The organism is Kitasatospora sp. NPDC058048 (genome assembly GCF_042885555.1).
Classification (GTDB): Bacteria; Actinomycetota; Actinomycetes; order Streptomycetales; family Streptomycetaceae; genus Kitasatospora; species Kitasatospora lactacystinica.
The window spans coordinates 1-45,889 of sequence record NZ_JBHVRT010000018.1 but is presented as its reverse complement, the minus strand read 5'-3'; the positions used below and the strand labels follow the sequence as shown (position 1 = coordinate 45,889).

General features: G+C 71.7%; 39 protein-coding genes and 4 tRNA genes. 23 read left to right on the top strand and 20 right to left on the bottom strand.

Annotated features, from left to right (window positions below):
- Window positions 1-209: 209 nt before the first annotated feature.
- The 9 genes from ACFVVA_RS20265 to rpmH all read right to left on the bottom strand — a co-directional run bounded on the left by ACFVVA_RS20265 (window position 210) and on the right by rpmH (window position 6,967).
- Window positions 210-827, bottom strand: coding sequence for a GNAT family N-acetyltransferase (locus ACFVVA_RS20265; RefSeq protein WP_359907015.1), 618 nt, complete (start codon window positions 825-827; stop codon window positions 210-212).
- Window positions 828-956: 129 nt separating this feature from the next.
- Window positions 957-1,997 carry a ParB/RepB/Spo0J family partition protein gene (locus ACFVVA_RS20260; RefSeq protein WP_387691290.1) on the bottom strand — a complete coding sequence of 347 codons (1,041 nt, stop codon included), beginning with the start codon at window positions 1,995-1,997 and terminating at the stop codon, window positions 957-959.
- Window positions 1,994-2,938 carry a ParA family protein gene (locus tag ACFVVA_RS20255; RefSeq protein ID WP_359907026.1) on the bottom strand — a complete coding sequence of 315 codons (945 nt, stop codon included), beginning with the start codon at window positions 2,936-2,938 and terminating at the stop codon, window positions 1,994-1,996. The genes ACFVVA_RS20260 and ACFVVA_RS20255 overlap by 4 nt, the downstream gene beginning before the upstream one ends.
- Before the next feature lie 304 nt (window positions 2,939-3,242).
- On the bottom strand, window positions 3,243-4,061 hold the full coding sequence (gene rsmG, locus ACFVVA_RS20250) for a 16S rRNA (guanine(527)-N(7))-methyltransferase RsmG (protein ID WP_359907009.1): 819 nt from the start codon (window positions 4,059-4,061) through the stop codon (window positions 3,243-3,245).
- A 159-nt stretch (window positions 4,062-4,220) separates the two neighbouring features.
- Window positions 4,221-4,751: a protein jag gene (locus tag ACFVVA_RS20245; protein ID WP_387691287.1), complete on the bottom strand. Its 531-nt coding sequence runs from the start codon at window positions 4,749-4,751 to the stop codon at window positions 4,221-4,223.
- A gap of 82 nt (window positions 4,752-4,833) precedes the next feature.
- Entirely contained in the window at window positions 4,834-6,018 is a 1,185-nt protein-coding gene (gene yidC / locus ACFVVA_RS20240) for a membrane protein insertase YidC (protein WP_387691285.1), read from the bottom strand.
- Window positions 6,015-6,386, bottom strand: a complete 372-nt coding sequence (gene yidD / locus ACFVVA_RS20235) for a membrane protein insertion efficiency factor YidD (protein ID WP_224284463.1) — start codon at window positions 6,384-6,386, stop codon at window positions 6,015-6,017. Before yidD ends, yidC begins: the two co-directional genes overlap by 4 nt.
- Entirely contained in the window at window positions 6,383-6,811 is a 429-nt protein-coding gene (gene rnpA / locus ACFVVA_RS20230; RefSeq protein WP_049655849.1) for a ribonuclease P protein component, read from the bottom strand. The genes yidD and rnpA overlap by 4 nt, the downstream gene beginning before the upstream one ends.
- Window positions 6,812-6,829: 18 nt before the next feature.
- The gene (gene rpmH / locus ACFVVA_RS20225; RefSeq protein WP_030392420.1) at window positions 6,830-6,967 is read right to left on the bottom strand and encodes a 50S ribosomal protein L34; all 138 of its coding nucleotides are present in this window, start codon (window positions 6,965-6,967) and stop codon (window positions 6,830-6,832) included.
- Between the two features lie 353 nt (window positions 6,968-7,320).
- Here rpmH and dnaA point away from each other — a divergent pair, with 353 nt between their 5' ends.
- The 14 genes from dnaA to ACFVVA_RS20155 all read left to right on the top strand — a co-directional run bounded on the left by dnaA (window position 7,321) and on the right by ACFVVA_RS20155 (window position 23,340).
- A complete protein-coding gene (gene dnaA / locus ACFVVA_RS20220; protein ID WP_359906998.1) occupies window positions 7,321-9,183 on the top strand; it encodes a chromosomal replication initiator protein DnaA in 1,863 nt (620 codons plus the stop codon).
- Between the two features lie 1,018 nt (window positions 9,184-10,201).
- Window positions 10,202-11,332 (top strand): DNA polymerase III subunit beta, encoded by a 1,131-nt coding sequence (gene dnaN / locus ACFVVA_RS20215; RefSeq protein WP_074001900.1) that lies wholly within the window; start codon window positions 10,202-10,204, stop codon window positions 11,330-11,332.
- Window positions 11,333-11,503: 171 nt separating this feature from the next.
- Complete coding sequence (gene gnd, locus ACFVVA_RS20210) at window positions 11,504-12,379, top strand: phosphogluconate dehydrogenase (NAD(+)-dependent, decarboxylating) (RefSeq protein ID WP_359906995.1); 876 nt, start codon at window positions 11,504-11,506, stop codon at window positions 12,377-12,379.
- Between the two features lie 41 nt (window positions 12,380-12,420).
- Window positions 12,421-13,554 (top strand): DNA replication/repair protein RecF, encoded by a 1,134-nt coding sequence (recF, locus tag ACFVVA_RS20205; RefSeq protein ID WP_359906992.1) that lies wholly within the window; start codon window positions 12,421-12,423, stop codon window positions 13,552-13,554.
- Between the two features lie 376 nt (window positions 13,555-13,930).
- On the top strand, window positions 13,931-14,395 hold the full coding sequence (locus ACFVVA_RS20200) for a DciA family protein (protein WP_223244507.1): 465 nt from the start codon (window positions 13,931-13,933) through the stop codon (window positions 14,393-14,395).
- A gap of 268 nt (window positions 14,396-14,663) precedes the next feature.
- Window positions 14,664-16,679: a DNA topoisomerase (ATP-hydrolyzing) subunit B gene (gene gyrB / locus ACFVVA_RS20195; RefSeq protein ID WP_387691281.1), complete on the top strand. Its 2,016-nt coding sequence runs from the start codon at window positions 14,664-14,666 to the stop codon at window positions 16,677-16,679.
- A gap of 131 nt (window positions 16,680-16,810) precedes the next feature.
- Entirely contained in the window at window positions 16,811-19,348 is a 2,538-nt protein-coding gene (gene gyrA / locus ACFVVA_RS20190) for a DNA gyrase subunit A (RefSeq protein ID WP_387691445.1), read from the top strand.
- Between the two features lie 150 nt (window positions 19,349-19,498).
- Window positions 19,499-20,248, top strand: coding sequence for a DUF3566 domain-containing protein (locus ACFVVA_RS20185; protein WP_387691279.1), 750 nt, complete (start codon window positions 19,499-19,501; stop codon window positions 20,246-20,248).
- Between the two features lie 261 nt (window positions 20,249-20,509).
- A complete protein-coding gene (locus ACFVVA_RS20180; RefSeq protein WP_387691278.1) occupies window positions 20,510-21,904 on the top strand; it encodes a class I SAM-dependent methyltransferase in 1,395 nt (464 codons plus the stop codon).
- Between the two features lie 16 nt (window positions 21,905-21,920).
- A tRNA-Ile gene (locus tag ACFVVA_RS20175) sits at window positions 21,921-21,994 on the top strand.
- Between the two features lie 104 nt (window positions 21,995-22,098).
- Window positions 22,099-22,172, top strand: a tRNA-Ile gene (locus ACFVVA_RS20170).
- 158 nt (window positions 22,173-22,330) lie between these two features.
- Window positions 22,331-22,693 carry a DUF6191 domain-containing protein gene (locus tag ACFVVA_RS20165; protein WP_387691276.1) on the top strand — a complete coding sequence of 121 codons (363 nt, stop codon included), beginning with the start codon at window positions 22,331-22,333 and terminating at the stop codon, window positions 22,691-22,693.
- Window positions 22,694-22,952: 259 nt separating this feature from the next.
- On the top strand, window positions 22,953-23,081 hold the full coding sequence (locus ACFVVA_RS20160) for a DLW-39 family protein (protein ID WP_014137031.1): 129 nt from the start codon (window positions 22,953-22,955) through the stop codon (window positions 23,079-23,081).
- A gap of 186 nt (window positions 23,082-23,267) precedes the next feature.
- Window positions 23,268-23,340, top strand: a tRNA-Ala gene (locus ACFVVA_RS20155).
- Between the two features lie 81 nt (window positions 23,341-23,421).
- Here the strand turns inward: ACFVVA_RS20155 and ACFVVA_RS20150 are convergent.
- Window positions 23,422-24,162 carry a DUF5324 family protein gene (locus tag ACFVVA_RS20150; RefSeq protein ID WP_387691274.1) on the bottom strand — a complete coding sequence of 247 codons (741 nt, stop codon included), beginning with the start codon at window positions 24,160-24,162 and terminating at the stop codon, window positions 23,422-23,424.
- 219 nt (window positions 24,163-24,381) lie between these two features.
- Between ACFVVA_RS20150 and ACFVVA_RS20145 the strand changes: the two genes are divergently transcribed.
- Window positions 24,382-25,275, top strand: coding sequence for a rhomboid family intramembrane serine protease (locus ACFVVA_RS20145; protein ID WP_387691272.1), 894 nt, complete (start codon window positions 24,382-24,384; stop codon window positions 25,273-25,275).
- 337 nt (window positions 25,276-25,612) lie between these two features.
- Here ACFVVA_RS20145 and crgA read toward each other — a convergent pair whose 3' ends face one another.
- Window positions 25,613-25,861 (bottom strand): cell division protein CrgA, encoded by a 249-nt coding sequence (gene crgA / locus ACFVVA_RS20140; protein WP_224283164.1) that lies wholly within the window; start codon window positions 25,859-25,861, stop codon window positions 25,613-25,615.
- Window positions 25,862-26,029: 168 nt separating this feature from the next.
- Here crgA and ACFVVA_RS20135 point away from each other — a divergent pair, with 168 nt between their 5' ends.
- The 5 genes from ACFVVA_RS20135 to ACFVVA_RS20115 all read left to right on the top strand — a co-directional run bounded on the left by ACFVVA_RS20135 (window position 26,030) and on the right by ACFVVA_RS20115 (window position 29,729).
- Window positions 26,030-26,794: a DUF881 domain-containing protein gene (locus ACFVVA_RS20135; protein ID WP_387691270.1), complete on the top strand. Its 765-nt coding sequence runs from the start codon at window positions 26,030-26,032 to the stop codon at window positions 26,792-26,794.
- Window positions 26,795-26,863: 69 nt separating this feature from the next.
- Window positions 26,864-27,043, top strand: coding sequence for a hypothetical protein (locus ACFVVA_RS20130; protein ID WP_049656795.1), 180 nt, complete (start codon window positions 26,864-26,866; stop codon window positions 27,041-27,043).
- Between the two features lie 55 nt (window positions 27,044-27,098).
- Window positions 27,099-27,761, top strand: coding sequence for an aminodeoxychorismate/anthranilate synthase component II (locus ACFVVA_RS20125; protein ID WP_359912219.1), 663 nt, complete (start codon window positions 27,099-27,101; stop codon window positions 27,759-27,761).
- A 5-nt stretch (window positions 27,762-27,766) separates the two neighbouring features.
- A complete protein-coding gene (locus ACFVVA_RS20120) occupies window positions 27,767-28,858 on the top strand; it encodes a class E sortase (protein WP_387691267.1) in 1,092 nt (363 codons plus the stop codon).
- Window positions 28,859-28,895: 37 nt separating this feature from the next.
- Window positions 28,896-29,729 (top strand): class E sortase, encoded by an 834-nt coding sequence (locus ACFVVA_RS20115; RefSeq protein ID WP_387691265.1) that lies wholly within the window; start codon window positions 28,896-28,898, stop codon window positions 29,727-29,729.
- Window positions 29,730-29,901: 172 nt separating this feature from the next.
- Here ACFVVA_RS20115 and pknB read toward each other — a convergent pair whose 3' ends face one another.
- The 6 genes from pknB to ACFVVA_RS20085 form a co-directional block, all read right to left on the bottom strand.
- The gene (gene pknB, locus ACFVVA_RS20110) at window positions 29,902-32,016 is read right to left on the bottom strand and encodes a Stk1 family PASTA domain-containing Ser/Thr kinase (RefSeq protein ID WP_387691263.1); all 2,115 of its coding nucleotides are present in this window, start codon (window positions 32,014-32,016) and stop codon (window positions 29,902-29,904) included.
- Between the two features lie 260 nt (window positions 32,017-32,276).
- The gene (locus ACFVVA_RS20105; RefSeq protein WP_387691261.1) at window positions 32,277-33,734 is read right to left on the bottom strand and encodes a peptidoglycan D,D-transpeptidase FtsI family protein; all 1,458 of its coding nucleotides are present in this window, start codon (window positions 33,732-33,734) and stop codon (window positions 32,277-32,279) included.
- Entirely contained in the window at window positions 33,731-35,110 is a 1,380-nt protein-coding gene (locus ACFVVA_RS20100; RefSeq protein ID WP_359912237.1) for an FtsW/RodA/SpoVE family cell cycle protein, read from the bottom strand. Before ACFVVA_RS20100 ends, ACFVVA_RS20105 begins: the two co-directional genes overlap by 4 nt.
- 157 nt (window positions 35,111-35,267) lie before the next feature.
- Entirely contained in the window at window positions 35,268-36,884 is a 1,617-nt protein-coding gene (locus tag ACFVVA_RS20095) for a PP2C family protein-serine/threonine phosphatase (protein WP_387691259.1), read from the bottom strand.
- Between the two features lie 54 nt (window positions 36,885-36,938).
- Window positions 36,939-37,493 (bottom strand): FHA domain-containing protein, encoded by a 555-nt coding sequence (locus ACFVVA_RS20090; protein WP_387691257.1) that lies wholly within the window; start codon window positions 37,491-37,493, stop codon window positions 36,939-36,941.
- A gap of 46 nt (window positions 37,494-37,539) precedes the next feature.
- Window positions 37,540-38,406, bottom strand: coding sequence for a DUF3662 and FHA domain-containing protein (locus tag ACFVVA_RS20085; RefSeq protein WP_359912199.1), 867 nt, complete (start codon window positions 38,404-38,406; stop codon window positions 37,540-37,542).
- A gap of 422 nt (window positions 38,407-38,828) precedes the next feature.
- Between ACFVVA_RS20085 and ACFVVA_RS20080 the strand changes: the two genes are divergently transcribed.
- A tRNA-Leu gene (locus tag ACFVVA_RS20080) sits at window positions 38,829-38,912 on the top strand.
- A 99-nt stretch (window positions 38,913-39,011) separates the two neighbouring features.
- On the opposite strand, the gene ACFVVA_RS20075 is transcribed toward ACFVVA_RS20080, so the two are convergent.
- The gene (locus ACFVVA_RS20075) at window positions 39,012-40,157 is read right to left on the bottom strand and encodes a sensor histidine kinase (RefSeq protein WP_387691254.1); all 1,146 of its coding nucleotides are present in this window, start codon (window positions 40,155-40,157) and stop codon (window positions 39,012-39,014) included.
- The gene (locus tag ACFVVA_RS20070) at window positions 40,154-40,804 is read right to left on the bottom strand and encodes a response regulator transcription factor (RefSeq protein ID WP_359912234.1); all 651 of its coding nucleotides are present in this window, start codon (window positions 40,802-40,804) and stop codon (window positions 40,154-40,156) included. The genes ACFVVA_RS20075 and ACFVVA_RS20070 overlap by 4 nt, the downstream gene beginning before the upstream one ends.
- 340 nt (window positions 40,805-41,144) lie before the next feature.
- Between ACFVVA_RS20070 and ACFVVA_RS20065 the strand changes: the two genes are divergently transcribed.
- Together ACFVVA_RS20065 and ACFVVA_RS20060 are read left to right on the top strand one after the other, a co-directional pair.
- On the top strand, window positions 41,145-42,974 hold the full coding sequence (locus tag ACFVVA_RS20065; protein WP_387691252.1) for a phosphatidylglycerol lysyltransferase domain-containing protein: 1,830 nt from the start codon (window positions 41,145-41,147) through the stop codon (window positions 42,972-42,974).
- A gap of 275 nt (window positions 42,975-43,249) precedes the next feature.
- The gene (locus ACFVVA_RS20060; protein WP_387691250.1) at window positions 43,250-43,942 is read left to right on the top strand and encodes a hypothetical protein; all 693 of its coding nucleotides are present in this window, start codon (window positions 43,250-43,252) and stop codon (window positions 43,940-43,942) included.
- A gap of 81 nt (window positions 43,943-44,023) precedes the next feature.
- Here ACFVVA_RS20060 and ACFVVA_RS20055 read toward each other — a convergent pair.
- On the bottom strand, window positions 44,024-45,889 hold a 1,866-nt coding region (locus tag ACFVVA_RS20055; RefSeq protein WP_387691248.1), incomplete at its 5' end, for a SpoIIE family protein phosphatase.

Sequence of the window (45,889 nt, the reverse complement as noted above, 5' to 3'; positions counted from 1 at the left end):
ACTCCCACCCCGGGTGCCCGCCCCACGCCCGCGTGGCGGCGCGCGGTGCCCGTTAAAATCTCGGTTTCCGGGTGTCCGCCCGCCGGGGGGGGGGGCCCCCGGGGGGGCCCCCCCGCCGCCGTCGTTTCCGGGCCCTCCGGGCACCCCTGGAGACGCCCGCCGCGACGCCCGCGGCAACGCCCTCCGGTGGCGCCCTACCGAGGCGCCCGCTAGAACGGCCGCAGCGCGGGCTCCTTGCGCCCGCCGCCCAACAGCCGCTCCAGCGCCCCCTCCACATCACCCCGCCAGGAGAGCGTCGTCCGCGCCTCCAGACGCAGCCGCGGGTAGCGCTGGTGCGGGCGGACGGTCTTGAAGCCGACCGCGAGCAGGTGGTCGGCCGGCAGCACGCAGCTGGTCGGCACCCGCCCGGACGAGCCGAAGGCCTCGATCGCCCGCACCCCTCGCCCGATCAGGTCCTTGGCCACCGTCTGCACCAGCACCCGGCCGAGGCCCTGGCGCTGGTAGCCCGGCAGCACCCGGCTGACCATCAGCTGAACGGCGTCCGCCGACACCGGGCTGGTCGGGAAGGACTGCGAGCGGGGGACGTAGGCGGGCGGTGCGTAGAGCACGAACCCGGCGGGCCGGTCGTCCACGTAGACGATCCGCCCGCAGGAGCCCCACTCCAGCAGCACCGTGGAGATCCACCCCTCCTTCTCCAGCTCCGGCTTGCCCGCCTCCACCGCCTCCTTCGCGCTGACCGGGTCCAGCTCCCAGAACACGCAGGAGCGACAGCCGTTCGGCAGGTCCCCGAGGTTGTCCAGCGTCAGCGGAGCGATCCGCCGTCCCATGGCCGCACCTCCTCCCTCTCACGGTCGAGCATTCCCCCACGAACGCCGATGGGTGCATGTTTCACGTGAAACAGCGCTCACGTGGAACACGCACCCATCGGGTCGTTGCCCTCGGCCGGCCGGTCCGGCTCAGCCCTGCGACAGCCGCAGACCGTCCTCACCCGGGGCCATGCTGTCCAGGATCCGGTTCAGGTCCTCCACCGAGCCGAACTCCAGCACCACCTTGCCCTTGCCCAGCCTCCCGCCGCGCTGCGACACCTCGACCTTGACCCGGGTGTCGAAGCGGTCGGACAGCCGGCTCGCCAGGTCGTTGAAGGCCGGGGAGTTCAGCTTGCCCGCCTTCGGCGCCTGGCGCTTGGGCTCCTCCGGTTCCTCCGAGCGCATCAGCACGACGATCTCCTCGACGTTGCGCACCGTGAGGCCCTCGGCGATGACCCGCGCGGCCAGCCGCTCCTGCTGCTCGGGCCCCGGCAGGCCGAGCAGCGCCCGGGCGTGTCCGGCCATCAGCGTCCCGGCCACCAGCCGGGTCTGGACGGACGGCGGGAGCTTCATCAGCCGCAGGGTGTTGGAGACGTGCGTACGGGAGCGGCCGATCCGGTCGGCCAGCTCCTCGTGGGTGCAGGCGAAGTCCCGCAGCAGCTGGTCGTAGGCGGCCGCCTCCTCCACCGGGTTCAGCTCGGCGCGGTGCAGGTTCTCCAGGAGGGCGTCCAGCAGCAGCTTGTCGTCCTCGGTGGCCCGGACGATCGCCGGGATCCGCTCCAGCCCGGCCTCCCGGGAGGCGCGCCAGCGGCGCTCGCCCATGATCAGCTCGAAGCTGTCCGCACCGACCTGGCGGACCACGATCGGCTGGAGCAGCCCGACCTCCTTGATGGAGGTGACCAGCTCGGCCAGCTTGTCCTCGTCGAAGACCTCACGCGGCTGGCGCGGGTTCGGGGTGATCGCGTCCAGCGGCAGCTCGGCGAAGTACGCACCGGCCGGCTGCGCCTGCTCGGCCCGCTTCTCCGCGGCCGCCCGGGCCGCCACCGTGCCGCGGCCGCTCGGCAGCGGCGTCACCGAGGCCGGTGCGGGCGCGGCTGCCGCGGGCTTCGCCTCCGCCCCGCCGTCCACCGGCGCGGCGGGGCGGATCAACGCCTCCAGCCCTCGTCCCAGACCAACCCTGCGAGCACTCACTGATGACCCTCCGTCGTGCCGTGCTGTGCCACCGGGGCGCCGTGCCCCTGCTGGCCGTCCCGCTGCTGACCCACCAGCGAGCCGCCCTGGCCCACCGCACGCAGCGCGAGCTCGCGGGCGGCCTCCAGGTAGGAGAGCGCCCCGGTCGAGCCCGGGTCGTAGGTGAGCACCGTCTGCCCGTAACTGGGCGCCTCCGAGATGCGCACCGAGCGCGGGATCGCCGTGCTCAGCACCTCTTGGTGGAAGTGGGTCCGGACCTCTTCGGCGACCTGGGCGGCCAGCCTGGTCCGGGCGTCGTACATGGTGAGCAGGATGGTCGACACGTGCAGTGCGGGATTGAGGTGCGCGCGCACCAGCTCGACGTTGCGCAGCAGCTGGCCGAGGCCCTCCAGGGCGTAGTACTCGCACTGGATCGGGATCATCACCTCCTGGCCGGCGACCAGGGCGTTGACCGTCAGCAGACCCAGCGAGGGCGGACAGTCGATCAGGATGTAGTCGAGCGGCTGCTCGTAGGCGGCGATGGCCCGCTGGAGCCGGCTCTCCCGGGCCACCAGGGAGACCAGCTCGATCTCTGCGCCGGCCAGGTCGATGGTGGCGGGGACGCAGAACAGCCCCTCGACGTCGTGCACCGGCTGCACCACGTCGGCCAGCGGCTTGCCCTCCACCAGGACGTCGTAGATGGACGGCACCTCGGCGTGGTGGTCGATGCCGAGCGCCGTGGAGGCGTTGCCCTGCGGGTCGAGGTCGACGACCAGGACGCGCAGGCCGTGCATGGCGAGCGAGGCGGCCATGTTCACGGTGGTGGTGGTCTTGCCCACCCCACCCTTCTGGTTGGCGACCACGATCACCCGGGTGGCGGCCGGCCGGGGCAGTCCCTCGCCCGCTCGGCCGATCGCCTGAACCGCAGCCTGGGCAGCCCGTGCGATGGGCGTGTCATCGATCTGGTCGACGGTCTCCGAGTCCTGCATGGGGGTCAGTGTTTCACGTGAAACCGGAGCGGCAACAGTCGCCGCCCGGTCACGGCGGAGGATGCCCGAGAGCAAGGAGCGACGTTTCACGTGAAACACCATGCCCGCTATGCCGGAAATCTGACGTTGCGACACTCCGGTGTCCCGGGGGCACCACCCGGCCGACCGCCGGGGGGAACATCGGCCCGTCCGCCACCTGAACGACGACGGGCGGACGGTCCTCCCTCGCAGGAGGCCCGTCCGCCCGTGTTCGGTACGTCTTCGGCGTCGCGCCGGATCAGCGGCTGCGGCGCCGCCCGCCCCGGCCGCGCTCGCCGTTCCGGACGCTCGCGGTGCGACCCGCCCGGGCCGCCTTGGCCCGCCGGGTGGCCGCCTTCACCCCGCCGGGGCTCTCCCCCGCCTTCACCTGGATCACCCGGGTCGAGGTCTCCAGGGTGCCCTCGCCGACCGCGATGACGCTCCACTCGACCGCACCCAGCCTGGCCAGACCGGCCCGCGATTCGGCCAGCTCCTGCTCCGCACTGTCGCCCTTGAGCGCCAGCATCTGTCCGTGCGGGCGCAGCAGCGGCATGCCCCAGCCGGCCAGCCGGTCCAGCGGCGCCACCGCCCGGGCGGTCACCACGTCCACCGCGAGCTTGCCGACCATCTCCTCCGCGCGACCGCGCAGCACCGTGACGTTGTCCAGGCCCAGCTCCCGGACGACCTCCTCCAGGAAGGTGGTCCGGCGCAGCAGCGGCTCCAGCAGCGTCACCGAGACGTCCGGACGGGCCAGCGCCACCGGGATGCCCGGCAGACCGGCCCCGGAGCCGACGTCGCACAGGGTGGTGCCGGCGGGCAGCAGTTCGGCCAGCACCGCGCAGTTCAGCACGTGGCGGTCCCAGAGCCGGGGCACCTCGCGGGGCCCGATCAGTCCGCGCTGCACGCCCGCGGTGGCCAGCAGCTCCGTGTAGCGGACCGCGGCGTCGTAGCGTTCCCCGAAAACCTCCCGGGCGACGGCCGGCGCCTCGGACAGCTGGTCCAGCTCGGTGGCCCGCCCCTCAGCGGCCGGGTCCACGTCCGCCCCCGGCCGGCCGGCAGCCGCGTTCTCCGTGTCCATCTCGACCTCTCCGATCCCCGGATCCACCGACCCGCTCAACGCACTGTTTCACGTGAAACATCCCAGAAGGGACGACGACCCCGCCCGCACGAGGCGGACGGGGTCACGTCCGGTGAAGCTCTCCGGCCGCCACGGCGGCCGGTCGTCGACCTGACGGCCTCAGACCGGCAGCACGACCACGAACCGCTGGGGCTCTTCGCCCTCGGACTCGCTGCGCAGGCCGGCCGCGGCGACCGCGTCGTGGACGACCTTGCGCTCGAAGGGAGTCATCGGCCGCAGCTTGACCTGCTCGCCACTGCTCTTGGCCTGCTCCGCGGCCTCGGCCCCGAGCACCGCCAGCTCCTCGCGCTTGCGGGCCCGGAAGCCGGCAATGTCCAGCATGAGGCGGCTGCGCTCGCCGGTCTCCCGGTGGACAGCCAACCGGGTCAGCTCCTGGAGGGCCTCCAGCACCTCGCCGTCCTGGCCGACCAGGCGCTGCAGCGCGCGGTCGTTGCCGTCACTGACGATGGAGACCAGGGCGCGGTCGCCCTCGACGTCCATGTCGATGTCACCGTCGAGGTCGGCGATGTCGAGCAGACCCTCCAGGTAGTCCGCCGCGATGTCGCCCTCCTGCTCCAGACGGGAGATGAGGCTCTCGTCGGAACTGGCGGCGGTCTCGGCCTCGACGGCGGAGGTGGTGCCTTCCGTCACTGATGGACTCCTTCGGAGATGGGCCCGTCTGCCGGGCCGGGAACGAAGCTCTTCGCGGCTGTCACAACAGGCTTGGGGCCGGTCAGGACTTCTTCTTCGGCCGCTGGCCGCCACCGCGCTTCGGCTGCTGCCGGGTGCCCTGCTTGGTACCGGCCGGCTTGGCCGTGCTCTGCTTGGCGGCCGTCGGCTTGCCGCCGGCATCGGCCGGGGAGTCCGCCGGGGCGGTGTCGGCCGGGGCTGCGTCGGTGGGCTCCTCGGCCGCGGCGTCCTTGCCCGGCTCCACGGTCGGCTGTCCGACGCCGCCCTGCTGGCGCTGGGCCTTGCTCTGCCGACGGGGCTGCTGGCGGCGCGCCTGCACCGACTCCTCGACCACCGCGGCGGCGCTGGCCGCCTCGCTCACGGCCGCCTTGGACGGGGGCAGCATGCCCCAGAGCGCGCCCTTGATCTCCGTACCGTCCGGACGCAGTCGGCCGGCCTTCTTCAGACGCTCCTGGCGCTCCTGGAAGGCCATGCTGCCCGGGGTCGGGTTGTTGTGGATGACGATCAGCTGCTGACCCATCGACCAGACGTTGGTGGTCAGCCAGTAGACCAGGACACCGACCGGGAAGTTGATGCCCATCACGGCGAACATGATCGGGAAGACGTACATCAGCATCTTCTGCTGCTGCATGAACGGCGTCTTCACCGTGAGGTCGACGTTCTTGGTCATCAGCTGGCGCTGGGTGACGAACTGCGACAGCGACATCAGGATGATCATCACCGCGGTGACGATCTTGACGCTGGTCTCGGGGCTGCCGACGAAGGTCGCGGAGAGCGGAGCGCCGAAGATGTGCGCCTTGCCGGCGCTCACCAGCAGGTCACCGTGGATGACACCGATGTCCTGGCCCTTGGCGACCTTGGCGAGCACGCCGTAGAGGGCGGTGAAGAACGGCGCCTGCACGATGATGGGAAGGCAGCTGGAGAACGGGTTGGTACCCGCCTCCTTGTACAGCTTCATCATCTCTTCGGACTGGCGCTGCCGGTCGTTCTTGTAGCGCTCCTGGATGGCCTTCATCTTCGGCTGGATCGCCTGCATGGCCCGGGTCGCCTTGATCTGCTTCACGAAGAGCGGGATCAGGCAGATCCGGATGACGACCACCATCGAGGCGATGGCGAGACCCCAGGCCCAGCCACCGTCCGGGTCGAAGATGTGGCTGTACAGCGAGTGGAACTGGACGATGATCCAGGACACCGCTGTGTACAGGGGATTCAGGAAGGAGAAGGTCACCGGTCAGGCTCCTTGGACAGGTGGATTGGCCGCACGGGACCAATGGTCGCCGGGCCCTCGGGGTCCGGACCGGCGGGGGTGGCGGTCACCGGGTCTCCGGTGGCGGACCGGCTCTTCAGCCAGTCCCGCAACCGCCGGTGCCACACCGGATGCTTGCGCGGCGGGACATGATCGACCCCGCCGGGCGTCCACGGATTGCAGCGCAGGATGCGCCACGCGGTCAGCCCGCCGCCTTTCACCGCCCCGTGCACCTTCACGGCCTCGTAGCCGTAGTGCGAGCAGGAGGGGTAATAACGGCAGACCGGACCGAGCAGTGGGCTGATGGTCCACTGGTAGACCCTGATCAGACCCATCAGCAGGTACTTCATCGACCTGCTCCCGTCGGCGCCGTGGCGGCGGGCTCCGTCCTCAGCAACCGCTTGAGTGCCGCGTCCAGGTCACGTTCGAGGTCCTGGTACGAGGCGGTCGCGGCCTGGGGCAGCGCACGCACCACTATCAGGCTACCGGCGGGCAGCCTGGACAGACGATCACGAACGAGGTGACGCAACCGGCGCTTGACCAGATTGCGGACGACCGCCGGGCCAACGGCCTTGCTCACGACGAAACCCGCACGCGCCGAAGGAGTCCCCTCGGCGACGTGCGGGCGGGAGTCGCTGGTCCGGTCGGTCTGCCCCTGCGGGTCACCGTCTCTGCTGAGATGGACGACCAGAAGGGGCCGGCCGGCCCGACGACCGCGTTTCACCGCGGTCGCGAAGTCCTGGCGCCGCCGCAGCCGATTCTCGGAGGGCAGCACAACAGACTCTGGCGCGGATCAGGCGGACAGGCTGGTGCGGCCCTTGCCACGGCGGGCGGCCAGGATGGCACGGCCGGCGCGGGTACGCATACGCAGCCGGAAGCCGTGGGTCTTCGCGCGACGACGGTTGTTCGGCTGGAAGGTGCGCTTGCTCACTCGGGGGCTCCTGAGGTGAATCGTAGGATGACGGGGAATCGCTTGGCCGTCACCGTGCGTCCGCGTGATCTCCCCTGATTCGGAAATCCGGCCCATCGCCCCAGTTCGGCTGGGGTCTGAGGCAATCCACGGCGCCCGTGCTGCGCGCCTTATGGAGCGGGTGGACCCGCGGACATGCGGCAGCGGCCATCGACAACTCGACCTGGTTACGGTACGCGGGACGGGGCACGGGGGTCAAACCAGCCCGCGATCGCCCGTCTTACCCACAGCCTGTGGACAACGACTTGATCCCGCCCTGTTCGCTGACTACCGTTGCAGAACTTGTCTGGTTTGTTCTTGGAAAGCGTGCACCAGTGGCTGATGTCAACAGCGACCTCGTCCCGGTCTGGGCCAGGGTCGTCGAGCGGCTGGTCAACGACCCCGATGTCGGGGAGATGGACAAACAGTGGGTGCAGCGCACCCAGCCGATGTGGATGATGCACGACACCGCCCTGCTGGCGACCCCGAACGAGCGGGCCAAGCAGGTGCTGGAGGGCCGGCTGCTGCCGCAGCTGACCGAGGCCCTCAGCCGTGAGCTCAGCCGCCCGGTCCGGATCGCCGTGATGGTCGACGCCAACGCGGTGCCGACCACGCCCGCACCCGCCCCCCAGTCCCCCGCCGAGCCCTACCCCGGCCCGGCCGAGGAGGACGCCCCCGACTACGGCGGCCAGGACTACCCGCAGTCGTACGAACACGGCCAGCCGTACGAGCAGGGCCACCCCTACGAGCAGGGGCAGGGGCAGCCGTACGAGCAGGACTACGAGCGGCCCCGCTACGACACCGGCGGCTACGACCCGCGCCAGGCCCCGTACGGCGGCCCCGGCGGCGGCCAGGGCTGGCAGGGCTACCAGGAGCAGCCGCCCGCCTACCGCGACCCGGAGGAGCCCGCGCCCCGCCAGGCGCCGCGGCCCGTCCCCGGCCCGCCCGCGACCACCCAGGGCGACCTCTTCGGCGGCGCCTACGGTCCCGGCCCGAACGAGCAGCCGCGGGCCGGCGCCGGCCGCCGGGCCGGCGGTTCCCGCCCCACCGGCGGCCGTCCCGCGGAGAAGGCCTCCCCGGAGCGCTCCGCCGAGCGTCCCGGCGTCCCCGGGGTGCCCGCCCCGCCCGGCGCTCCCCCGGCCGGCGGCTCCCGCAAGGACGAGCCGGCCGCCCGGCTGAACCCCAAGTACCTGTTCGACACCTTCGTGATCGGCGCCAGCAACCGCTTCGCGCACGCGGCGGCGGTGGCGGTCGCCGAGGCCCCGGCCAAGGCGTACAACCCGCTCTTCATCTACGGCGAGTCCGGGCTGGGCAAGACCCACCTGCTGCACGCCATCGGGCACTACTCGCGCAGCCTCTTCCCGGGCACCCGGGTGCGCTACGTGTCCTCGGAGGAGTTCACCAACGAGTTCATCAACTCGATCCGGGACGGCAAGGCGGACACCTTCCGCCGCCGCTACCGGGACATGGACATCCTGCTCGTGGACGACATCCAGTTCCTCGCGAGCAAGGAGTCCACGCAGGAGGAGTTCTTCCACACCTTCAACACCCTGCACAACGCGAACAAGCAGATCGTCCTCTCCTCGGACCGGCCGCCCAAGCTGCTGACCACGCTGGAGGACCGGCTGCGCAACCGCTTCGAGTGGGGTCTGATCACCGACGTCACCCCGCCGGAGCTGGAGACCCGGATCGCGATCCTGCGCAAGAAGGCGATCCAGGAACAACTCAACGCTCCCGCCGACGTGTTGGAGTTCATCGCCTCCCGGATCACCCGCAACATCCGGGAGTTGGAGGGCGCCCTGATCCGGGTCACCGCCTTCGCCAACCTCAACCGGGCCCCGGTGGACCTGGAGTTGGCCGGGATCGTCCTCAAGGACCTGATCCCCGGTGGGGACGAGGACGCCGGCCCGGAGATCACCGCGCAGGTCATCATGCAGCAGACCGCCGCGTACTTCGGCCTGGGGGTGGACGACCTCTGCGGATCCTCGCGCAGCCGCGTGCTGGTGACGGCCCGGCAGATCGCGATGTACCTCTGCCGTGAGCTCACCGACCTCTCACTGCCGAAGATCGGTGCGCAGTTCGGCGGCCGCGACCACACCACGGTGATGCACGCGGACCGCAAGATCCGCTCGCTGATGGCCGAGCGCCGCTCGATCTACAACCAGGTCACCGAACTCACCAACCGCATCAAGAGCTAGCCGACGCCGGGTCGTACCGTGCCGGGTCGTGCCGGGTGCCACGCGGCGCCGCACAGCACGCGGCGAGGCACTGCACGACACCCGGTACCGCACGACGAGGCACGGCCCCAGGGCGTCAGGAGCGAATCCTGACGCCCTTTCGCACGTCCACAGGTGTGCGGCGCGCGCCGGCTGGGCAGGGATGCCGTCGACGGACGTTCCGCCAGTCCACAGCCCGCGCCGAACAACTGACCGGTGATTCGAAAACCGAGGGCGCGCAAGGCCGTTGTCCACAGGACCGGCCCCTTCTCCACCGTCCACAGGGTGGGGAGTGCGGAGTTATCCAGAATTCGTCCACAGGCCCGTCACCGCTACGCTCTTCCGCGCAGGTCAAGTGCCTGTGGACTTGTGCACAACGGTTATCCACAGGCTGTGGACAGTTGACGGGCCGCCACTGGGCCGTCCGGGTTATCCACCGGTTGTCCCCAGGGGAAGGGCGGTTATCCCCAGGTTGTCCACAGCGGCGTCCACAGTTCGACAACCGTGGGCTACCGTTCATACCCTGGTGTGAAAGGCGTCACGAAAAGTTGACCGGCGCCCGTGGATAACCGGGCCCGGATCTGGGGACAGCCCTGGGGATAACCTGTGGATACCCAGCGTGGCCTGTGGGTAACGCTCGGCTGTCCACAGCGAGGCCTGCCCGTCCACAGCCGCCGTCCACAGCCGCTGTGGACAAAATTCGGGCTCTGACCTGGGGAAACGGGGTTATCCACGGTTTCCACAGGCCCTACTACTACCACTACACATTTAGACCCCGGACTTGCTTTCAAAGTGGGTGGGCCCCGAATCTGTGGACAACCGGTCTCCGACAACCGTTCGGGTTGCTTGCGCCCGTCTGCCCCGTCTGTCGGCGGAGTACGTCAGACTGTCCTTGCGACTGGAAGCGGAGTGACCGAGCTCGGCGGACAGCCGAACCGACGATCAAGATCAGACGAACCAGAGTGCGAGCGGGAGCGCTCGATCCAGGAGGCGGTTACCGGTGAAGTTCCGGGTGGAGCGTGACGTCCTCGCGGAGGCGGTGGCCTGGGCTGCCCGCAGCCTCCCGGCACGGCCGCCGGTGCCGGTGCTGGCCGGCCTGCTGCTGACCGCGCAGGAGGGCAGTCTGGCGCTGTCCGGCTTCGACTACGAGGTCTCGGCCCGGGTCGAGCTGGAGGCGGACGTCGAGGAGGCCGGCACCGTCCTGGTCTCCGGCCGGCTGCTGAACGACATCTCCCGCAACCTCCCCAACCGGCCGGTGGAGATCTCCACCGACGGCCAGCGCGTCAGCGTGGTCTGCGGCAGCTCCCGCTTCACCCTCCCCACCCTCCCGGTGGACGAGTACCCCGCGCTCCCCCAGATGCCGACCGCCACCGGCACCGTCTCCGGCGACGTCTTCGCCTCGGCGGTCAGCCAGGCCGCGGTCGCCGCCGGCCGGGACGACACCCTCCCGGTGCTCACCGGTGTCCGGGTCGAGATCGAGGGCGACCGGATCACCCTGGCCGCCACCGACCGCTACCGCTTCGCCGTCCGCGAGCTGCTGTGGAAGCCCGAGCAGTCGGACATCTCCGCCGTCGCGCTGGTCCCCGCCAAGACCCTCCAGGACATCGCCAAGTCCCTGGGCAGCGGCGACAACGTCTCCATCGCGCTCTCCTCGGGCGGCGCGGGCGAGGGCCTGATCGGTTTCGAGGGCGCCGGCCGCCGGACCACCACCCGGCTGCTGGAGGGCGAGTTCCCCAAGTTCCGCAGCCTGTTCCCGACCGAGTTCAACGCGATCGCCGCGATCCAGACCCAGCCCTTCCTGGAGGCGCTCAAGCGCGTCTCGCTGGTCGCCGAGCGCAACACCCCGGTCCGCCTCAACTTCGAGGAGGGCGTGCTGACCCTGGAGGCCGGTTCGGGCGACGACGCCCAGGCCACCGAGCGGATCGAGGCCTCCCTGGAGGGCGACGCCATCTCGATCGCCTTCAACCCGGGCTACCTGGAGGAGGGCCTCAAGGCCATCGACTCCCCCTTCGCCCAGCTCAGCTTCACCACCCCGACCAAGCCCGCGCTGCTCAGCGGCAAGGTCTCGGTGGACGCCGAGGAGGACAAGGCCTACCAGTACCTGATCATGCCGGTCCGCCTCTCCGGCTGATCCCGCCGCGTCCTACCGTCCACAGGCTGTGCACACCCGCTGTGCACAGCCTGTGGACGTCTCCCCCGCCCGGCCCGACCGCAGACGGCCGGGTCCGCTCCAGCGCGTAGGCTCAAGGAGTGCGGCAACGGCGCCGCCGGCAGGCACGTCACCACAGGTAAGGACTTGGTCATGGAGCTCGGCCTCATCGGTCTCGGCAAGATGGGCGGCAACATGCGCGAGCGGATCCGCCGCGCCGGCCACACCGTCATCGGGTACGACCGCAACCCGGACATCTCCGACGTCGACAGCCTCCAGGAGCTCGTCACCAAGCTCCAGGGCCCGCGCGTGGTCTGGGTCATGGTCCCGGCCGGCGCCGCCACCCAGGCCACCGTCGACGAGCTCGCCGAGCTGCTCTCCCCCGGCGACGTGGTGGTCGACGGCGGCAACTCCCGTTGGACCGACGACATCAAGCACGCCGAGGCGCTGGCCGCCAAGGGCATCGGCTTCGTGGACTGCGGTGTCTCCGGCGGCGTCTGGGGCCTGGAGAACGGCTACGCGCTGATGTACGGCGGCGACGCCGAGCACGTCGCCAAGGCCCAGCCGGTCTTCGACGCCCTCAAGCCCGAGGGCGAGTTCGGCTCGGTGCACGCGGGTGCCGTGGGCGCCGGCCACTTCGCCAAGATGGTCCACAACGGCATCGAGTACGCGATGATGCAGGCCTTCGCCGAGGGCTGGGAGCTGCTGGAGGCCGCCCCCGAGGTCACCGACGTGCGCGAGGTCTTCCGCAGCTGGCAGGAGGGCACCGTCATCCGCTCCTGGCTGCTGGACCTGTCCGTCCGCGCCCTGGACGAGGACGAGCACCTGGACAAGCTGCGCGGCTGGGCCGCCGACTCCGGCGAGGGCCGCTGGACCGTCGAGGCCGCGATCGACCACGCCGTGCCGCTGCCGGCCATCACCGCCTCGCTGTTCGCCCGCTTCGCCTCCCGTCAGGAGGACTCGCCGCAGATGAAGATGATCGCCGCGCTGCGCAACCAGTTCGGCGGCCACGCGGTCGAGTCCAAGTAACCAGCAGGTCCTCCACAAGAAGGCGGGCGCAGTCCACAGCCATGCACGTCGCGCATCTGTCGCTCGCCGACTTCCGGTCGTACGCCCGGGCCGAGGTTCCCCTCGACCCGGGCGTGACCGCCTTCGTCGGACCGAACGGCCAGGGCAAGACCAACCTGGTCGAGGCGATCGGCTACGTCGCCACCCTGGGCAGCCACCGGGTCGCCACCGACGCCCCGCTGATCCGGCTGGGCGCCGAGCGGGCGGTGGTCCGCACCTCGGTGGTGGACCGCGGCCGCTCCACCCTGATCGAGCTGGAGCTCACCCCGGGCAAGGCCAACCGGGCCCGGATCAACCGCTCCGACAACGTCCGCCCGCGCGACGTGCTGGGCCTGCTGCGCACCGTGCTGTTCGCCCCCGAGGACCTCAGCCTGGTCAAGGGGGATCCGGGTGAGCGGCGGCGCTTCCTGGACGAGCTGCTGACCGCCCGGGCACCCCGGCTGGCCGGGGTGCGGCAGGACTACGAGCGGGTGCTCAAGCAGCGCAACGCCCTGCTGAAGACCGCCGCGATGGCCCGCCGGGCCGGCGGCGGCAAGGGCGCCGACCTGTCCACCCTGGAGGTCTGGGACGGCCATCTCGCCCGCGCCGGAGCCGAGTTGACGGCCTTCCGGATCCAGCTGGTGGCCGCCCTGCAGCCGCTGGTGGCGGCCGCGTACGGGCAGCTCGCCCCGGGCGGCGGCGACACCGCCCTGGAGTACCGCAGCTCCTTCGAGGGCGAACTGCCGACCAGTCGCGAGCAGGCCGAGGAGCAGCTGCTGAATGCGCTGCAGGCGGCCCGCAAGCAGGAGGTCGATCGCGGCGTCACCCTGGTCGGCCCGCACCGCGACGAGCTGCTGCTCAGGCTCGGCCCGCTGCCCGCCAAGGGCTACGCCAGCCATGGCGAGTCCTGGTCGTTCGCGCTGGCGCTGCGGCTGGCCTCGTACGAGCTGCTGCGCGCCGACGGCGGCGAGCCGGTGCTGATCCTGGACGACGTGTTCGCCGAGCTGGACGCCGCCCGCCGGGACCGGCTGGCCGAGCTGGTGGCCGACGGGGAGCAGGTGCTGGTGACCGCGGCGGTCGCCGAGGACGTGCCGAAGGCGCTGGCCGGCGCCCGGTTCGCGGTCTCCGACGGCGCGGTGCGCCGGATCGACGCCTGACCGGGCGCTCTTCCACCGGCGGCTTCCGCCCGGGTACCCCCTTCACCGGAGCCGGCGGTGCCCCCGCTCGTCGGTGTCCCCTTTCACCGGTGCCGCCGCACCCGGACCACCACACCGCCGTCACCGCACCGCGACCACTTCCGTGCACCGCCCACCCCCGCTCCGGTCCGAGGGGTCCGGCCGCTCCCGTAGGCTGGACGGCTCGGCGGGCGCGCGACCGCGACCGTTGTCCACAGGCTGGGGAAAGGAGATCGCCGTGAGCGAGCCGGCGGAGCACTCCCCCAGGTCCGGAGCTCCCAAGCCCGGAGCACCCCGGTCCGACGCCGCCGAGCCCGGCGCTCCCGCGCCGACCGGTGCCGACCTCGCCCGCTCCGCGCTGCGGGCGGCCCGTGCCCAGGCCCGCCAGCGCGGTGAGCAGGTCCGCGAGAAGCGCGAGGCGAAGCGGCACGGCCTGCGCAGCGGTGCCCGCTCGGACGGCCGCGACCCGGTCCCGCTGGGCGCGGCGCTCAACCGGCTGCTGACCGAGCGCGGCTGGGAGTCCTCGGCCGCCGTCGGCGGGGTGATGGGCCGCTGGCCGCAGATCGTCGGCCCGGACATCGCCGCGCACTGCCATCCCTCCTCCTACGACGAGGCCGCCGCGGTGCTCACCGTGCAGTGCGACTCCACCGCCTGGGCCACCCAACTTCGGTGGCTGGCACGGCAGTTGGTGGCCCGTCTGAACCACGAGCTGGGGCACGGGACGGTCCGGACCATCAAGGTGCTCGGCCCGGCGGCGCCCGCCCGCGGCTACGGCCGGCTGCGTGCGCCGGGGAGCAAGGGGCCGGGCGACACCTGGGGCTGACCGGGGGACCGGGCGGCCGCCGGGGGGATGGATCGGACGACGATCTTCCGGAATCCCTGACAGCCCTTCCAGGCGCCCTGGGCCCCCCGGTCGAGTATCGGGACATGTGCAGAGGGGATTCAGGGCGGCATATCTGCCCTCAAGGGCTGCCAAACGCCCATCTATGTCAGTCGTACCGGTAGACTGAGAGCCAAACACTGTTGCTAGTGGCAACCGAGTCGAAACGCTGTGGTCGCACGCCCGCCCGCACGGGGTGGGCGTGCGGCCCGTGCTGTGCCAGAGAGGGCGCTTCGTGGCCGATTCCGGCAACCCCAGCCAGACCCCAGACCAGTCCGAGCAGGCTTCCTACACCGGTAGCAACATCCAGGTGCTGGAAGGCCTCGACGCCGTCCGCAAGCGCCCCGGCATGTACATCGGTTCGACGGGCGAGCGCGGCCTGCACCACCTGGTGCAGGAGGTCGTGGACAACTCCGTCGACGAGGCGATGGCCGGGTACGCCGACACCATCGACGTCACGATCATGGCCGACGGCGCCATCCGCTGCGTCGACAACGGCCGTGGCATCCCGGTGGACATCGTCCCCGGCCAGGACAAGCCCGCCGTCGAGGTCGTGCTCACCGTCCTGCACGCGGGCGGCAAGTTCGGCGGCGGCGGGTACGCCGTCTCCGGCGGTCTGCACGGCGTCGGCGTGTCCGTGGTGAACGCGCTGTCCACCCGGCTCTCGGTGGAGATCCACAAGGACGGCCACATCTGGACCCAGGACTACAAGATGGGTGCCCCGGCCGTCCCCCTCGTCAAGGGCGCGGAGACCGACCGCACCGGCACCACGGTGACCTTCTGGGCCGACGCCGACATCTTCGAGACCACCGTCTACTCCTTCGAGACGCTCTCCCGGCGCTTCCAGGAGATGGCCTTCCTCAACAAGGGCCTGTCGATCTCGCTGACCGACGAGCGCCCCGAGCACGCGGACGAGAACGGCAAGCCGCTCACCGTCACGTACAAGTACGACGGCGGCATCGCCGACTTCGTCGCCCACCTCAACTCCCGCAAGGGCGAGGTCGTCCACCCCTCGGTGATCGACTTCGAGGCGGAGGACAAGGACAAGGCGATCTCGGTGGAGATCGCGATGCAGTGGAACTCCTCCTACACCGAGGGGGTCTACAGCTTCGCCAACACCATCCACACCCACGGCGGCGGCACCCACGAGGAGGGTTTCCGCGCGGCGCTGACCGGCCTGGTCAACCGCTACGCGCGGGACAAGAAGCTGCTCCGGGAGAAGGACGACAACCTCTCCGGCGAGGACATCCGCGAGGGCCTGACCGCGATCATCTCGGTCAAGCTCGGCGAGCCGCAGTTCGAGGGCCAGACCAAGGACAAGCTCGGCAACACCGAGGCCAAGACCTTCGTCCAGAAGGTCGTCCACGAGCACCTCAACGACTGGCTGGACCGCAACCCCAACGAGGCCGCGGACATCATCCGCAAGTCCATCCAGGCCGCCACCGCGCGCGTCGCCGCCCGCAAGGCCCGCGACCTGACGCGCCGCAAGGGCCTGCTGGAGTCCGCCTCGCTGCCGGGCAAGCTCTCCGACTGCCAGTCGAAGGACCCGTCCGAGTGCGAGATCTTCATCGTCGAGGGTGACTCCGCCGGCGGCTCGGCCAAGCAGGGCCGCGACCCGCGCACCCAGGCCATCCTGCCGATCCGCGGCAAGATCCTGAACGTCGAGAAGGCCCGGATCGACAAGGTCCTCCAGAACACCGAGGTCCAGGCGCTGATCTCGGCGTTCGGCTGCGGCATCCAGGAGGACTACGACGAGTCCAAGCTGCGGTACCACAAGATCGTGCTGATGGCCGACGCCGACGTCGACGGACAGCACATCCGCACCCTGCTGCTGACCCTGCTGTTCCGCTTCATGCGGCCGCTGGTCGAGTCCGGGTACGTCTACCTCGCGATGCCCCCGCTGTACAAGATCAAGTGGGGCAAGGACGACTTCGAGTACGCCTACTCCGACCGCGAGCGCGACGCCGTGATCGCCTCCGGGGTGGCGGCCGGGCGCCGGCTGCCCAAGGACGACGCGATCCAGCGCTTCAAGGGTCTCGGCGAGATGAACGCCGAGGAGCTCCGGGTCACCACCATGGACGTCGAGCACCGGCTGCTGCTCCAGGTCACCCTGGAGGACGCCGCCCGTGCCGACGAGCTGTTCTCCGTGCTGATGGGCGAGGACGTCGAGGCCCGCCGCTCCTTCATCCAGCGCAACGCCAAGGACGTCCGCTTCCTGGACGTGTGACGCCTGCACCCCAGGCCCCGCACGTTCCAGTCCGCGTGAAAGGAAACTGACCACCAGTGGTCGACGACAACCGTCCCGAAGGCGAACAGCCCGAGACTCCCGAAGCCGCCGAGGCCACCGCCCAGGTGACGATGCGGATCGAGCCGGTCGAGCTCGAGACCGAGATGCAGCGCTCGTACCTCGACTACGCGATGAGCGTGATCGTCAGCCGTGCGCTGCCCGAGGTCCGCGACGGCCTCAAGCCGGTGCACCGCCGCGTGCTCTACGCGATGTACGACGGCGGGTACCGCCCCGAGAAGGGCTACTACAAGTGCGCCCGCGTCGTCGGCGACGTCATGGGCAACTACCACCCGCACGGTGACACCTCGATCTACGACACCGTGGTCCGCCTGGCCCAGCCGTGGTCGATGCGGATGCCGCTGGTGGACGGCAACGGCAACTTCGGCTCCCCGGGCAACGACCCGGCGGCGGCCATGCGCTACACCGAGTGCAAGATGATGCCGCTCGCCATGGAGATGATGCGCGACATCGACGAGGAGACCGTCGACTTCGCGGCCAACTACGACGGCCGCTCGCAGGAGCCCACCGTCCTGCCCGCGCGCATCCCCAACCTGCTGGTCAACGGTGCCACCGGCATCGCGGTCGGCATGGCCACCAACATCCCGCCGCACAACCTCCGCGAGGTCGCCTCCGGCGCGCTCTGGTACCTGGAGAACCCGGAGGCCTCCGCCGAGGAGCTGCTGGACGCCCTGGTCGAGCGGATCAAGGGCCCGGACTTCCCCACCGGCGCGCTGATCGTCGGCCGCCGCGGCATCGACGACTACTACCGCACCGGCCGCGGCTCGGTCACCATGCGCGCCGTGGTCGAGGTCGAGGAGATCCAGGGCCGCCAGTGCCTGGTGATCACCGAGCTGCCGTACCAGGTCAACCCGGACAACCTCGCGCTGAAGATCGCCGACCTGGTGAAGGACGGCAAGATCGCCGGCATCGCCGACGTCCGCGACGAGTCCTCCTCGCGCACCGGCCAGCGCCTGGTCGTCGTGCTCAAGCGCGACGCCGTCGCCAAGGTGGTGCTGAACAACCTCTACAAGCACACCGAGCTGCAGACCAACTTCGGCGCCAACATGCTGGCCCTGGTCGACGGCGTGCCGCGCACCCTGTCGCTGGACGCCTTCATCCGGCACTGGGTCAACCACCAGGTCGAGGTCATCGTCCGGCGCACCACCTTCCGGCTGCGCAAGGCCGAGGAGCGCGCCCACATCCTGCGCGCGCTGCTCAAGGCCCTGGACCTGATCGACGAGGTCATCGCGCTGATCCGGGCCTCGGCCAGCGCCGACGCCGCCCGCACCGGCCTGATGGGCCTGCTCGACATCGACGAGCTCCAGGCCAACGCCATCCTGGAGATGCAGCTGCGCCGGCTGGCCGCCCTGGAGCGGCAGCGGATCATGGACGAGCACGACGAGCTCCAGCGCAAGATCGACGAGTACAACGCGATCCTGGCCTCGCCGACCCGTCAGCGGGAGATCATCTCCGAGGAGCTCACCGCGATCGTCGAGAAGTACGGCGACGAGCGGCGCTCCACCCTCATCCCCTCCGACGGCGACCTCTCCATCGAGGACCTCATCGCCGAGGAGGACATCGTCGTCACCATCACCCGTGGCGGCTACGTCAAGCGGACCCGCTCCGACCTCTACCGCTCGCAGAAGCGCGGCGGCAAGGGCGTGCGCGGTGCCCAGCTGAAGCAGGACGACATCGTCGACCACTTCTTCGTGACGACGACCCACAACTGGATCCTGTTCTTCACCAACAAGGGCCGGGTCTACCGGGCCAAGGGCTACGAGCTGCCGGACGCCGGGCGCGACGCCCGCGGCCAGCACGTGGCCAACCTGCTGGCCTTCCAGCCGGACGAGCACATCGCCCAGGTGATGGCCGTCCGCACCTACGAGGACAAGCCGTACCTGGTCCTCGCCACCCGGGCCGGCCTGGTGAAGAAGTCCGCGCTCAAGGACTACGACTCGCCGCGCTCCGGCGGCCTGATCGCGATCAACCTGCGCCAGGACGAGGAGGGCCAGGACGACGAGCTGATCGGCGCCGAGCTGGTCTCCGCCGAGGACGACCTGCTGCTGGTCTCCAAGAAGGCCCAGTCGATCCGCTTCACCGCGACCGACGACGCCCTGCGCCCCACCGGCCGCGCCACCTCCGGCGTCAAGGGCATGGCGTTCCGGGAGGACGACGAACTGCTGTCGATGAACGTCGTCCGTCCGGGTACCTATGTCTTCACCGCCACTGACGGCGGGTACGCCAAGCGGACCGGTGTGGACGAGTACCGTGTCCAGGGGCGCGGCGGCTACGGCACCAAGGCGGCGAAGATCGTCGAGGGCCGGGGCTCGCTGGTCGGCGCGCTCGTGGTCGACGAATCCGACGAGATCATGGCGATCACCCTCTCGGGTGGGGTGATCCGCACGAGGGTTTCCGAGGTTCGTGAAACCGGACGTGACACCATGGGCGTCCAACTGATCAACCTCGGAAAGCGCGACGCGGTCGTGGGCATGGCCCGCAACGCGGAGGCCGAGGACGAGGAGACGGCGGAGGACGAGGTGGCGGGTACCGAGTCCACCGAGACGGCCGAGGGCGCGGTGACGGCGGTCGACGGAGACGTCGAGGCCTGAACCGAACCGCAGACCGGTGCCGCCGCGTCCCATCAACGGGCGCGGCGGCATCGGCCGCCGACCAGTTCCGGGCAATCCCGCCGGGCGCTGGATGACGATTGACGAAGCAGGGCGGCACCGCCGTCCTGGTGGGAAGTGCGGGAGGACCAGGTGAGTGGAGCCACGGGTGCTGCGGGAGGAACCTCCGGCGGCCGTCCGGGCGCGCAGGGCGGGGGTTCGTACGGCGTTCCGCAGCCGCCGACCGAGCACTCGGCCGCGTCCACCTCGCTGATGCCGCCGGCCGGTGGAGCGGGCCAGAGCGGTGCGACCTACGGCGGACAGCAGGCCGCGTCGGCGAGCGGCGGCCAGGCCGCCGGATCGGGCGGCTTCTCGCAGCCGACCACCTACGCCAAGGGGCAGCCGACCCCGGCCAGGGGCACCCGGGTCCCGGGGCACACCCCGCCCGGTGGCACCCCCACCGGCGGAGCGGCGCGCCGCCCCGGCGCGGCCCCCGCCCCGGCCCCCGCGGCCGGCGGCTCCGCGCTCGGCCGGACGCGCAAGGCCCGGCTGCGGGTGACCAAGGTCGACCCGTGGTCCGTGATGAAGGTCAGCTTCCTGCTGTCGCTGGCCGTCGGCATCATCATCATCGTGGCCGCGGCCGTGCTGTGGATGACGCTGGACTCGCTCGGCGTCTTCGACTCGCTGACCAAGACCCTCAAGGACGTCACCGGCTCGGACAGCAGCGGCGGCCTCAACCTGATGGACTACGTCGGCTTCGGCAAGGTGATGACCTTCACCACGCTGATCGCCGTGGTCGACGTCGTCCTGCTGACCGCCCTGTCCACGCTCTCCGCGTTCATCTACAACGCGGCGGCCGGCTTCACCGGCGGGGTGGAGCTCACCCTGGCCGAGGAGGACTGATTCCGGCCGGATCCTGACGCACGCTCAGTTTCCCGTCCGGGGACGGAATGTACGGGCCCCACCGGCTGTTGCAGCCGGTGGGGCCCGTCGGCATTTCGGGTGACAGCCGGCCGCCCGCGGCGCGCCGCCCGGAAAGCGGACGGCCGCCGTGGGATTAGCTGGGTGCCACCCGTCCCGAATCCCGGGAGTGCCGCAGGCCGCCCCCGATCCGCCCGACCGGGTCGGCTGAGGTTCCGCAGGACGACTGGACGGAGGCGCGCGGTGGCGAAGCTCGCAGGTCAACTGGTGGAGGCCCTGGAAGGGCTGTTGGGGGTCCCGGTACCGCTGCGGGTCCAGGCCTGGGACGGAAGTGTCGCCGGGCCGCCGGGCGCGCCCACCGTGGTCCTGCGCAACCGTCGGGCGCTGCGCCGGCTGATCTGGCGGCCGGACGAACTGGGCCTGGCCCGGGCCTACGTCGCGGGGGACCTCGAGATCGCCCCCGGCACCGACCTGTACGAGACGCTCTCCGCCGTCGCCCGCTTCGCCGAGCGGCCGGAGATCCGCACCCTGGCCTTCGGCCCGCGGGACGTGGTCGGCGCCAGGGGCCGCCGGGTGCTCGCCGCCGTGCTGCGGGCCGGGGCGGTCGGCCTGGAACCCGAGCCGCCCCGCGAGGAGGTCCGCAGGGCCTCGGGGCGCCTGCACAGCCGCAGCCGGGACCGCGCGGCCATCAGCCACCACTACGACGTCGGGAACGACTTCTACCGGATCGTGCTGGGCTCCTCGATGGTCTACTCGTGCGCCTACTGGACGCCGGAGTCGAAGAGCCTGGAGGCCGCCCAGGAGGCCAAGCTCGACCTGATCTGCCGCAAGCTCGGCCTGCGCCCCGGGATGCGCCTGCTGGACGTCGGCTGCGGCTGGGGCTCACTGCTGCTGCACGCGGCGAAGCACTACGGGGTCACCGCGGTCGGCGTCTCCATCTCCCGGGAGCAGGTCGCGCTGGCCCGTGCCCGGGTCGAGGAGGCCGGCCTGTCCGACCGGGTCGAGGTCCGGCTGCAGGACTACCGGGAGATCACCGACGGGCCCTTCGACGCGATCTCCAGTGTCGGGATGGCCGAGCACGTCGGCGCCGAGCAGTACCGGGTCTACGCCGAGGGCCTGTACCGGCTGCTGGTGCCCGGCGGCCGGCTGCTCAACCACCAGATCGCCCGCCGCCCCGACCTCCCCGGTGAACAGCACCGCACCAGCCCCTTCATCGACCGCTTCGTCTTCCCGGACGGCGAGCTCTCCCCCGTCGGTTCCACCGTGGCGCGGCTGGAGGAGGCCGGCTTCGAGGTCCGGGACGTCGAGTCGCTGCGCGAGCACTACGGGCTGACCCTGCGCGAGTGGGTGGCCAACCTGGAGGCGCACTGGACGGAGGCGGTCCGGCTGGTCGGCCGCGGCCGGGCCCGGGTCTGGCGGCTGTACATGGCGGCCTCCGCGCTCGCCTTCGAGCAGAACCGGATCGGGATCAACCAGGTCCTCGCCGTCCGCAGCACCGAGGAGGGCTCGGCGGGCCTGCCGCCGACCCGCGAGGAGTGGCTGCTGCGGTCCTCGGCCGGTGCGCCGGGGCTGGTCGCGGGGGGTGTCGCTGTTACCCCGGCCGAGCCGGATTTGGGAGATCGGCCGTCGGTCCGCTAATCTTTCAGTGCGGCAAGGGCCTATAGCTCAGACGGTTAGAGCGCTTCCCTGATAAGGAAGAGGCCACAGGTTCAAGTCCTGTTAGGCCCACAACCGCGAAGGGCCCGGAGTGATCCACTCCGGGCCCTTCGACTCTTTCGAGATCGGGCGGGGCCGTGGAGCGGCCGGGATCCGGTACGATCTCTGTTCGGTGAGGGCCTATAGCTCAGACGGTTAGAGCGCTTCCCTGATAAGGAAGAGGCCACAGGTTCAAGTCCTGTTAGGCCCACCTCCCCGAAGGGCCCGGAGTGATCCACTCCGGGCCCTTCGGCGTTTCCCGCCGCTCCTCCCGCCGCTCTTCCCGCCGCTTTTCCCGCCGCCGGACCGGGAACCGTGCGCCCGTCCCGACGGTTCCCCGGGGAAACACGGTGGAGGGTTGGTGACGGCATGGCGGTGCTGTGGGCGATGAGCATCCCCGGACTGGTCTGCGCCCTGGCGGTGCTGGCGGTGCTCGACCAGCTGGCACTGAGGGCGGGCCGCGCCCGCTGGGTGCCCTGGCGGGGGACCGGTCGGGAGGGGCAGATCTCGGCAACCGGGTTCGAGCAGCTGCACGCGCAGTTCGCCGCGGGCAAGCAGCACGAGCTGGACGAACGCGGCAGCACGCTGATGCTGCGGGACGAGGAGGGCGAGGGGGCGCCGCCGCGGACCAGGGTGGACCTCGCGGGCGGCACGGCCGTGGTGGTGGTGCCGGACCGCCCGGCGAACGGCCCCGCGGCCGGGGCGGTGCGGGGCCCGGGGGGCGGGGCCTGACCCGTGGGCGCGGCGGACGGTCCGGGGGCGGCCGGACCGCCCGCCAGGAGGTGCGGCGTCAATCCCGGGACCGGACCGCCGGGTTGGCCGTACCGGTGGCTGGTCACGATTGGGACACCGGTGTGTATCATCGGCCGCAAGGGCAGTCTGGCACTCGGCAGCCCGTTCGCGCTCGAAACACAACTGGACTCGTCGGCCCGGTCAGTCAGGCCGGATCCGGCTCTTGAGTCCGTCAACGCAAGAAGGACGAGGTCCCGCGGTGAAGAAGCTTCTCCTGGTCGCCCTGGTCGCCCTCGGCGGCTTCTTTGTCTACCGTCAGGTCCAGGCGGACCGCGCCGAGCAGGACCTGTGGACCGAGGCCACCGACCCGGTTCCGGCCGGTCGCTGAGCCCCCGGCGATCTGACGATCGACGAACTCCGGAGGCGCCCGTCGGCGCCTCCCGGGCCGGCCGGCCCGGTCGGCGAACCGGACCGGCCGACCCCATGGAACAGCACCGTTCCAGGGGGACGGCGCTGGGAATCGCGCCGGAAACCGGTACGCTAGTGCCCGTTGGCACGCGCGCGGTGCCGTCGAGGGGCATTAGCTCAGTTGGTAGAGCGCTGCCTTTGCAAGGCAGATGTCAGGAGTTCGAGTCTCCTATGCTCCACAATCCACGGCAGTAGCCGATCGGCCGTCGACCAGGATCCTGGTCGACGGCCGATCTGCGTTTCCGGCGGTCTCCGCACGGTCAGCGCGGCCCGGGGCCGTCGTCCTCGGGGGCGGGGCCGTCGTTCTCGCCGACCGGGGCCCCGTCCGTGCCCTCGGCGGTGGCGTCCGGGCCGGAGCCGTTCACCGGCGCGGACGCGGCGTGCGCGCCGGTGGGCCGGGGCTCCTGCGGTGCCGGGGGCTCGACCAGCCACTCCGGGTTGCTGTGCCGGCGCCACCACTGCCAGGCCACGATGCCGCCGCCGATCGCCAGCAGACCGGCCACGGCCAGGCCGGAGGCCAGGCGGTTGCAGTCCTTCTTCCTGGCGTTCCGGGCGGCCAGCTCGCTGATCTCGGCCGAGCTGACGTTGCCCTGGAGGGCGGTCAGCGCGGCGGCGCCGCGGGTCTGGGCCTCGTGGGCGACCGGGCCGACGGTGGCGCGGGCCTCCTCGACCGCCTGGGCGACCCTGGGGGCCACGGTGGTGCGGGCCTGGTCCGCGGCCCGGGCGGCGGACAGGCGGGCCGCCAGAGCGGCCTCCTGGGCCCGGTGGAGGGCCTTCAGGGCGTTCTGCTGGGCCTCCGGCGGCAGGCTGGCGAAGGCGTGGCCGATCTGCGGGGCGAGATGCCTGTCGTACTGGATGCGGAGGTTGTGGGCGGCCAGCGCGGCCTTCGGGCCCAAGGCGTCCAAGGCGGGGCCGAGGCGCTGCTTGGCGCCGTCCGCGAAGTGTGCGGCGGTGTCCCGGGTCCTGGTGGCCGTCTCTCGGGCCGAATCCGAAAAGCTCACGAGTCTCTCCTCCTGGGTGGCGTCCTATATGCACATATCCACCTGAATGCTGATCATGCATCCTGATTTGTCCGACGGCAGGTCGGGGTGGGCCGTTCGCGGGGCCCTGCGGGGCGGCGGGGTGGCGGGAGGCCGGTTGTGGGGGAGCCGGTCCGGGAGCGGGGGCGCGGCAGTAGGCTGGCGGTTTCGGAGGTCGTGTACGGGAAGGGGACTCCGCTGATGCTCCCGGACGAGCCGCGGCCGTCGGCCGATCGGTCCCCGGAGGCCGGTCCGCCCGGCTGCTACCGGCACCCGCGGACCCCCACCGGGGTCTCCTGCACCCGCTGCGAGCGGCCGATCTGCCCGCAGTGCATGGTGACCGCCTCGGTGGGCTTCCAGTGCCCGGAGTGCGTCGGCGACGGCCACGCCGGGACGCGTCGGGCGACCACCCGGTTCGGTGGCGCCCTGGCCGCCGACGGCGGGCTGGTCACCCGGGTGCTGATCGGCCTCAACGTCGTGGTCTGGGTGCTGGCGGCCTACGTGCTCACCCCGCGGCTGGGCCAGACCTGGTCGCTGTTCAGCGCGGGGCGGGACATCCTCGGCGGCCCGGCGGGCATCGCCGACGGCCCCGACCAGTGGTACCGGCTGCTGACCGCCACCTTCCTGCACCTGGAGTGGTGGCACGTCGGGATGAACATGCTGGTGCTGTTCTGGCTCGGCCCGACGCTGGAGGAGGCGCTCGGCCGGCTGCGCTTCCTGGCCCTGTACCTGGTCTCCGGTCTGGGCGGCAGCACCTTCGCCTTCCTGGTGGCCGGCGACTGGATGAACTCGGTGGGCGCCTCCGGGGCGGTCTTCGGGCTGATCGGCGCCACGATCGTGCTCCAGCTGCGGAACAGGGGCCCGCTCGGCCCGGCGATGGCGTTCCTGGTCTTCAACCTGGTCGTCACCTTCTCCCGCCCGGGCATCGACTGGCGGGCGCACGTCGGCGGGCTGGTGCTCGGCGCGCTGACCGCGGCCGGCCTGATGTACGCCCCGCGCGAGCGCCGCGGCCTGGTCCAGGCGCTGGCGGTGGCGGGCGCGGTGGCGGTCGAGGCGGGGATGCTGCTGACCGGGATGGCCCTCTACGGGGCCTGACCGCCCGGACGTTTGTCCACAGCGGGTGCGGGGTTGTGCACAGGCTGTGCGGCCACCGGGTTGCGGACTGCTGTTCTACGCGTGTCCTGCTGTGCGGTTTTCTCGTTTCCGGGGAGTTGTGCACAGCTGTGCACGGCCCCGCCCGGGAAAGTTATCCACAGGCTGGGGAGACTTTTCCCCAGTGTGGATAACCATGTGGATAAGCACGCCAGTCCGATGGTGGGGACAAACGACCGGATTCCCGACCGGTTCCGGGCACGCCTCACCGCCGCCCCGGGACGAGCGATCCGGAGCGGCGGGAAACGGCTCGAATCAGAGCCTCAGGACGGCCGGGCCGTCACTTCCACTGGGTGGAGACGCCGAACCCTGCGGCGATGAAGCCGAAGCCGACCAGGATGTTCCAGTTCCGCCAGCTCTCGACCGGGTAGGTGCCGCTGGTCACGTAGTAGGTGACGATCCACACCAGGCCGATCAGGAACAGCGCCAGCATCAGTGGGGCGACCCAACTGCGGCCCGAACTGATCTTCACCGCGGCCGTCGTCGGCGGGGTGTAGTCGGACTTCTTGCGGAGTCGAGACTTCGGCACGAGGAGCTCTCCTGTCGATGCGCTGTGAGACCGCGCAGGGTGCAGCGGGTGGAATCGGCTGCGGTCGGCCGTGGAGAACGTCCTGGGGACCGCTCCGCCACATGCCACCGGCGTCCGTTAGCGTAGTGGCTCGGCGGGTCTTGAGGAGATAAGGGTACGGTGACTAATTTGTCGATTCCCCCTGAGCCGGCCCCTACCCGCCGTTCCGGCACCCGAATTGTCGGACGTGCCCTGACCTGCGCCGTCTTCGCGCTCGCCGGTCTGCTCTTCTACATCAGCGCGCAGACCGCCCGCGGCACCGACCTGCGGACCGACAACTCGCTGCTGAGCCTCGGCGACGTGGTCCGCCAGCGCAGCGCGCAGAACCAGCAGGCGCAGTCCCAGCTCGCCGACCTCCAGGCCCGCGCCCAGCAGCTCACCGAACAGCAGGGCCACGACCCCGCCGACACCGCGCAGCTGGACGGCCTGCGCTCCGGCGCCGCGCTGGAGCCGCTCCAGGGCGGCGGCCTGACCGTCACCCTCAACGACGCCCCGCCGAACGCCACCGCGCGCATCCCGGGGGTGCCCGAGCCCCGCGTCAACGACCTGGTCATCCACCAGCAGGACATCCAGGCGGTGGTCAACGCGCTGTGGCGGGGCGGCGCCGAGGGCGTGCAGGTGATGGACCAGCGCCTGATCTCCACCAGCGCCGTCCGCTGCGTCGGCAACACCCTGCTCCTCCAGGGCCGGGTCTACTCCCCGCCGTACGTGGTCAAGGCGGTGGGCCGGACCGACGCCCTGCATTCGGCCGTCGACGCGGACCCGACGATCCGCAAGTACCTCCAGTACGTCCAGGCGTACGGGCTGGGCTGGAAGGTCCAGGAGAGCGGCGAGCTGAACCTGCCCGGCTACTCCGGCACCACCGAGCTGCGGTCGGCGGGCGGGCAGCAGTAGCGGACCGGCCCCGCGGCCGTGCACGGCGGGTCTACTCTTTAACCCAGTCCGCTACGTCGAGGGAGCACCATGTACGGCTGGATCTGGCGTCACCTCCCGGGGAACACCCTGGTCCGGGCCGTCATTTCGCTGCTCCTCGTCCTGGGGATCGTCTACCTCCTCTTCACCTACGTCTTCCCGTGGGCGGAACCGCTGCTCCCCTTCGGCGACGTCACAGTGGACGGCGGCGACGGCGCCGCGACCGGCTGAGCCGGCGGGCCCGGCACTCCCTTCCCGCACCGCACCCCACGGAGACCACGCGCGCATGACGACCCGGACGACCCCGCCCCGCATCCTGGTGGTGGACAACTACGACAGCTTCGTCTTCAACCTGGTCCAGTACCTGTACCAGCTCGGCGCCACCTGCGAGGTGGTGCGCAACGACGAGGTGACCGTCGAGCACGCCGTCCGCCGCTCCGGCGAGGAGGGCTTCGACGGAGTGCTGCTCTCCCCCGGGCCCGGCGCTCCCGAGGAGGCCGGGGTCTGCATCGAGATGGTGCACCACTGCGCGCGGATCGGGCTGCCGGTGTTCGGCGTCTGTCTGGGCCTCCAGTCGATCGCGGCCGCGTACGGCGCGGTGGTCGGCCGGGCGCCCGAGCTGCTGCACGGCAAGACCTCGCCGGTCGAGCACGAGGACGGCGGGGTCTTCGAGGGCCTGCCCTCGCCGCTGACCGCGACCCGCTACCACTCGCTCGCGGTCGAGCCGGCCACCGTGCCGGCCGAGCTGGTGGTCACCGCGCGCACCGGGAGCGGTGTGATCATGGGCCTGAGGCACCGTGAACTGCCCGTCGAGGGCGTGCAGTTCCACCCCGAGTCGGTGCTCACCGAGGGCGGGCACCGGATGCTCGCCAACTGGCTCGCGGAGTGCGGCTTCCCGCAGGCGGTCGACCGGTCGGCCGGGCTCGCCCCGGTGATCGGCCGGGGCTGACCGGCGTGACCGCGCTGCGTCCGGAGCGGCGCTTCCAGCCGGAGGCGGACCCGTACGGCACCGTGCAGCAGTACGGCGGGCCCGGGTACCCGGGCCAGGACGACGGCACCGGCGGTGCGCCCTACCGGCAGCACCCGGGGCAGACCGTGCCCGAGGACGCCTGGGGCGTCTACGAGCAGGCCCAGGAGCCCCTGGTGGACGGGCCCGAGTACCCCTGGCTGCCCGACCAGACCCTCCAGCTGCGGCTGCCCCCGGACCTCGGCGCGCCGGCCGCCGAACCGGCCCCCACCGGCGGCCGGGCCGAGCGCCGCCGCGCCGCCCAGGGCCGCACCTCGCTGCGCTCCGGCAACGGCCGGCGCCGGGCGGGCGGCCGTGCCGCCGGGCGGGTGCGTCCCAAGGAGTCCCTGCTCGTGGTGGCCGCCCGGGGCGTCGGCGAGCTGTGCATAACGCTCGGCGTGGTGATGCTGCTCTTCGTGGCGTACCAGCTCTGGTGGACCAACGTGCAGGCCGACGAGGCCGCCGACGGGGCCCGCAACAAGCTGGAGCAGCAGTTCAACGCGGTCGCCCCGCCCGTCCAGCCGGGCCAACCGGCCCCGGACCCGAACAAGCCCGAGGTGTTCGAGCCCGGCAAGGGCTTCGCCATCATCTACCTGCCCAAGCTGGGGCTGAAGTTCCCGATCGCCGAGGGCACCTCCAAGTCGGCGGTGCTCGACAACGGCCTGGTCGGCCACTACAGCGGCACCGGCATGCCGGGCGACAAGGCGGGCAACTTCGCGCTGGCGGCCCACCGCAACACCCACGGCGAGCCGTTCCGGTACATCAACCAGCTCGGCAAGGGCGACAAGATCGTGGTGGAGACCGCCGCCGGGTACTACACCTACGAGGTCACCGGGGGCATCCCGGAGACCTCCCCGAACAACGTGAGCGTGATCAAGCCGGTGCCGAACGGCGCCGGGTACACCGGTCCCGGCCGCTACATCACGCTGACGACGTGCACCCCGGAGTTCACCTCCAAGTTCCGTCTCATCGTCTTTGGCAAGATGATCGAGGAACGGCCGCGTGCCCAGGGCAAGCCGGCCGCGATCACGGGCGGGTAGCCGCCCGGCCGCCCGGCCCGGAGGGGGAACACCGCAGATGCAGGACGAGACCGCGCAGTCGGCCGAACCGGCGCAGGAGGCCTTCCCCCCGCCCGAGCCGCGGGCCGGGCGGGGCCGGAACCGGGCGCTGGCCGCGCTCGGCGTCTTCGGCGAGCTGTTGATCACCCTGGGCCTGGTGCTCGGCCTGTTCGTGGCCTACTCGCTGTGGTGGACCAACGTGCAGGCGGACCGCTCGGCCTCGGAGGCCGCCGACCGGCTGCGCGGCAGCTGGGCCGCGGGCCCGAACCCCGGCCCCCCGGCCGCCCCCGGTGCCACCCCGGCCCCCGGCGCGTCCGGTGCCCCCGGCGCCGCGCCCACGGCCGCGCCGAAGCAGTTCGCGGTCGGGGACGACGTCGGCTTCCTGCACGTCCCGGCGATGGGCAGGGACTTCCAGGTGCTGATCCGGCTGGGCACCTCCACCGAGGTCCTGGACGACGGCGTGGCGGGCGTGTACGAGCAGCCGTACAAGGCCGCGATGCCCTGGGACCAGGAGGGCAACTTCGCGCTGGCCGCCCACCGGGACGGCCACGGCGCCAAGTTCCACGACCTGGACGCCGTCCACCGGGGCGACGCCGTCGTGGTCGAGACCCAGGACAAGTGGTACGTCTACAAGGTCGACAGCACCCTGGCGGAGACGTCCAAGTACGACACCGGCATCGTGGCGCCCGTCCCGGCCCGCTCCGGCTACGCCGGGCCCGGCCGCTACATCACCCTGACCACCTGCACGCCGGTGTACACCTCGCGCTACCGGATGGCCGTCTGGGGCAGCCTGGTGCGGGTGGACGACATGGATGCCAAGCGCACCCCGCCGCCGGAGCTGCGGCGCCCCTGAGGCCCCGCACGGGGCTCCCCGGGACCTCCCGGGGACCTTCCGGGGCCTCGTGGGGCCCCGGGGCCGGGTACGGAAACGCCCGAGGGCCCGCCGCAAGCGTTGCGGCGGGCCCTCGGGCGTGCTCCGTGCTGCTGGTCCCCCGGTTCAGCCGAACCAGGGGAATACCGGAGGCTTAGTGGTCCCCTTTGGGGGGTGTGGTGGTGGGGTCGCCCCCTTTGGGCGGCTCGGCCGCCTTGGTGTACAGCTGGATCTGGGTGTTCGGGTCGACCGCGGTGCCGGCCGGCGGGTTGGTCTGCTGCACCGTCGCGTTCGGGTCCGAAGGGCCGCTGACCACGATGTAGGTCAGGCCGAGCTTCTGCAGCTGGGGCCCGACGTCGCTCAGCTTGACGTTCTGCAGCGGCGGGACCTGGGGCTTGTCCTGCGCCTTGAAGATGGTCAGCGCGATCTTGGTGTTGGCCGGGGCCTTGGTGTTGGCCGGGACCGACTGGAAGGAGACGGTGTTGACCTTGCTCGGGTCGGGGGCCGGCGCGGTCTTCGAGGCGTCCACCTGGAAGCCGAGGCCCTGGAGGGTGGCCGTCGCGTCCTCCTTCTGGGCGCCGACCACGTTCGGCACGTTCACCTTGGCCTTGCCCTGCGACACGGTCAGCTTGATCGCGGCGCTCGGGTCGACGGCCGCGTTGGCCGCCGGGTCCTGGGCGGTGACGGTGTCCTGCGCGGCGTTGTCGTCGTCCTTGTACTCGGTGGTGACGTTGGTGAAGCCGAGGTCGGCGAGCGCCTTGACGGCCTGGTCCTTGGGCTTGCCGACCACGCCGGGGACCTGCGCCTTGGCCGGGCCCGAGGAGACCTGCACCGTGATGGTGGAGGTCTCCGCGACCTGGGTGCCCGCCGTCGGGGTCTGGGTGCAGACCTGGTCCTTCTTGACGTTGGTGTCCGGGCAGGCGATCTTGTCGCCCTCGGTCACCACGAGCTTGGGGCCGGCCCCGGCGGCGGCCGTCTTGGCCTCGGCCAGGGTCTTGCCGACCAGGTTCGGGGCGGTGACCTTCGCGGCCTCCTTGGTGCCCTTGTCGCCGAACATCGCCTGGGCGACGAAGAAGGTGCCGACCAGGACCAGCACGGCGGCCACCGCCAGCACGACCCAGGAGGTGTTGCTCTTCTTCGGCGGGTCCTCGCCCCGCCGGCCGCCGCCGCGGCCGTAGCCGTCGTCGTTGCCGCCGCCCGCGGCGCCGGCGTAGGTCTGGCCGTAGCCGTCGTCCTGGTAGCCGCCCTGCTGCCCGTAGCCGGGCTGCCCGGAGGCCTGCGGCAGGACGGTGGTCGGGCCGCCGCCGGGCTGCTGCGGCAGCACGTTGGTCTGCCCGTACGGGTCGTGCTGCTGCGGGTAGCCGTTCTGGTCGTAGCCGTATCCGGCGGCGCCCATGCCGTACGCGGCCTGCTGGGCGGCGGCGACCGGGAGGCCGTCGAGGAAGCGCTCGATGTCGTCGCGCATCTCGTCGGCGCTCTGGTAGCGGTAGTCGCGGTCCTTGGCGAGCGCCTTCAGCACGATCGCGTCGATCTCGGGGCGCACCTCGGGGTCGAAGACCGACGGCGGCTGCGGCTCCTCCCGGACGTGCTGGTAGGCCACCGCGACCGGCGAGTCGCCGACGAACGGCGGGCGCACGGTCAGCAGCTCGTAGAGCAGGCAGCCGGTGGAGTAGAGGTCGGAGCGGGCGTCGACCTGCTCGCCCTTGGCCTGCTCGGGGGAGAGGTACTGGGCGGTGCCGATGACGGCCGAGGTCTGCGTCATGGTCATACCGGCGTCACCCATCGCACGGGCGATGCCGAAGTCCATGACCTTGACGTTGCCCTGCCGGGTCAGCATCACGTTGGCCGGCTTGATGTCGCGGTGCACGATGCCGGCCCGGTGCGAGTACTCCAGGGCCTGGAGGATGCCGATGGTCATCTCCAGGGCGCGCTCGGGCAGCAGCCGGCGGCCGGAGTGCAGCAGCTCGCGCAGCGTGGACCCCTCGACGTACTCCATCACGATGTACGGGATGGAGATGCCGTCGATGTAGTCCTCGCCGGTGTCGTACACGGCGACGATCGCGGGATGGTTCAGGGACGCGGCCGACTGCGCCTCGCGGCGGAAGCGGGCCTGGAACGACGGATCCCGGGCCATGTCGGCCCGGAGCGTCTTCACTGCGACGGAGCGGCCGAGTCGGGTGTCATGGGCGAGGTACACCTCGGCCATGCCGCCGCGTCCTAGGACGCCGCCGAGCTCGTACCTGCCGCCGAGGCGACGAGGCTCTTCCATAGTTCAGACCCTCTCCCTCACCCGCCGGTGAGGTTGTGACGTAGGTGTCCCCGCACGCTCTGGGTGACGCCGCGCGGTCCGCGACCGGTTCTCCGGCCGAGCCGTGCGGTGCCTCGCGGGCGGCAACGGGCACACCCGCTGCTGGCGGATACGCTACCGGTCGCACCGCACCGGACCGGAGTCAACCGTCGGCCGATATCAGACCGGTATCCGGACGGGGCCGGCGATCGTGACGTTCCCCTCACCTCGGATCCACGCTCCTACTTGCCGAGAGCGGCCTGCATCACCGCCTTGGCGATCGGGGCCGCGAGCCGGCCGCCGCTGATGCCGTCGCGGTTCTGGGAACCGTCCTCGACCACCACCGCGACCGCGACCGACTGGCCGTCCGCGGTCTTGGCCCACGAGGTGAACCAGGCGAAGGGCAGCCCCGCGTTGTCCTCGCCGTGCTGCGCGGTGCCGGTCTTGCCGCCGACCTGGAGGCCGGGGATCTTGGCGTTGGTGCCGGTGCCGTTCTCGACCACCGAGACCATCAGGTCCTGCATCTTCTGCGCGGTGGCCGGGCTCATCGCCTGGGAGAACTGCTTCTCGGTGTGCTTGGAGACGGTGGTCAGGGTGGCCGAGCGCTCCTGGTCGACCAGGTACGGCTGCATCAGGCTGCCGTTGTTGGCGATGGCGGCGGAGACCATGGCCATCTGGAGCGGGGTGGCGCGGGTGTCGTGCTGGCCGATCGAGTCCTGGGCGGTGCCGTCCAGGCTCGGGCTGTCCGGGAAGACGCTCTTCTCGGACCGGACCGGGGTGTCGATCGTGCTGTTGAAGCCGAACTTCTCGGCCTGCGCGCGCATCCGCTCCTTGCCCAGGTCCGCGCCCATCTTGGCGAAGACCGTGTTGCAGGACTGGTCCATCCCGGACTTGACGGTCGCGTTCTCGCAGCGCTCGTTCGGGCTCTCGTTCTTCAGCTGGGTGGTGGTGTTCGGCAGGATGTACGGCTCGGGCGTGTCCGTGGCGTCGTCGATGCTCTGGTAGCGGCCGTTCTCGAACGCCGCGGTCGCGGTGACCAGCTTGAAGGTCGAGCCGGGCGGATAGGTCTCCTTCAGCGCCCGGTTGAGCATCGGCTTGTTCGGGTCCGCGTTGAGGTCCGTCCACGCCTTGGTGTCGGCCGCCTCGCCGCCGGCGAAGGTGCCGGGGTCGTAGGACGGGGTGGAGACCAGCCCGAGGATCGCGCCGGTCTTCGGGTCGAGGGCGACCACCGCGCCCTTCTTGTTGCCCATGGCGTCGAAGGCCGCCTTCTGGACCTTGGCGTTGATGGTGGTGACGACGTCGCCGCCGCGCTTCTGCTCGCCGGTCAGCATGTCCAGGGTGTTGCGGAAGAACAGCCGGTCGTCCGTCCCGGAGAGGATGCCGTCCTCCAGGTTCTCCAGCTGGTTGGAGCCGTAGGCCTGGGAGGAGTAGCCGGTCACCGGGGCGTACATCGGGCCGTCGACCCAGGAGCGCTTGTACTTGTAGCGCAGGCCGTCGACGAAGTCCGACTTCGTGACCGGCTGGCCGCTGACGATGATGTTGCCGCGCGGGTGGGCGTAGCGGTCGTACAGCTGGCGCTTGTTGTTCTTGTTGGTGGCCCAGGAATCGGCCTGGACGCCCTGCACCCAGTTGGTGCGCACCATCAGGGCCAGGATCAGGACGAGGCAGAAGATCGAGACCCGGCGGATCGGCTTGTTCATCGGGCGGGTCCTCCCTGGCCCTCGGTGGCGGCCGGGGCCGGTTCGGCCCCGGGCCGGCGGGCGCTGTCGCTGATCTTCAGCAGGATCGCGACCAGCGCCCAGTTGGCGACCACGGACGAACCACCCTGGGCGAGGAACGGCATGGTCATACCGGTGAGCGGGATCAGCCCGGTGACACCGCCGGCCACGACGAACACCTGGATCGCCATCGCCGAGGAGAGGCCGACGGCGAACAGCTTGCCGAACGGGTCGCGGGCGGCGAGCGCGGTGCGCAGGCCGCGCTGCACCAGCAGCGCGTACAGCAGGAAGATCGCCATCAGGCCGGTCAGTCCGAGCTCCTCGCCGAAGGAGCCCAGGATGAAGTCGCTCTTGGCCGCGAAGGCGATCAGCCAGGAGCGGCCCTGGCCGAGGCCGGAGCCGGTGACCCCGCCCGAGCCGAGCGCCATCAGCGACTGGCCGATCTGCTCGGTGGCGCCCTTCGGCGGGTTCGCGCTGAAGGCGGCCATCGGGTCGAGCCAGGCGTCGATGCGGACCTTCACGTGGCTGGCGGTCGAGGCGACCGCGACCGCGCCGCCGACCGACATCAGCAGGCCGAACAGGATCCAGCTGGTCCGCTCGGTGGCGACGTAGAGCATCACCACGAACAGGCCGAAGAACAGGAAGGACGTGCCCAGGTCGTTCTCGAAGATCAGGATCAGCAGGCTGAGCAGCCAGATCACGACGATCGGGCCGAGGTCGCGGCCGCGCGGCAGGTACAGGCCCATGAACCGGCGGCTGGCCAGTGCCAGGGCGTCCCGCTTGACCATCAGGTAGCCGGCGAAGAACACCGTCAGGACGATCTTGGCGAACTCGCCCGGCTGGATGGAGAAGCTGCCCATCCGGATCCAGATCTTGGCGCCGAAGTCCTCCGCCCGGGACGGGAAGAAGGCCGGCGCGGCGAGCAGGACCAGGGCCACCACCATCGAGATGTAGGTGTAGCGCTGCAGCACCCGGTGGTCCTTCAGCAGCACCATCACCCCGATGAAGCCGGCGATCCCGAGGGCCGACCACATCAGCTGGTTCTCGGCCGCCGGGTAGTTGCCCCGGAGCAGCTTGCCCGCCTTGTCGAGCCGCCAGATCATCACCACCCCGAGCCCGTTCAGCAGGGTGGCGATCGGCAGCATCAGCGGGTCCGCGTACGGCGCGAAGCGGCGCACCAGCAGGTGCGCGACCACCGCCAGGGCGCCCATGCCGAGCCCGTAGCCGAGCATGCCGGTGGGCAGCTTGCCGTCCATCGCGAGGCCGACGTTGGCGTACGCGAGGACCGGCACCAGCACCGCGAAGACCAGCAGGGCCAGCTCGGTGTTGCGCCGGTTGGGCGTCTCCTGCGGGGAGATCGTGGTGTTGCCCCGGCGGCGGGGGACGGCACGTTCAGCCGCCCGGCGCCGGCCGGACCGGGTGGTTTCTTCGCTCAGGTCGTAGCTGCTCACGTGGTGACCGCTCCCTGACGGCCGGCAAGCCCGCTCGGGGCGGACCTATGTCGGATCACGGACGTCACTGCTTCGGGCAGGAGTTGGCCCGGCTGAGTTCGTCATCGGTCAGCGGAGCCTGGTCGCCCTGCGCGCCGGCCACCGGAGGGGTGGTGCTCGGCGCCGGGGCGGGTGCCCCCGGAGCGGTCGGCGCAGGCGTGCCCGAGGGCGAGGTGGTCGGTGTCGCCGCGGCCGGGCCGCGGTTCTTCTCGGTCGGGGTGGGCGTGGTGGCCAGGTAGGCGGCCTGCGCCGCCTGGGTGGCCGGCGGTGCGGCCGGGGCGGTCGCCCTCGCCGCCCGCTGGCAGAGCTGGACCCAGCCGTCGAGCTCGTTGACCGTGGACTGGGCGTCCTTCATGCTGCCGACCGAGATGGTCTTCTTCACGTGGACCTGCTGGTCCTCGGGCAGCCACTTCAGCTGGATCTTGCTGTACGAGGAGTGCACCGAGGACAGGCTCAGACCGGCCAGGTTCTGGTTGATGCCCTGGTAGATCGCGACGTGGTCGTCCTGGGTGCCGACGTAGTACTGGTCCTGGGTCCACCGGTAGCCGAACCAGCCGGCGCCGCCGAGCAGGCCGAGCGTGACCAGGACGGCCAGCGAGACGGTCAGGCCCTTGCGCTTGCGCTTCGCGGGCCGGTCCTCGTCGAAGTCCTCGGTGCCGTACACCGAGGGCTCGCCGGAGCCGTACTCGCCCTCGTACCCCTCGGCGGGGCCGAAGCCGCCGTGCGCGGCGCCGTAGCCCTCCTGGTAGCCCTCGGCCGGGCCGAAGGCGCCCTGCGGGCCGCGGCCGAGGCCGGCGGCGCGGCCGGCCGGGGTGTCCGCGATCGAGCGGTCGGCGGCGGCCGAGGACGGCGGGGCGTCGGCGACCGCGCCGACCACCACCGGGACGTCATTGAACTGGCCGCTCATGGTGTCCGTGGCGCCGACGTCGATGACGTCCGCCACGATGCAGGTGATGTTGTCCGGACCGCCGCCGCGCAGCGCGAGCTGGATCAGCTCCTGCACGGTCTGCTCGGGCGAGTAGTAGCTGCCGAGGGTGTCCTGGAGGGTCTGGTGGCTGACCGGGCCGGAGAGGCCGTCGGAGCAGATCAGGTAGCGGTCGCCGGCCCGGACCTCGCGGATCGACAGGTCGGGCTCGACCTGGCCGCGGCCGTCCAGCGCCCGCATCAGCAGCGAGCGCTGCGGGTGGGTCTCGGCCTCCTCGGGCGTGATCCGGCCCTCGTCGACCAGGCGCTGCACCCAGGTGTGGTCCTGGGTGATCTGCACCAGGGAGCCGTCGCGCAGCAGGTAGGCGCGGGAGTCGCCGACGTGCACCAGGCCCATCCGCTGACCCGTCCACAGCATGGCGGTCAGGGTGCAGCCCATGCCCTCCAGCTGCGGGTCCTCCTCGACCATCAGCCGGAGCCGGTCGTTGGCGCCCTGGACGGCGTCGCCCAGCAGGGTCAGCAGGTCGGCGCCCGGCACGTCCTCGTCCAGCCGGACGATCGAGCCGAGCACCTCGGAGGACGCGACCTCGCCGGCCGCGGCACCGCCCATGCCGTCGGCCACGGCCAGCAGCCGCGGCCCGGCGTAGCCGGAGTCCTCGTTCCCCTCCCGGATCAGTCCCTTGTGGGAGCCGGCGGCGAAGCGCAGCACCAGGGTCATGCGACCTGTGCCCCCCTCTGGGTCATGGACGGGATGCTGTCCCTCATGCGCCAACTACTTCCGCAGTTCGATGACGGTCCTGCCGATACGGATCGGCATGCCCGGCTGGAGCGGGGTGGGCGCGGTCAGGCGCTGCCGGTCCAGATAGGTGCCGTTGGTGGAGCCTAGATCCTCGACCGTCCACTGCCCAGTCTGATCCGGATAGATCCTGGCATGCCGGGAGGACGCGTAGTCGTCGTCCAGCACGATGGTGGAGTCGTGCGCGCGGCCGAGCGTGATGGTCTGGCCCTGGAGCGCCACCGTGGTGCCGGCCAGCGAGCCCTGCACCACGACGAGCTGGGTCGGGCCGCCGCGACGGCGCCCCCCGCCGCCCTGGGTCTGGCCCGCCGCGGGGCCGGCCTGGGCCGGTGCCGCGGCACGCGCGACGGTGGCGGCGGTCGCGGTGGCGGCGCCGCCGGCGGCCGTGGTGTTCGTGCCGCGACGGGAGGACCGCGGGTTCACCTTGGTGCCGAACAGGTCGCTGCGGATCACCTGGATCGCGACGATGACGAACAGCCACAGCACGGCCAGGAAGCCCAGCCGCATGACCGTGAGGGTCAGTTCTGACATGGCCGTCCCGCCAGTCGGTGAGCGAGGCGCGCGAACAATTCGGACACTACCCTTCGACCTGCCGGTAGACGATGGTGGTGGAGCCCACGACGATTCGAGAGCCGTCGCGGAGCGTAGCGCGCTGGGTGTGCTGTCCGTCCACCACGATGCCGTTGGTGGACCCCAGGTCGAGCACCATCGAGGGCGTGCCGGGCCGGATCTCGGCGTGCTTGCGGGAGACCCCGGGGTCGTCGATCCGCACGTCCGCCTCGGTCGACCGGCCGAGCACGCAGGCCGAGCCGGTGATCTGGTGCCGGGCGCCGTTCACCTCGACCCAGCGGCGCATCCCGGCGCCGCCGTGGCCCGCGCCGGGAAAGGCCCGGACGTTGCCGCCGGCGGGCGCGGGCGGGCCGGGGGGCATCGCGGGAGGCGCGGCCGGCGGCGGGGGCGCGCTGTACTGGCCGGCGCCGGGCTGCTGCCACGGTGCGCCGGGGGCGGGAGCGGCCGGCGGACGGTCGTAGCCCGGCTGCGGCGGCGCGTACTGCTGCTGCGGGGGCTCCTCGGCCGCGAGGGTGCGGCTGCGCACCCGGTACAGCCCGGTGTCCAGGTCGTCGGCCTTCTCCAGGTTCACCTGGAGCGGACCCATGAACGTGTACCGCTGGGCCTCCGCGTACTCGCGGACCATGCCGGCCAGCTCGGTGCCGAGCTGCCCGGAGTAGGGGCTGAGCCGCTCGTGGTCGTGCGGGCTCAGCTCGACGATGAAGTCGTTCGGCACGACGGTGCGGTCGCGGTTCCAGATGCTCGCGTTGTTGTCGCACTCGCGCTGCAGCGCTCCGGCGATCTCCACGGGCTGGACCTCGGACTTGAACACCTTGGCGAAGGTGCCGTTGACGAGACCCTCGAGCCGCTGCTCGAACTTCTTCAGCACTCCCATGGGGCACCCCCTTCCAGGGTTCGTTCGCCTGCCTGCCGGCCGGATCCCGCCCGGGACCCGGTCGCGCCTCCTACTTGCGGTACTTCCGTACTGATCGTATCCACGCCGGGCCCTTCCGTACGGTTCCCGGACCGTGTGGTGCCCGGGGGTGGGCTCGGACACACAGGGTGACGCATTTCGGGTACGGCACGCCAGGTGCGCCCGCCGGATCGCCCTTCCGGAAGTCGTACGGGCGTTCGTCGGGCATGGGTTCGAGTGTCGCCGGGGTCTCCGGACAACGGATTCGGAGCAGCCCCCCAGGTCGTGCTAATGTTTTCCATGTCGGAAGGGCCGCCCGAAAGGGAGGCCGGTCCAAGGAAGTGCGAAGTACCGATGGTACCGAGCACCCCGGAAGATCGGTCGGCAACGAGGACAACACCCATGCGCGGGTGGCGGAATAGGCAGACGCGCTGGATTCAGGTTCCAGTGCCCGAAAGGGCGTGGGGGTTCAACTCCCCCCTCGCGCACAGCGAAGCCCCGCAGATCTACGGATCTGCGGGGCTTTTTTGTCGTCCGCCCCTCCCCGACGGCGGCCGGCACCGGTGCCTCCGCCGGGCCGGGGCGGATCAGCCGCGGTTGGCCGGGAGTTCGGCGCGGACCTCGAAGCCGCCGTCCGGGGTCGGCCCGGCGGTGAGGGTGCCGCCCAGCAGCTGGGCGCGCTCGCGCAGGCCGACGAGACCGTGGCCGCCACCCGGCAGCGTCTCGGTGGGGTGCACCGGCGGCGCGTCGTTGCGGACCTCGACCCGCAGCCGGCGGCCCTTCGCCCGGACCCGCACGTGCACCGCCGCCTCCGGGGCGTACTTGGTGATGTTGGTGAGCGCCTCCTGGACGGTGCGGTAGGCGGCCCGTTCGACCGCCTCCGGCCACGGTCGGTCGCCGGGGACCAGTTCGGAGTCGGCGGTCAGGCCGCTCTCCTCGATCAGCCGGGGCAGGTCGGCCAGCCGGGGCTGCGGGGCGAGCGGGGCGTCCGGCAGCCCGCCGGTGCCGCGCAGCACCCCGACCATCTGGCGCAGCTCGTCCAGGGTCCGTACGGACAGCTCGCGGATGGTGCGGGCGGCGGTCACGGCCGCCGGGTCGGGGCTGCTCACCTGGAGCGCTCCGGCCTGGATGCTGATCAGGCTGACCTGGTGCGAGACCACGTCGTGCATCTCCCGGGCCAGCCGGCCGCGCTCGCTGATCAGCACCCGCTCGGCCAGCAGCCGGCTCTCCCGCTCCTGGCCGCGGGTCAGCTCGTCCAGGCGGGCGGCCAGCTCCCGCCGGGTGCGGGCGAGCAGACCGGTGGCGGCCGGGCCGGCCGCCAGCATCACGGCCTGGATGGCGTCCAGCGCGGTGGCGCGGCTGAGGTCGAGGACGCCCTCGGGCAGCGGCCAGTGGAAGAACTCGACCAGGGCGAACAGGACGCCGCAGGGGATCACGATCCGGGGGCGGGGGCGCTCGGCGGCCACCGAGTAGACGGCCGTGATCGGGGCCAGCCAGATCTCGTCCACGAAGCTGCCCGGCATGGTGAGCAGCAGCACGGTCACCGGGAAGCGCCGGCGCCAGAACAGGGCGACGGCGGCCAGCGTGGACAGCGCCACCTGCCACCAGGCGGCCTCCCGGGCCACCAGGGCGGCGTCCAGCAGGGAGTAGAGGACGGGCAGCAGCAGCATCAGCCAGGGGGCGGTGCACCAGGCCGGCAGCCGTCTGGACGGCAGTTGGTCGGCGGTCGTCATGCCCCGTCGCCGGGCTTGGGCCGGACCAGCCCGGCCCGGTGGGCCAGGACGGCGGCCTGGACCCGGTTGGCGGCGCCGAGCTTGCCGAGGATCGCGCTGATGTGGTCCTTGACCGTGCCGGTGCCGAGGAAGAGCCGGTCGGCGATCTCGGCGTTGGACAGGCCCTCGCCGAGCAGTGCGAGCACGTCGAGCTCGCGGCCGGTGAGGGTGCGGGCGAGCGCGGTGGCCTCGGCGTCCGGGCCGCCGCCGTCCACGTAGCCGCCGATCACGGTGCGGGTGACGGTCGGGGAGAGGATGTTGCCGCCGGCCGCGAGCACCCGGACGGCGTGCACCAGCTGCTCGGGGGCGGTGTCCTTGAGCAGGAACCCGGCCGCGCCGGCCCGCAGCGCGGTGCCGATGTACTCGTCGGTGTCGAAGGTGGTGAGCATCGCCACGGCGGGCGGTTCGGGCAGGGCGCGCAGGCGGCGCAGCACCGAGATGCCGTCGAGGTCGGGCATCCGGATGTCGAGCAGCACCACGTGCGGGCGAAGCCGCTGGACGTGTTCCTCGGCCTGTCCGCCGGAGCAGTCGCCGACCACCTCCAGGTCGTCGGCGGAGCCGACGATCAGGCCCAGGCCGGAGCGGACCAGGATCTCGTCGTCGACGATCAGCACGCGGGTGGTGGTGATGGTGCCTCCTCGGTTCGGGCGGCCGGGTCGGGGCGGTCCGCGTGGGTCGTTTCGAGAGTAGGGGTTGTGCGAGTGGGGTGCCGAACGCCGGGGGCTGATCACCCCCGCCGTTCGGCGGGGGTGGGAATCCGCTACCCGGTTCACGCAATTCTCAGGTTCGGTGGGGAAACATGGAGTTGGCTGACCCTTTTCCGGCCGCATCCTCCAATCGGGCGGTCGGCCGGGTGAGGTCGCCGGTCAGTCCGTCGGGCCCGAGCGGGCGCCCGACGCCGGGCCGTTTGCGGATGCGCCCCACCATCTGATCGTTTGGAATTGAGCTGTGTCGTCCACTGTGAAGTCGGAGCCGTCCGCCACGTCCCACGGACCCCGGCCCGGCGACGTGCTGAACCGCTGGCGTCCGAGGGCCGCCGCGGCCTCCGTCTGGTACCTGCGGCTGATCGCGCTGCTGAACGTGGCGACGGTGCTCCTGGTGCCCTTCCGCGACCAGGTCTACGAGCACAACGAGGGCGAGTACTTCACCCCGTACCTGATGACCGCGGGCCTGGCCAGCGCGGTGCTGTCGGTGTTCCTCGCGATCGCGATGCGGCGGCGCAAGCGGGCCGCGTGGATCTTCAACACGGCGCTCGGCGGGATGTTCGCGCTGCTGTACCTGGCGGCCATGCTGGTGCCGGACGAGCGCTTCGACTCCCACCCGCTCAACTACATCTCCACCGTCCTGACCTGCCTGTTCGTGCTGGCGCTGCTGATCGGGCGCAAGGAGTTCACGTCCAAGGGCGACAGCTCCAACCCGAAGACCGCGGCGGCCACCTTCGTCGCCGGGCTGGCGTTCGGGGGCGGGGTGGGCGCGCTGCTGGTCTGGCTGACCAACGAGCTGTCCGGCGCCGGCTTCTGGGACCTGTTCCGCTACTCGGTCGGCCGGATGATCACGATCACCCCGTCCGAGCACCTGCGCTCGGTGATCGCCGCGCCGACCTGGGTGAACGCCGCGATCAACGCGATGGGCGCGGTGCTCTTCCTGCTGGTGCTGTACGTGGCCTTCCGCAGCCCGCGCGGCAAGGAACTGCTCACCGCCGAGGACGAGGCGCAGCTGCGCGGCCTGCTGGACAAGCAGGGCGAGCGGGACTCGCTCGGCTACTTCGCGCTGCGCCGGGACAAGGCGGTGGTCTTCTCCCCCAGCGGCAAGGCGGCGGTCACCTACCGGGTGATCGGCGGCGTCTCGCTCGCCTCGGGCGACCCGATCGGCGACCCGGAGGCCTGGCCGGGCGCGATCGACGCCTGGCTGTCCGAGGCCCGTGAGCACGCCTGGGCGCCGGCCGTGATGGGCGCCTCCGAGGAGGCCGGGGTGATCTACGCCCGGCACGGGCTGGACGCGCTGGAGCTGGGCGACGAGGCGATCGTCGAGCTGGACGAGTTCTCGCTGGACGGCCGCGCGATGCGGGTGGTCCGGCAGGCCTACAACCGGGTCAAGCGGGCCGGGTACACGGTGCGGATCCGCCGGCACGAGGACATCTCGGAGGAGGAGATGGCCGAGCTGGTGGCCAAGGCCGACGAGTGGCGCGACGGGGCCACCGAGCGCGGCTTCTCGATGGCCCTCGGCCGGCTCGGGGACCCGGGCGACGGCCGCTGCGTGATGCTGGAGTGCCACGACGGCGAGGGCGAGCTCAAGGCGCTGCTCAGCTTCGTGCCGTGGGGCCCGGACGGGCTCTCGCTGGACCTGATGCGCCGGGCCCGGGACACCGAGAACGGCCTGATGGAGTTCATGGTCATCGAGCTGCTGCAGCGCGCCGAGGAGGTCGGGCTGAAGCGGGTCTCGCTGAACTTCGCGATGTTCCGCTCGGTCTTCGAACGCGGTTCGCGCCTCGGCGCCGGCCCGGTGCTGCGGCTGTGGCGTTCGGTCCTGGGATTCTTCTCGCGCTGGTGGCAGATCGAGTCGCTGTACCGCGCCAATGCCAAGTACCGGCCGATCTGGGAACCGCGCTACCTGCTCTTCGAGAAGAGCAGCGAGATTCCGCGGATCGGCATCGCGAGCGCGCGCGCCGAGGGTTTCATCGTCGCGCCGAGCCTGCCCGCCCTGTTCCGCCGCCGGCACGCCCGGGCCGCCGTGGTGGCGCCCCGGCTCCCGGTCGCGGCCCGGGACGGGAAGGGGTAGCCCTCCGTCGGGGGGCGGAGGGGGCCGGTCGGTCGAAATGGGGGGCCGATGGGGGGATTGCCTCCCCCCAGAGGATGACCCCGCTCCACATCCGTGCCGATGTGGCTTTGTTAAGAGGCTTCTAATGTTGGAGTAGTCGAGAGTTCGGGGATTCGGAGAAAGCTGTGATTCACAGGACCCACGCGGGGGGCGTGCGAAAGGGGCCGCTGGCAATCGCCGGATCGGCCGCTGTCGCCGAGTGGGGAACGTTGTTCGCGACGGTCCGGGACGCGGTGGTGCGAAAGAAGTTCGCCGCCGTTCCGCTGGCCACCGTCGCGACGTTTCTGATCCTGCTGTTCAGCATCGTCCAGCACCTGCCGGGCGGAGAGCGTTTCGTCAACAACATCGGGGTGGTGCGGGCGGCGCTGCCGCTGGACGTCTCGCTGCTGCGGACCCCGCTCTCGCTGTACGTGCCGGCGCTGGACCTTCCGGTCTGGGGGGCGCTGGCCCAGGTCTTCGTGGTCTTCGCGATCGCCGAGATCGTGCTCGGCCGGCGGATGACCCTGGTGGTCGCCTACACCTGCACCCTGGCGGGCACGCTGTTCGCCCGGGTCGGCGTGGCGATCGGGCCGCACCACCTGTTCGGCTTCCCGAAGTGGGTCGCCTACGTGCGGGACACCGGGCCCTCGGCCGCGGTGGTGGCGCTGGCGATCTGCATCGCGTTCCGCTGCCGGGCCTGGTTCACCGGCGGCCTGGTGGTGGCGGTGATGATCGGCGAGGCGGTGGTGCTGCCGAACCTGGCCGGCCTGGAGCACGTGGTCGCGGTGATCACCGCGCTGCTGATCGCCGTCTCGGTCGAGGTCTTCGGGGACTTCTGGCCGAGGGTGCTGGCCGGGGTCGGCGCCGCCGCCTCGGTGGCCGCGGCCGCCTCGCGGGAGGTCGCGGTGGAGGCCCGGCGGCGCCGCTCGGCGGGCGCCGTCATCCCCTGACGGGTGCCGACGACGTTCCACCGGCCGCGTACGGGTGCCCGTACGCGGCCGTTCGGCGTCCGGCGGCCGTCGGCGCGGCCGTCAGGCGTGCGGGAGCGGGAGCTCGAACCAGACGACCTTGCCCACCGCCTTGCGGGCGGTGCCCCAGCGTTCGGCGAGCTTGGTGACCAGGGTGAGGCCGCGACCGGTCTCGCCGAGCTGCTCGGCCGGCTCCAGCGAGGGCAGGTTGTGGTTGTCGTCGCTGACCTCGACGAGCAGTTTGTCCACCCGGATCAGCTGGAGCTTCACGGTGTCCCGGGCGACCCGGACGGCGTTCGTCACCAGTTCGCTGACCAGCAGTTCGGTGGTGTCGCTGAGCGCCTCCAGGTGCCAGCCGGCCAGTTGCTCGCGCACCAGCGAGCGGGCCCGGCCGACCTCGCGGTGGTCCACGGTGAGGTCCCAGGTGGCCACCTCGGACGGGGCGACCCCGTCGAAGCGGGCCACCAGCAGGGCGACGTCGTCCTTGCGGTCGTCCGAGTGCAGCCGTCGCAGCACCTCGTCGCAGGCCTGCTCGGGGCTCTGCCGGGGGTCGATCAGGTTGCCGCAGAGCGCGGCCAGGCCGGCCCCTATGTCCCCGCCCCGGACCTCGACCAGGCCGTCGGTGCAGAGCACCAGCATCGAGCCGTCCGAGACGTCGATGGTCTTGGCGACGAACGGCACCCCGCCGACGCCGATCGGCGCGCCGGCCGGGATCTCCAGCAGCTCGCCGCTGCCGTCCGGGTGCACCAGGACCGGCGGGACGTGGCCGGCGCTGGCCAGCTCGCAGGTCCGGTTGATCGGGTCGTAGACCGCGTACAGGCAGGTCGCGAGGTGGTCGTCGCCGAGCTTGTGGGCCAGGTTGTCCAGGTGGCGCAGCAGCTGGCCGGGCGGCAGGTCCAGGGCGGCGAGGGTCTGCATGGCGGTGCGGAAGCGGCCCATCGCGGCCGCCGAGTGCAGGCCGTGGCCCATCACGTCGCCGACCACCAGGGCGACCCGGCTGCCGGGCAGCTGGATCGCGTCGAACCAGTCGCCGCCGACCTCGGCCTTGGGATCGCCGGGCAGGTAGCGGTGGGCGATCTGCACACCGGGGATCTGCGGCGGGCGGGTCGGGATCATCGAGCGCTGCAGGGTGGTGGCGACCCGCGCCTCGGCGCGGTGCAGCCGGGCGTTGTCCAGCGACAGCGCGGCGCGGGCGGCCAGCTCCTTGAAGGTCGCGGCGTCGCCCTCGTCGAAGGGGGCGCGGTCCGGCAGCCGCAGCAGCTTGAGGATGCCGAGCACGGTGCCGCGGGCGGAGAGCGGGACGACCAGCATCGAGCGGCCGGTGACCACCGGGGCCAACTGGGCGCCGCCGAGCGCGATCGCGTAGTCGACCGCCACGTCCGGGCTGACCACCGGGACCAGCACCGGCTGGTTCAGCTGCAGGGCCATCCCGGGCGGGGTGCGGCGGGGCATGCTGACCAGCGAGCCCTCGGAGAGCACGTGGTCCCAGGCGCCGCCGGTCTCGTTGTAGACCAGGGCGACCCGGCGCAGCATGGTGTCGTCGTCCGGGCGGGCGGCGGGCAGCTCGGAGTCCGAGATCAGCCCGTCCACCAGGTCCACGCAGGCGAAGTCGGCGATCCGGGGGACCAGCACCTGGCACAGCTCGTGGGCGGTGAAGCCGAGGTCCAGCGTGGTGCCGACCTTGCCGCCGACCTCGTTCAGCAGGGCCAGCTGTTCGCCGGCCTGCCCGTTGGTGAGGAAGGGGCCGAGCCGTCCGGCGGGCGGGCCCTCCCCGGCCGCGGGCGCGGGGACCGGGACGGTGGCGGGCGGGGCCTGGTCGGGGTGCGGCAACGGGTGGCCGTTGGCGGGAGGTTCGACGGCGGTGTGCTCGATGGCGGGGGCTCCTGCGGTGGGCGGGGGTGCCTCCCGGCCGGAGGCGGGGGGAGGGAC

What these genes read in the sequence shown, in the direction of transcription:
- ACFVVA_RS20265 (WP_359907015.1), bottom strand. Translation starts at nt 827, where the DNA reads ATGGGACGGCGGATCGCTCCGCTGACGCTGGACAACCTCGGGGACCTG.
- rsmG (WP_359907009.1), bottom strand. Translation starts at nt 4,061, where the DNA reads ATGGACACGGAGAACGCGGCTGCCGGCCGGCCGGGGGCGGACGTGGAC.
- yidD (WP_224284463.1), bottom strand. Translation starts at nt 6,386, where the DNA reads ATGAAGTACCTGCTGATGGGTCTGATCAGGGTCTACCAGTGGACCATC.
- gnd (WP_359906995.1), top strand. Translation starts at nt 11,504, where the DNA reads ATGGAGCTCGGCCTCATCGGTCTCGGCAAGATGGGCGGCAACATGCGC.
- recF (WP_359906992.1), top strand. Translation starts at nt 12,421, where the DNA reads ATGCACGTCGCGCATCTGTCGCTCGCCGACTTCCGGTCGTACGCCCGG.
- gyrA (WP_387691445.1), top strand. Translation starts at nt 16,811, where the DNA reads ATGCGGATCGAGCCGGTCGAGCTCGAGACCGAGATGCAGCGCTCGTAC.
- ACFVVA_RS20165 (WP_387691276.1), top strand. Translation starts at nt 22,331, where the DNA reads ATGGCGGTGCTGTGGGCGATGAGCATCCCCGGACTGGTCTGCGCCCTG.
- ACFVVA_RS20145 (WP_387691272.1), top strand. Translation starts at nt 24,382, where the DNA reads ATGCTCCCGGACGAGCCGCGGCCGTCGGCCGATCGGTCCCCGGAGGCC.
- ACFVVA_RS20130 (WP_049656795.1), top strand. Translation starts at nt 26,864, where the DNA reads ATGTACGGCTGGATCTGGCGTCACCTCCCGGGGAACACCCTGGTCCGG.
- ACFVVA_RS20125 (WP_359912219.1), top strand. Translation starts at nt 27,099, where the DNA reads ATGACGACCCGGACGACCCCGCCCCGCATCCTGGTGGTGGACAACTAC.
- ACFVVA_RS20115 (WP_387691265.1), top strand. Translation starts at nt 28,896, where the DNA reads ATGCAGGACGAGACCGCGCAGTCGGCCGAACCGGCGCAGGAGGCCTTC.
- pknB (WP_387691263.1), bottom strand. Translation starts at nt 32,016, where the DNA reads ATGGAAGAGCCTCGTCGCCTCGGCGGCAGGTACGAGCTCGGCGGCGTC.
- ACFVVA_RS20105 (WP_387691261.1), bottom strand. Translation starts at nt 33,734, where the DNA reads ATGAACAAGCCGATCCGCCGGGTCTCGATCTTCTGCCTCGTCCTGATC.
- ACFVVA_RS20095 (WP_387691259.1), bottom strand. Translation starts at nt 36,884, where the DNA reads ATGACCCTGGTGCTGCGCTTCGCCGCCGGCTCCCACAAGGGACTGATC.
- ACFVVA_RS20090 (WP_387691257.1), bottom strand. Translation starts at nt 37,493, where the DNA reads ATGTCAGAACTGACCCTCACGGTCATGCGGCTGGGCTTCCTGGCCGTG.
- ACFVVA_RS20085 (WP_359912199.1), bottom strand. Translation starts at nt 38,406, where the DNA reads ATGGGAGTGCTGAAGAAGTTCGAGCAGCGGCTCGAGGGTCTCGTCAAC.
- ACFVVA_RS20075 (WP_387691254.1), bottom strand. Translation starts at nt 40,157, where the DNA reads ATGACGACCGCCGACCAACTGCCGTCCAGACGGCTGCCGGCCTGGTGC.